Raw genomic sequence first — 55,608 nt, 5'->3', positions numbered from 1 at the left:
GCGTTTGCCCGACCTTCTGCCTGAACAGCAGCGCGAAGGCGCTGCGCGACATGCCGGCCGATTGCGCCAGTCGCTCCAGGCTCCAGGCCTCGCCGGGGGTTTCATGCATCGCGACCAGCGCGCGTGCCAGGCGCGGCTCGGCCAAGCCCGCCAGCAGGCCCTCAGGCAAGCCGCCCTCTTGCGGGTTGTCGAGCAGCCAGCGCAGCAACTGCAGCAACAAGACCTCGAACAGCCGGTCCGCCAACAGGCGCCGGCCGCAGCGCACCTGTTCGGTCTCGGCGAACAACAGGGCCAGCGTGTGCTCCAGCCCCTGTACGCGCGCAAGCGGCAACACCACCAGCGCCGGCAGCGCACGCGCCAGCGGATGGCTGGCGCCGCCGTCAAAGGCCAGCGTCGCGCAGGTGAAGTCGGCGCCTTCCACCGGCGCATTGTGGAAGTCGTGCGCCAGCGGCCGCGGGTAAAACACCAGGCTGGGCTCGCTGACCTCCACCCGCTGCGGCGCGCCGCTTCCGGTGCGGTGCGTCACCACCATGGTCCCGCGCCGCATCACATGCAGAAACCCGAGCCCGGCCTCGGGCGTGAAATGCGTGACGCCGCACAGCGGCCCGTTATGGAACATATGGGCGCGCACGCGAAAGCGGTCCATCAGGGCGGAAAGCCGGTCTAGTCCTTCGGTCATGGGGTCTGCTTTGCGGGAGTGGATGACGGATGAGGGGTTTGTACGATAAGGATGATTTGGTGGACAAATTCATCCAAAACGTCCTGATTGTCGCGGGAAACTGCTCCCTGTGCAGCGACAGGCCTTAAGGCCGCCGCCGCGCGAGATGTTTCCCTTCAACCCCGACTTTTCAAGGACTCCACACCATGTCACGCATTCCATTGATTGACCGCACCGCCAGCTCCACGACCGCCGACCGCAAGGCCCTGCTCGACCAGGTGAACCAGGCCTTTGGCGCCACGCCCAATATGTTCAAGGCCGTCGCCAATTCACCGGCCGCGCTCAAAAGCATGTGGGGCTCGTTTGGCGCGCTGGGCGGCGGCGTCATTGACGCCAAACTCGGCGAGCAGATTGCCGTCGCCGTTGCCGACCGCAACGCCTGCGAATACTGCCTGGCCGCCCACACCGCCCTGGGCCGCAAGGCCGGCGTCAGCGCCGAAGGCATGGCCGCCGCGCAGCGCGGCGAGTCCGCCGACCCGGCCACGGCGGCGGCGCTCGCCTTTGCGCTCAAGCTGGTGAACGGGCGCGGCAATATCTCCGAGGCCGACGTGCAGGCGGTGCGCCAGGCGGGGTTCAGCGACGAACAGGTCGTGGAGATCCTCGCGCACGTGGCGCTCAACCTCTTCACCAACTACGTCAACGTGGCATTTGCCGTGCCGGTCGATTTCGCGCCCGTCAAGCTGAGCCGCGCCGCGACCTGACACCGTTCACGGGTAGAGTCCGGCCCCGGCCGCGAACTCCGCCTTGAACACCTCGGCCACCCAGTCGGCGAAGGCCCGCACCTTGGCCGTCAGGTGGCGGTTGCGCGGGTAGAGCACCATCATGGGCAGGTCTTCAGGCTGCCAGTCGGGCAGCACGCGCACCAGCTCGCCGCTGGCCAGCAGCGCGCAGGTGCGGCGCGTCAGCGGCGGCTGCGACAGGCCCAGGCCGGCCAGCACCGCGCCCATGTGGCTGTCGGCATCGTTGCAGCTGACCCAATGCGGGCGGTGAATTTGCCGCGCGTCACCGCCTCTGGAAAATTCAAACGGAAACACCTTGCCGGTTTTCGCCGAATGGAAGTTCACGAAGCGGTGCTGCTCCAGGTCTTCCAGCGTTTGCGGCGTGCCGTACTTCGCGAGGTAAGAGGGCGCGGCGCAGGTCACCACGCGCAGCCGGCCCAGCGGCCGCGCCACCAGGGTCTCGTCGTGCACCAGGCCGCCGCGTATCACGCAGTCCACGCCCTCGGCCACCAGGTCCACCGGCCTGTCGGTGCTGCCCAGCTCCAGCACCATGTCGGGGTAGCGCCTGAAAAATTCCGGCAGCGCCGGTGAGATCACATGCCGGCCCACGGCGGCCGGCACGTCCACGCGCAGCCGCCCGGCCGGCGTGGCCACCGCGCGGCGCAGCGTGCCCTCGAGCTCGCCCATGTCCTGCAGCATAGCCAGCGCGCGCTGGTGGTAGAGCGCGCCGTCGTCCGTCAGGCTGAGTCGGCGTGTCGTGCGGTTCAGCAGGCGCACACCCAGGTGGGCTTCCAGCTCCTGCACCGTGGTGGTCACACGCGCTTTGGGCATGTGCAGCGCCGTGGCCGCCGCGGTAAAGCTGCCCAGCTCCACCACGCGGTTAAACACTTCCATCGCTTTGTAGCGGTCAACGCTCATGGTTTGCTTTCTGGTCTTTTTGTTCTTGAAATCGGTAACAGTTATTTTGAATGGCGGCAGTTTATTCTTTTTATTGATGCCAATACAGTCCTTCTACCCGCTCACACAAACACTGACTCCGAATTCACCGAAAGGCTCCCCAATGACCCGCAACATCCTCTCCTCCACCCGCCTGGGCTTCAGCGGCCCGCAATCCGTCTCGGCCATCGGCCTGGGCGCCATGGGCATGTCCGGCATGTACGGCGCCAGCGACGAGGCACAAAGCATCGCGACGATTCACGCCGCGCTCGATGCCGGCGTGAACCTGATAGACACCGGCGACTTCTACGGCATGGGCCACAACGAGATGCTGATAGGCCGCGCCCTGAAAGGCCGGCGCGACGAAGCGCTGGTCTCCGTCAAGTTCGGCGCGCTGCGCGACCCGAGCGCCGGCTGGATCGGTATGGACGGCCGGCCCGCCGCCGTCAAAAACTTTTTGGCCTACAGCCTGCAGCGCCTGGGCACCGATCACATCGACATCTACCGCATCGCGCGGCTGGACCCGAACGTGCCCATCGAAGACACCATAGGCGCCATCGCCGACATGGTCAAAGCCGGTTTTGTGCGCCACATCGGCCTCAGCGAAGTCGGCATCGAAACCATCCAGAAAGCCCACGCCGTGCACCCGATTACCGACCTGCAGATCGAATACTCGCTGCTCAGCCGCGGGCCCGAGGCCGAGATCTTTCCCGTGCTCAAGCGCCTGGGCATAGGCGTCACGGCCTACGGCGTGCTCTCGCGCGGCCTGCTGTCGGGCTCCAAGCCCACCGGCCCCGGCGACTTTCGCGCCCAGCTGCCGCGCTTCACCGGCGACAACGCCATCAAGAACCAGCAACTCGTCGACGTGCTGCAGCAACTCGCCGCCGGCCTGGGCGCCAGCGCCTCGCAGGTGGCGATCGCCTGGGTGCTCGCGCGCGGCAAGGCCCTGGGCCTGGACATGGTCGCGCTGGCCGGCTCGCGCACGCTGAAACAGCTCGACGAGTCACTGGGGGCGCTCAAGCTCACGCTGGGCGCGGAGGACCTCCAGCGGATTGAGGCCGCACTGCCCGCCGACGCCGTGGCCGGCACGCGGTATGGGGCCGAGCAGATGGCGCATCTCGACAGCGAGAAATAAGCGCCATCCATCAATACGCCTCAAAAAATGAGCCGTATTTGCCGGAATACGGCTCAAGGCAGCCAGATGCGGTGATTAGGCGACCTATTCACCGCATAATTTGCGGTGAATAAAGGCATAATCACCGCATGCACCCCGATTTGCCGCCCCTTTACCTCTGGCAGCAGCCTGACTGGCCGCAGTGGCGCTTTGACGCCACCGCGCTGGCCGCGCCGCTGGCGCAGGCGCACCAGGCGCAAGGGCATTTGATGGGGCGCATGGGTGAGCTGGGCCTGGCGCAGCGTGAGCAGGCCACTTTGCAGGTGCTGACGCAGGAGGTCCTCAAAACCAGCGAAATCGAAGGCGAGCGCCTGGGGCTGCAGGCCGTGCGTTCGTCCATCGCGCGCCGGCTGGGCCTGGACATAGGCGCGCTGGCACCGGCCGACCGGCACGTGGACGGCGTGGTCGACATGGTGCTGGACGCCACCAGCCGCTTTGACCAGCCTTTGACGGCGCAGCGGCTGTTCGGCTGGCATGCCGCGCTGTTTCCCGCCGGCTACAGCGGCATGGCGCGCATCCGCATCGCCGCATGGCGCGACGACGCCCATGGCCCCATGCAGGTGGTCTCAGGCTCCGGGCGCAGGGAAGTCGTGCACTATGAAGCCCCACCCGCCCAGATGCTGGAGGGCGAGACGGCGGCTTTCCTGCAATGGTTCAACAGCGACGCCCCCGGGGACCCCCTCATCAAGGCCGGCCTGGCCCACCTGTGGCTGGTCACGCTGCACCCTTTCGACGACGGCAACGGCCGCATCTCGCGCGCCGTGGGCGACATGGCACTGGCCCGGGCGGAAGGCACGTCCCAGCGGTTTTACAGCCTCAGCGCGCAGATCCAGCGCGAGCGCAAAGACTATTACGACCAGCTCGAAGCCACCCAGAAAGGCACGCTCGACGTCACGCCCTGGCTGGTCTGGTTTTTAGGCTGCCTGCTGCGCGCGGTGCAAGGCGCGGACGGCCTGCTGGCCAGCGTGTTGGGCAAGGCCCAGTTCTGGCAGCGCTGGGCCGGCACGCCCATGAACGAGCGGCAGATCAAAGTCGTGAACCGCCTGCTCGACGGCTTTGACGGCAAGCTCACCACCGGCAAATGGGCCGCTCTTGCCAAATGCTCCACCGACACGGCGCTGCGCGACATCACCGACCTGCTGGAGCGCGGCGTGCTGCGCAAGCTCGAAGGCGGCGGTCGAAGTACGGGTTACGAGTTGGCCGTGCCCTCTCTCCCGCTTTAGCCCCCTCCCCCGCTGGGGGAGGGCTGGGGTGGGGGCCCGCCGGCCTTTATTAAATACATACAGCGAACCTCAAGCGCCGGCAGCCCCCATCCCTGCCCTCCCCCAGCGGGGGAAGGAGTAAGAAGTTCAAGCCAGCCCTTGCCCCGCAAACCGCCTGCGGTAATCCTTGGGGCTCACGCCCAGGCGCCGCGCGAAGGCGCGGCGGAAGCCGTCCACATTGGCATAGCCCAGCGAGTCGGCGAGCTTTTTGACCGGCACTTCCGACGCCTCCACCTGGCGCCGCGCCTCGTCGATGCGCGCCGCCTCCACAAAGGCTGCGGGCGTCACGCCGGTGGCCGCGCGGAACACGCGCGCGAAGTTGCGCTCGCTCATCGCGGCGCGCTGGCACAGCGCCGGCACCGAGAGGTCCGCGCCCAGGTTTGCCAACACATAGTCCTGGAGCTCGCGCACCACCGACTTGTCTGCCGTCTGCGCCGCCAGGTGCGCGCTGAACTGTGACTGTCCGCCCGGCCGCTTCAGGAACATCACCATCTTGCGCGCCACCTTCAGCGCGATGTCGCGCCCATGGTCTTCCTCCACCAGGTGCAGCGCCAGGTCCATGCCCGCCGTCACGCCGGCCGAGGTGTAGGTGTTGCCGTCTCTCACGTAAATCGCATCGGCCTCCACCCGCAGCGCGGGAAAGCAGGCGGCCAGCCGCTCGGTCGAGTTCCAGTGCGTGGCCACGCGCTTGCCGTCCAGCAGGCCCGCTTCCGCCAGCAAAAAAGCGCCCGTGCAGACCGATCCCAGGCGCCGCACCGAGCGCGCCTGCCGCTGCAGCCAGGCGCTGGTCTCCGCCTTGCCCGCCAACTCCTCAGGCAGCGGGCTGCCGGCCACCAGCAGGGTGTCGATGCGGCCGCGGTGGTCGTGGATGGTGCTGTCCACCATCATGCGCATGCCGTTGCTGCCCTTGAGCTCGCCCGCCTGCGTGCCGATCAGCCGCAGCCGGTAGGCGCGCGGATTGCTCAGCTGCTGCGCGGCCTCCGCAAAAACGTCGGCCGGCCCGATCACGTCCAGCAGCTGGACACGCGGGACGGCGAGTATGCAAACCTGGCAGGTGGCGGACATGGGGGCCTCTTTGGCGGGATCGGCTGCTTTTGCGGCCTTGCAAAAAACCAGCATAGCCGAAAATAGCGTACACGACAAATTCAGCCAACTCCAGCAGACCCCAAGGCCTCGATGAACACGACCACCGCCTCCACTGCCTCCACCGCAGCGTCCCCGGCTTTTCCCGCGGGTGCCTATTCCATACGCCAGCTGCCCATCAACCTCTACGGCGCCGTCATGGGCCTGGCCGGCATGGCACTGGCCTGGCGGCTCGCCGTGCCGGCCTTTGGCGCGCCCGCCGCCATCGGCGAAGCCATGGGCTTTTTCGCGCTGGCTGTTTTCGTCGCGCACTCGGCCGGCTACCTGGCCAAACTCGCGCTGCATACCGATGCCGTGCGAAAGGAATTCACCGACCCGGTCTCCGGCAACTTCTTCGGCCAGTTCGCGATTTCATTGCTGCTGCTGTCCTCGGTGCTCATGCCCTACGGCCAGGCTTTCGCGCAAGGTTTGTGGACGGCCGGCCTGGTGGTGACCTTTACGCTGGGCCTGCTCACCGGCAGCCGCCTGCTGCAGGGCAGGCTGGCCGCCGCCCACATGCTGCCGGTGTGGATCATTCCCGGCGTCGGCGTGCTCGACATCGGCGTCACCGGCGGCCACATGCCCATGGCCTGGGCCGGCGAGATCAACCTGCTGGCTATGGCCGTCGGCGCCATGGTCGCGCTGGTGCTGTGGACGCTCATCATTCACCGCCTGGCCCACGGCGAGCCGCTGCCCCTGGGCATGCGGCCTTCGCTGATGATTTTGATGGCGCCCTTTGCCGTCGGCTTCCTGGCCTGGGTCAACGTCTTCGGCCAGGTCGACCGCTTCGCCGGTGCGCTGTTTTACTTCGCGCTGTTTGTCTTCGTGGTGGTTTCGCCCAAGGTGTTCCGGCGCGACGTGCCCTTCTCGCCCGGCTGGTGGGCCGTCAGCTTTCCGATGGCGGCGCTGGCCAGCGCCGCCATCGTCTATTCAGACGCTAGGGGCGGTGCGGTGCTGCATGGGCTGGCCGGCTTGCTGCTGGCGGTATTAACGCTGGCGCTGGCCGTGCTCACGGTACGCACCCTGCACTGGGTGTTCAGCGGCAAGCTGTTCGCTCTTAAATAAATAAGGCCAGGCCTAGATCACGTTCTTCTCGACCAGGGTCTCGCCGCGCAGCAGCCGCTGCGCCGACAGCGGCGACAAGTCCAGGCTGGTGTAAGCCCCGTCGCAAATCCACTCCGCGATACCGCGTCCCACGGCCGGTGACTGCTGCAGGCCGTGGCCGCTGAAGCCGTTGGCCAGCAGCAGATTCGGCAAGGCCGGGTGCGAGCCCAGCAGGGCGTTCTGGTCGTGCGTGTTGTATTCGTAATAGCCGGCCCAGGCGCGCTGCAGGCGCAGCGCCTCAAAGCCCGGCACGCGATGCGCGAGTGTCAGCCAAGCCTGGTCGAAGAGCTCATGGTCCACCTCGAGCGGCGCATCGTTGTCGTCGTTGCCCTCGGCGGGCGGCAGGCCGCAAATCCAGATCTCACCTTCGGGCCGGAACCACAGGCCGCTGGTGTCGATCACCAGTGGGCAATCGGGCGTCTTCGCGGGGCTGGCAAACGCATACACGCAGCGCCTGCGCCCATAGACCGGCAAGTCCAGGCCCGTGCCGGCCATCAGCGGCCGTGCCCAGGCGCCCGCCGCATTCACCGCCCAGTCGCAGGGCAGTTGTGCGCCACCTTGCAGGTTCACCGCATTCACGCGGCCCGCGTGGTGTGCAAAGCCCGTGGCTTCGGCCTTCAGGTACTTCACACCGAGGCTGCGCGCTTTTTGCTTGAAGGCCATCAGCAGGCCGTAGCCGTCAAACCAGCCTTCACCGCGCAGACCCAGGGAGCCCAGCGCGAGGTCGTCCACGTTCAGCCACGGAAAGCGTTGCCGCAATGCATCGGGTTCCAGCAGCGCCACCTCCACACCGAGCGCGCGCTGCGTCGCATGGTTCTCGCGCAAGGTGGCCGCGCCGGCCTCCGTCGCCAGGTACAGATAGCCGCGCTCGGCCAGGCCGATCTCGGGCACGTCGCCGTCCACGGCCAGGTGCTGCTTGATGTTGCGAAGGAATTCAATGCCGAACTGCGAGACCGCGATGTTCACCGGCTGCGAGAACTGCTGACGTATCGAACTCGCCGACAGTGCCGACGAAGCCTGCGCGTAGGTCGGGTCGCGCTCCAGCACCGTGATCTCGCCCGCAAAACGCGGATGGCTCGCGAGGAAATACGCAATCGCGCTGCCCATCACGCCGCCGCCCGCGATGACGATTTTTTGTGGAGGTGTGGTGTTGCCCATGTCGTTCAATCTTGTCCTGCGTTCCCGATGCGCCTCATCCTACATGCGGCGCAGACTGCCCGCGCATTTGTCGCCGCACAGCGACAAAACATGTAAAGCGTGGGCCGCAAATGCAAGCTTGTGTGTGCCGGGTCAACAGCGTGCGCCGCCATGCCGTTGAACATGGGCTAGGTGATATCAACGATTCAACTTCCATCTCCAAAGGACTTTCTCATGAACAAACTGCTCGCCACCCTGATCGCCACCCTGTTCGTCGGCGTTGCTTCCGCGCAAACCCCCGCTCCCGTTGCACCGGCTGCTCCGGCCGCCACGAAAGCTGAAGTCAAGGCAGAAGCCAAGGCCGACAAGGCCGTCGCCGGCGCCGTGAAGAGCGAAGCCAAGGTCGATGCCAAGGCAGACGCCAAGGTCGCCAAGGCCGAAGCCGCAGCTGCTGAAAAAACCGCCAAGGCCGACGCCAAGGCTGCCAAGGCAAAAGCCAAGGCCGACGCTAAAGCCGCAAAGGCCGCCAAGGCAGACGCCGGCGACCAGGCCAAGGCCGAAGCCAAAGCTGAAAAGACCGGCATCAAGGCCGATGCCAAAGCCGCTTCCACCAAAGTCGATGCCAACGCCAAGGTCGATTCCCTGAAGGTCAAGACCGACGCCGACAAGGCCAACGCCAAGCTCGATACCAACGCCGCCAAGGGCGAAGCCAAGGCCGACGTGAAAGCCGCCGCCAGCAAGTAATTGCCGTTGCGCAACACGGGCCGCCGGTCATTGATCGGTGACCCCACAAAAAAAGGGGGCAGGTTTATCACCTGCCCCCTTTACTTTTTGCGCTTCGAATCCTGCGCCGGTTCGCGTTCCTCAGCCCTTCTCCAGCTGCTGCTTCGCATGGCCCGCGCCCGGCCCCGTCGGCGCCAGTTCCAGGTAAGCGCTGAAAGCCTTCTTCGCCTTCTCGCCGTCGCCGGCCTTCGCATGGGCATCGCCCAGGTTCAGGTAGGCGACCGCGCGCGAAGGGTCCATCTTCACGGTGTTCTCGAACCAGCGCGCCGCTTCCTTGAACTTGTCCTGCTTGAAGTAGACGAAGCCCAGGTTGTTCGCGGCCAGCGCGAAGTCGGGGCGCAGCTTCAGCGCCTCGGTGAACTGCGCTTCGGCTTCGGCATAGCGCTTTTCCTTGTAGAGCTGCAGGCCGCGGTCGTTGGCGCGCTGCGCCAGCTGGCGCGCCGAACTCGGCACGGCCAGCGGCGTGACGATCTTCTGCTCGCCGCCCTGCAGGTCCTTCACCACCACCGTGGCCGATGCCGGCAAGGCGGCCGGGCTGTCGCCCGAGGTGCTGGGCGCGGCGGCCACCGCCGGCGGGCGTGTCGCGTCCAGCTTGCTGTTCAGCGCGATCGCGTCCAGCGGCAACTGGCTGGTCTGCGCGCTCAGGAACTCCGCCTCCGCCGGCAGCGCGAACACAAAATCGCCGCCCTCCGAACCCGGCAGGCTGCCGAAGGCCGGCGTCTGCCGCGACACCGCGGCCACCGCCGGCGCCACATAGGCGGCCAGCTCGGTCGCGGTGATCAGGCCGTCGCCGTTCAGGTCGGCCTTGCCCGTCAGCGCCTGCAGCAGCGTCCAGGTGAACACCGAATGCCCGTTGGGCCCGCCGTCGGCCACCAGCTGGTCGGCGCCGCCCGCTGTCAGCATCTGCCGGCCCAGGCGCTTGGCGTTGTCGCGCAGGAAGTTGCCCGAGCCCGCGCCGCGCGTCAGCCCCAGGCCGCTGTAGCAGGCGTCCATCACAAACAGCACATGCTTGGCCGTCAGGCTCTCGGCGATGTTCTGCAGCTCCGTCATCGGCACCGCGTCGGTCGCGAGCTTGTTCGGGTCCGAATCGGCCGGGACGATGTAGCCCAGGTCGCGGCCCGAGCTGAGCTGGCGCGTCGCGCCGTGGCCCGCGAAGAAGACAAACAGCCGGTCGTTCTTTTTCATGCCGCTGCGCGCCAGCTTGTCGTGAAAGGCGCCGAGGATACCGGCCCGCGTCGCCTCGCGGTTCTCCAGCGAGATGACGTGGTCCGCGCTGAAGCCGAAGCGCTGCACCAGCGCCTCGCGGATCGCCCGCGCGTCGCGCACCGCGTACTGCAGCTTGGGCCAGTTCGCGTAGTCGTCGATGCCGATCACGATGGCCCATGAATCGCTGTAGCCCGGATTGGCCGCCACCGGCGCTGGCGTGGCCGTGTTGTTGTTGCCGCCCTTGGCCACGCTGAAGCCGTTGCCATCCCAGCCCGCGAACTGGTAGCCCTCGGCCGAAAGCCGGTCCAGGATGGCCGGCAAGGCCTTGACGGTGCGCTCGTGGATGTCGTGGAACAGGATGATGCCGCGGCCTTCCTTGTCCACCGTGCGCAGCACACGCTCCACGATGGAGCTCGGCACCGGGTCGGCCCAGTCCAGCGAATCGATGTTCCACATCACCGAACGCAGCTGCGCGCCCGACAGCAGGTCCAGGCCCTCGTCATTGCGCGCGCCGTACGGAAAACGGAACAGCGGCGAACGCCGCGCGTCCACCGCCTTGAGCAGTTCGTCGGTGCCCATCACCTCCGACTTCAGGCCCTCGCCCTTGAGTTTGGACAGCTGCGCATGCGTCATGCTGTGGTTGGCCAGCGTGTGGCCCGCCTCCAGCAGCTTGCGGCTCACGTCGGCGCGCGGGCCCAGTTTGGTCTTGCCGTCGGCCGCCACCGTGCCCAGGTTGCTGCCCACCTGGAAAAAGATACCCGGCGCGCCGTACTGCTTGAGGATGGCCGCGATCTCCGCTGTGTACACACCGTGCGGGCCGTCGTCAAAGGTCAGCACGATGGTCTTGGGCGGCAGGCTGTAGCCGAACACCTCGCCCTCTTCCTCACCCTTGGCCTTGCGTGTGGGCGCCTTGGGCGCCGGGTAGGGCATCACCACGCCGAAGTCCTTCAGGATCTGCGCGCGTGTGTACAGCTTTTTGAGGCTGGCCACATAGTCTTCCCAGCGCTCGCGCTTGAGTTCAATCGCGCGCGATTCAAAGCGGCCGAAGACCAGCCGGATTTCCTTCTCGTAGTTGCGCTCGATTTCCTGCAGCGCGTCCAGGTCCTCGCCGATGCGCTTGTGCAGCTTGATGGCCGGCAGCGACGAGTCCGCCGCCACCGCGCCCTGCAGGCTGCGCAGCAGTTCGCGAAACGCCAGGCGGTCCGCGTCGAACAGGTTCTTGTCACTCTCGATGTAGTCCAGCAGGCCGGCCACCGCATCAAAACGCTGCGCGTTGCCCGAAGCCGCCAGCGCCGTCATCTGCGCCTCCAGCGCGGCCACGCGCTCGCGGTTCTCATGGAACAGGCCCTGGCCCACCTGGTTGGCCATGGCGCGCTCGTTCACGCCCAGAGCTTTTTCATCGGCGAACAGCACGATGATCTTGCGGTAGCCGGCCAGCAGCTCCTGCATGCCCGCCAGCAGCTTGCGGGTGTCCAGCGGCTCGGCTGCCACCGGGGTCACAGCGGCAACCACCGCCTTGTCCTGCTTGCCGCGCCAGGCCCGGCTGTCCAGGCCGATCACGACGGCCGTCCCCACGGCCAGCAGCAGCACAGTCCCCGTGGCCGCCAGGGCCAGTTTTGTTTTTGGTGTCATGGTGTTGTAGTTATGGCAAGCCCGGCCGCGCCGGGTGTTGGTTCAATCGCCCTCCGGCGCGCTCCCTTGTCCGATGGATCATAACTTTGCGCCCTCACCCGGGCGGTGGTCAGCGCGGCGGCAGCGGCGCGGCGCGCAAGGCCACCGGCGTCGACTGCACGATGGAGGACGTCGTGTTGCCCAGCTTGAGGAATTCATCCAGCACCACTTCCAGGTCTTCAATCCGCGCCACCAGCACCTTCATGATGAAGCAGTCCTCGCCCGTCACGCGGTGGCATTCCACCACCTCGGGTGTTGTCTGGGCCAGCGCGGCCACGTCGGGCAGCGCGCCCGGCATGGGCCGCACGCGCACATAGGCCGTCACATGCAGGCCCAGCTGTTTCGGGTCTATCTCCAGCCGCTGGCCCGTGATGATGTGGGCCTCCTGCAGGCGCTGCACACGCTCGGCCACCGCGGGGCCCGACATGCCGATCTCCGCCGCGAGTGCTTTGACGCTGCTGCGCGGGTTCGTGCTCAGCAACTGCAGCAGTTTCAGGTTGGTCGCGTCCAGCAGCGGGTTTGTCGCAAAAAAGGTGGTTTGGCGTTTGGCTTGCTTCAAAGAAGGCATGGCGTGGGTTTCTCCTTGCACAGGCTATTCAAAATGCCGAGCCCGGCTTGCACAATATTTCCATGGAAACCCCGAGGAAGCAAGCATGAAAACCATCACCGGCCCCCATGCCGGCCCGGCGGCCAGCCTCAGCGACCGCCTGCCGCCGCACGCGTATTTTGGGGTCAGCGCGGCCTTTCACTACCTGGGCCCGGCCTTTGCCGTGCTGCTGTTCAGCCGCATCGACAGCCTGGGCGTGGCCTGGCTGCGCATCGCCAGCGCGGCCATCATTTTTGCGTTGTGGCGCAAACCCTGGCGTGTGCTGCTCGCGGCCTCGGACCGCGAGCGCGGGCTGCTGCTGGCCCTGGGCGCCGTACTGGGCCTTATGAACTCCGTCTTCTACCTCGCGATAGAACGCCTGCCCCTGGCCACGGTGGGGGCAATTGAATTCCTGGGCCCTGTGCTGCTGGCTGCGATAGGTGTGCGCTCAGCCCGCAATGTCGCGGCACTCGTGCTGGCCGTGGGCGGCGTGGCCTTGCTTACCGACGTGCAATGGGCCGGCGAACCGCTGGGACTGCTGTTCGCATTCGCCAACTGCGCGCTGTTTATCCTCTATATCGTGCTGGGCCACAGGATCGCGGGCGATGGCGGCAAGGACGGTGCCAATGGCATAGACCGCCTCGCCGCCGCCATGCTGATCGCCTTTGTCGTCGCCAGCCCATTGGGCGCCGCGCAAGCCATGCCTGCCTTCAGCAGCATCACCTTGCTGGGCGCGGCCATCGGCGTCGGCATCTGTTCGTCCGTGATCCCTTATGTGTGCGACCAGCTCGCCATGGCGCGGTTGCCGCGCGCCACCTTTGCCTTGTTGCTGGCGTTGTTGCCGGCAGTGGCCGTGGTGGTGGGTGTGGTGGTGCTGGGGCAGGTGCCGGGAGTGGGCGAGATGCTCGGTGTGGGGCTGGTGGTGTTGGGTGTGGGCTTGCATCGGGCTACCTAAGGTACAGAGGCGAGTGCTAATGCATGGTTCCGGTTGAACTGTGCAGGTTGTCAGGTCCATGTATTCATCCCATATGATGCGTCAGCCTTTGCTACCTACGCAAAGAGAATTTGAGCCGCTCACCTTCAACCTAGGACGTCATGAGCACATCACCCGTTGAACTCGCTCGAAGCGCTATTCCGCTTTGGTACGCAAATGTTGCGTGGGCCAAGGAGCTTCTCATGCGCTCTTTCAATCTCGAAGACCCACAAGACATTCTGCGATCTCCGAACAGGCGCTTTCAACGAGTCCCCAACACTTGCTGGTTTGTTCGTCCACACGGAGTGGGCGTTCATATCTTCAAAGCACCAGAATCCGGAGGCGTGGACTTCGACTTTGACAAACCAGACCCGGACGAGTGGAGGCTGGCCATGTTCATCGAAGCGCAGGTGAATGATGGGCAGTTGCCGTACGAGTTCTATCGAGAGCTGGTTGAAGACGAGGAAGTCATGAAATCGGCAGTCAAAGAAGCGCTTCGCGGCATCTAATCATTCGATGATCTTTCTTGGCACTCAATCATCTATGGAATCCCAAACGGAGGGTCGGTAACCCCATCATGCCCCGGTGTGTCGTCATAGCGCTTGCCTTGCGCCAAGGAGAATCTCCCTTATGTCCCTGCTAATGCCGATCAATTGGACCCGGCCGGCCCGCGTGCGACTCCGTATTGGCATGGTTGCGATGGGGTTTGTGGTTTTTTCCCTCAGCTTCGCATGGGGCCAGCCGTTGCCGCCGCCACCTTACAGCACGAACTGCCAGTACTGCGGCAAATGGGCGGGTGACATTTTTTTTGAGAAAAACTTTTTCGGATTGACTGCGGAGCAACGCGAACGCCTCGCCCGTGTCGAAGAATATCCCCAAAGGAAAGGTTGCCCGTACACGCTGTGGGTGCTGGTTGGCCATGCGGATCCGGACGAAGGATCTAGTACCCAGCTCAAGCGGCTTGCATCCGCTCGGGCTAGAAATGTCGCAAACCTCCTGGAAAAACGCGGCGTTCCGGCTAGGAACATTTGTGTAATGCAAAAAGGGGGAACTCAACCGCTTGCAGATCGTCACGGCGCACGTGTAGAAATGGAATTGGTATGTGACTCTACGGACCCAAGTGCGCTCACCGCCGATTGCACCGAGGTGAAATGACCTCCGCGGGCCAACCCTTTCTTCAGTGACCCCACGGAGACGTAATCAGCGACGCCAAGGCCAAGCGCATCGCCGCAAGTGCAGCCTGAGCCTTTTCATGTACGCATTAACTCCCTCTCCCGCGGGGGGGCGGGAGTAGGGACCAGCAAGCACCTCCGGCGAAATTTCAAACGCCGCCAGCCCCCATCCCTGCCTTCCCCCAGCGGCGGAAGGAGCAAGGCTACAAGGACTTCGCCAGCGACTCCATCAACGCCCTGAGCCACATCTGGGCCGGGTGCGTGTCGCTGCGCCTGTGCCAGAGGAGGTCGAACTGCACTTCCGGCAGCGCGACGGGCGGTGGAAACAGCACCAGCATGCGCCGCGCCGGTGAATGCAGGGCCACACGTTTCATCACCGTGGCAGCCATCTGGGTCTGGGCCACCACCGCCGGCACGGCAAACATCTGCGGCAGGCTCAGCGCCAGCGTGCGGCGCTTGCCCAGCCGCGCCAGCGCTTCGTCCACCAAGCCATGGCGGTCGCCTTCGGGCGAGGCCAGGACATGCTGCAGCGACAGAAAGGTTTTCATGCTCATGCCGCGCCGCGCGCCCGGATGGTCGCGGCGCACGATCGTGACAAAGTCGTCGCGCAGGATGGGGCGGGTCAAAATCCGGCTCTCCGCCTGCGTCGGCGGGACGCCCACCGCCGCATCGATCAAGCCGGCGTCGAGCAGGTCGACGGCGCTGTCCCGGCTGCTGAAACTGCGCACGCTCAGCGAGATGCCCGGCGCCCTCTTCTCGAGCGCATTCAACAGGGTGGGCAGCAGCACAAAGGCCGGGTAGTCCGACAGGCCGAGGGTGAAGTCCATGGTCACCTTGCCCGGGTCGAACACGGGCTTTTTCACCAGCACCGCTTCCAGTTGCCGCAGCGCCTCAGCCACCGGCCCGGCGAGGTCCCTGGCGCGCGGCGTGGGCAGCAGGCCTTCGGCGCTGCGCAAGAACAAGGGGTCTTCCAGCAGCGTCCGCAGGCGCGACAGCGCGGCGCTCATCGCCGGCTGGCTCACGCCCACGCGCACCGCGGCGCGGGTCACGTTGCGCTCCTCCATCAGCGCGGCAAAGGCCGCGAGCAGGTTCAGGTCAACACCATGAAAATCCATAAATCAAATACTCATTTATACAGATCATTTGTTGGACAGATGGTAACGCGGCGCCCAGAATTCCGCCATTGCTTCACCACACCAACACAAGGATCCTCCGCAATGAGCAACTCAAACCCCGGCAGCCATGCTGCACAGGACCTGGCCCGGCGCCAGTCCATAGACCTGCTGTACCGCGCCTTCAGCGACCGAAACCCCGACCTGATGGATGCCGCCGTCACCGCCGACTGGGACGACATCCCCCTGGCGCCCGGCCAGGGCCCCGGGCCGGAAGGCCTCAAGCCCATCATCCGCGGCTTCATCGAAGCGCTGCCCGACGTGCGCATCACGGCCCACGACGTGCTGATGAGCCAGGACCGTGCCGCGGTGCGTGCCGAGATCACGGGCACCCACCGCGGGCCTCTCTTCGGCATCGCGGCCACCGGCAAAAAGGTCAGCTTCCGCATCCACGAGTTCCATGAATTCGAAGGCGACCGCATCAAGCGGACCTGGCACCTGGAGGACTGGTTCGGCCTGTTCCTGCAGCTCGGCGCTTTCCCCGCACTCAACAACAACTGAGCCATCGGGAATAAAGCCATGAAGACACTTCGTATCCACGAATTCGGAAACCCGAGCCTGGCCGTGCTCGACGACGTCCCGGCGGCCGAGCCGGGCCCGGGCCAGGTCTTGCTGCGCATCGAGGCCGCCAGTGTGAATCCGCTGGACCTCAAGATCCTGGCCGGGCATATGCAGCAGGTGTTTCCGGTGAGCCTGCCCTGCGCGCTGGGCACCGACCTGGCCGGTGTGGTCCGGCAGGTCGGCCCCGGCGTGGCCAGTTTTAAACCCGGCGACCGCGTGGTGGGCCGCCTGGAGCCCAGCGCCGGCGGCGCGTTTTCGCAGGCGGCCGTCGTCCCCGCGGAAGCCCTGAGCCTTATGCCGGCCGATATGAGTTTTGAGCAGGCCGCCGCATTGCCGACGGCTGCGGGCACGGCCTGGCTGGCGCTGTCCGGCGCCGGCAAGCTGCAAGCCGGGCAGCGTGTGCTGGTCCATGCGGCCGCGGGCGGCGTCGGCAGTTTCGCCGTGCAGTTCGCCAGGCAAGCCGGGGCGCATGTCATCGCGACCGCCTCGGCGCGCAACCTGGCCCTGGCCGGGGAGCTCGGCGCCCACGAGGTGATCGACTACCAGCGCCAGGACTTCGCCGGCCTGCTGCGCGGGGTGGACCTGGTCCTCGACACGGTGGGCGGTGACACGCTCGAACGTTCATGGCAGGTGCTCACGCCCCGGGGCACGGTGGTCAGCACCGTCGACTTCGCCGTCAAGCCTCGCGGCAGCCAGCACGGCTCCTTTGTGTTCTTCAACCATGACGCCGCGGCCCTGTCCCGCATCCTGGAAAGCTTCAAGGCCAAGCAGCTGCAGATCGTGCTGGACACGATTCATCCGCTCGATGACGCGCGCGCCGCGCTGGAGCAGGTGGCGGGCGGCCACGCCCGCGGCAAGGTCATCGTGCGGCCCTCGCACTGAGGCGCTTGCCCACCCCACCCAACTCGCTTATCAACACGGAACCCACACGGAGATCAACACATGAAAAAAACACTCACGGCCCTCGCCATGGCGAGCGGCCTCGCCGGTGCGGTCCAGGCCGCCGACCAGGATGTGGTCCAGGCGCTCTACAGCGAGGTGCTGAGCGGCACCACCAGCCCCGACCTCCCGGCACGCATGGCCAGGGTGCTCTCGCCCGACTGGCGAAGCATCGGCGACTACGCGAGCCCGGTGAAGACGCGGGACCAGTTCCTGGCGCAGCTGCAGCGCGTGGGCAGCGCCCTTCCCAACCTGAGCTGGAAGGTCGAAGAAATTTTGCAGGTCGGCAATCGTTTTGTGGTTCGCGGCCGTGCCACCGCCACGCCCGTCGCTCCCTTCATGGGGGCGCCCTTCACGGGCCGCGGCTTCGAGATCATGGCCATCGACATCCACACGGTCGAGGACAACAAAATCGTGCTGAGCTACCACGTGGAAGACTGGCACGGGGCTGTCGAGCAGCTCCAGCGGCGCTGAAGCCGCGCGAGCGTGCAGGGGCGATCAGGAGTCCCTGCGCTTGTCAGCGCATTCCCACTCCCCAGGGCTACACCGGCTGTCACCGAGCCGCCGCGCCCGCCGCGAGCATGGAAGTTTTCAAACAGGAGATTCCCATGCACATCATTCTTGGTGGAACCGGGCACGTCGGCTCGGCACTCGTTAAACGCCTGATCGAAGCGGGCGAGCCCGTCACCCTTGTCACACACGACCCCGATAAGTCCGGCAGGGCCGGCAAGGCCAAGCACGAAGTGCCCCAGCGGGCCAAGGTCGCACTGGCCGACGTCCACGACGTACCGGCCCTGCGCAAGGTATTCCAGCAGGGCACGCGGCTCTTCCTGCTCAACCCGTCCGCCGCACCCTCCGTCGACACCGACGCCGAAGAGCGCGCCACGGTGAGGTCCATCATCGAGGCGCTGCAAGGCACGCGCCTTGAGAAGATCGTGGCCGAATCGACCTACGGCGCGCAGCCCGTCGAGCGCGCGGGCGACCTGGGCATTCTTTACGACATGGAAAAAGCCCTCGAGGCCCAGCCCATTCCCTTCAGCGTGATACGCGCGGCCTATTACATGAGCAACTGGGATGCGTCGCTGAAGACGGCGCGCGATGAAGGCGTGATCGATTCCATGTACCCGGCCGACTTCAAATTGCCCATGGTTGCGCCGCAAGACCTGGGCGAGTTCGCCGCGCGGCTGATGACGGAGCCGGCCGAAAAAACCGGCGTCTTTTATGCCGAGGGCCCCGAACAATACGGCCCCGGCGATGTGGCCGCGGCTTTTTCGGAGGCGCTGGGCAAGCCGGTGTCGGTGCGTGTCGCGCCGCGCGAGCAATGGGTAGCGGCTTTCCAGGCGATGGGCTTCTCGCCCGCCGCGGCCAAGTCCTATGCCGAGATGACGCGCCTCACGCGCGACCGGCCCTATACCGCCGATGCCCCCGTGCGCGGCCGCACGACGCTGCGCGCCTATGTGCAGGCGCTGGTGGGGCGGCAGGCCTGACTGCGCGGGCCTTGCGCGGCATGGCGCAGCGGCCCAAGGGCTGGCATCATCCACCCCATGCCCACCTCGCTCCCGCACCAATGCCGCGTCCTGGCCACGCCCTGGGAGGGCGTGTACGGCACGCACATTGAGAGCGCCCGCCACTACCGCCGCCATTCGCATGCCGTCTTCGGCATCGGCCTGATGGAGCGCGGCGCGCAAAAATCCGCCAGCGGCCGCGGCCAGGTTGAGGCCTATGCCGGCGACATCATCATGTGCAACCCCGGCGAGGTGCACGACGGCCAGCCGCTGGGCAGTCCCTCGCGCCGCTGGCACATGCTTTACCTGGAGCCCGCCGCCATGGCCGCCGCGATGGGCGAGCCCGGCGGCGCGGCCGGGCTTGAACTGACCCAGCCCGTCGCGCAAGACCCGCGTCTTCGCCTGGCCTTGCATGAGGTGCTGGATCAGCTTCAGCACGGCGGCGGCGGCGGGCCCGGCCCGGTTGCGTCAGCCCACGCGCTTGCCTGCGACGAGGCGCTCGCGCGGGTCCTCGCCTTGCTGCCGGGCCGCCACGCCCTCGCCCCGGCGGCTGTGCCTTCCGCAAAAACGTCCAGCGCCGCCACCGCGCGGATACAGCAGGTGCGCGATCACCTGGCCGCCGACCTGCTCGCGCCGCCCACGCTGGGCGAGATGGCGCTCGCGGCCGGCCTCAGCAAATTCCAGCTGCTGCGGCATTTTGAAAAAGCCTTCGGCCTCACGCCCCACGCCTGGCTGCTGCAGCAGCGCGCCGAACGCGCGCGCGGCCTGATACGCGGCGGCGCCGGCCTGGCGCAGGCGGCCGCATCCTGCGGCTTCGCCGACCAGAGCCACATGACGCGCCTGTTCACGCGCCAGTTCGGCTTCACGCCCGGCGCCTGGCAGCAGGCGGCGGCGCGCAACACCGCCAAAGGCGCGCTGCAATAACGTTCAAGACGCGGGCCGGTCGCAGGGGCAGACTGCGCAGTGTTTCATCCCGACCACCGGAGCGCCGCGCATGTTCTTTCGCCATTCAGAACCCTTGTGGGCCGAGCATCCCGAACTCGTGCCCGGTGTGCTGTATGCCGAGGGCATCAACGCCAGTGCCGACGTGGGCCCGCAAGTCGCCCGCTTCAACGCCATCGCCGCGTCCCGCCTGGCCCAGGGCAGCGAAGGCGAGTTCCCCGAGGTGCAAGCCTGGCGCCGCACGTTCTCAAAAATGGGCCTCAAGCCCACGCAATACCGCTGCGCGTCCGAGTCGCTGCTGCGCCGCTTCCGCAAGGAAAACGCCTTGCCACCGCTGCATCCGCTGGTGGATTTGTGCAATGCCGTCTCACTCGCCTTCGCGATCCCGATTGCCGTGTTCGACGTCGCCAAAGTCTCGCAACAGTTGGAGGTGCGCCATGCCACTGGCACTGAGAACTACCTGAGCTTCGGTGGAGAGATCGAGCACCCGGAACCCGGCGAAGTGGTCTTCGCCGACGCCGCCGACCCCCCCAACGCCCATGCGCGCCGCTGGACCCACCGGCAAAGCGGCCTGTCCGCCGTCAGCACCGGCACGCGCGCCGTGCTCATCGTGGCCGAAGCCCTGCATGCGTCGGCTGCGGAAGACGTGGGCCGGTTGGTCGGCACCCTCGCCCATGAACTGGCGGCCGCCTGGCCCACGGAGCCGAGGACCCAGCTGCTGAGCCGGGCCTCACCGCGCTTTGAGTTCTTGGCTCCCTCCCCCGCTGGGGGAGGGCTGGGGTAGGGGCCAGCGGCCTTCGATACACGCTCAGCGAAATTTCAAGCGCCGSCRGCCCCCATCCCTTTCCTTCCCCCAGCGGGGGAAGGAGAAAAGCGCAGCCTCAAGGCTGCTGCTTGTTCACAAAGCCGATCACCAGGCCCCTGGCCGTCACGGTGATGCTGCCCGGCTGCACGCCCATGCTGTCGGGCAGCGCCAGGTCTTGCGGCGTGAGCGTGTGCAGCACCGCGCCCTGCAGCGCCTGCTCCGCCAGCTGCGGACCGTAGCTGGCCAGCAGCATCGAGGCCTCGGGCGGCAGGCCCTCGAATTGCAGTGCGTTCACGCGAAGCTCGTGCGCGCGTATCGTCATGTCGCCGGCCTCATAACGCAGCGCGAAGTCCAGGTCGAAGGTGCCGGGGTAGGCGCGCCGCAGCGCCTGGCCGCCGGCTTCCACCGCCATCACGGCGCCCAGCCGGTTCTGTTCGGGCAGCATGCGCAGCCGCGGCGCCTGCACCGTGAGGTCCATGATGCCCTGCGCGCGTTTGCGCAGCGGGAAACGTTTGGCAATCGCATCCTGCAACTGGGCGGTGGTGACGGTATAGCTGGGCTGGGCCTGCGCGCCAGACAGCGCCAGCCAGGCTGCACCGCCCAGGGCCAGGTGGGTGGAGGCGGCCAGCAGCCGCCGTCGCTGCATCAAGGGGTGTGGGTTCATCATGGCTTCGATGCTGCACCGAGGGATTGGTTTCCCGCGTCAGCCAATGCCGCCATCAAATGGAAGTGCGCGTAAAGTTCACGCGCCCGAACGTAACAAACGCCGCTTATCGATCGCTTTAGCGCCCCACCACCGACCAGCCGGCCTTCTGGTTGGTCTTGTCGTTCTCATATTCCCAGGCCGTGCCGCAGCGGTCGCATTTGTAGCGCGTGATGGTGACCAGGCCGTGGCGCCGCGTTTCATGGCGCGGGTCGCCCTGCACCAGCTCCGGGTGGCCCGGCGCCTTGCGCCAGTTGCGCTGTATGCCCGCGCAGGAGTCGCACAGCTCCATCTTCTTGAGTTCCTGTTCGCGCTGGGGATCTTGGGTCATGGGCTGCTTTTTTGTGGAGTCGTTGTGAAATCGGGTCGAGTCCCCGATTGTCGCCTGTGCCTTTCCTCGCCGCCAGGGTGGCGACCACGTTGGCGCAGGGGCGATCATTTGACCGGCCCCCACCGCGGGCCTATTCTGGAATCGCCCAGTCACCTTATTCGGGAGACACACCATGTACAAGCGAATTTTGCTGGCTTACGACGGCTCCGAATCCGGCCAGAAAGCCCTGCTGGACTGCCGCGAGATCGCGCAGTGGAGCGGGGCCGCCTTGACGCTGATCGCCGTCACGCCCCTGCAGCGGCAGGTGGTCGCCGCCGAAGGCGTGATCTACGAACAAGGCATCGCCGACCAGGAAAGGGAAAGGTACAGGGGCATCCTCAACGACGGCTTGCGCCGGCTCATCGAGTCCGGCCACGAGGCCAGCGGCGAAGTGCTGTACGGCGAAACCGTCGATGAAATCGCCCGCTACGCCAAGCAGACAGACGCCGACCTGATCGTGGTCGGCCACAAGCACCTCGAAGGCTGGGCCGCCCGCTGGTGGCGCGGCTCGGTCTCCAAATCGCTGATCGCGCAGGCGCCCTGCAGTGTGCTGGTGGTGATCACCCGCTAAGGCAAAGGCGAGGCAACGACGCCAGGAGGGTTTTTGAGAGGTCAGGGCTTGACTTAGAGCGCGCTCGAAGTTTTAAAGTCCTCTCATGACCCAAGCAATCACTGTCTCTTTAAGCATCGCCGAAGCCGCGGAAGCTTCCGGCCTTAGCGCCTACACCCTGCGCTACTACGAGCAGATCGGCCTTATCGCCCCCATAGGCCGGCGCAGCGGCGCGCGCCGCTACAGCGACGCCGACATGCGCTGGCTGGATTTCCTGGTGCGCCTGCGCGCCACCGGCATGTCCATGCGTGACATGCAGCGCTACGCCCAGCTGCTGCGCCAGGGCAATGCCGCCGCCAGCGTGGCCGAACGCCAGGCCCTGCTTGAAGAGCATGCCGAGCGCCTGGAAGCCGAGATACGCGCCCAGCGCGAAACCCTGGCCTACATCCGCAAAAAAATCCGCCTCTATGAAGAGATGCGCACCGAACCCAAGCGTGCGTGAATTCTTCTGGAACCACTTCACCCTCCATTTCAAAGGACGAAAACACCATGATCAAGACCCGCACCCTGGGCCGCAACGGCCCGCAAGTCTCCGCCATCGGCCTCGGCTGCATGGGCATGAGCGAGTTTTATTCCAACCGCGACGATGCCGAATCCATCGCCACCCTCCACCATGCGCTGGACCAGGGCCTCAACTTCCTCGACACCGCCGACATGTACGGCCCCTACACCAACGAGCTGCTGATAGGCAAGGCCATCGCCGGCCGCCGCAAGGACGTGTTCATCGCCACCAAGTTCGGCATCACCCGCGACCCGAACAACGAGGGCGCCCGCGGCGTCAACGGCCGGCCCGAGTACGTCAAGGCCAGCTGCGATGCCAGCCTCAAGCGCTTGGGGATTGAGCAGATCGATCTTTATTACCAGCACCGCGTCGACAAGACCGTGCCCATTGAAGACACCGTGGGCGCCATGGCCGAGCTGGTGAAAGCCGGCAAGGTACGCTTGCTCGGTTTGTCCGAAGCCTCGGCCGCCACCCTCGCGCGCGCCTGCAAGGTGCATCCCATCGCCGCGCTGCAGAGTGAATATTCGCTGTGGACGCGCGACCCGGAATCCAACGGCGCCCTGGCCGCCTGCCGCGAGCACGGCGTGGCCCTTGTCCCCTATTCGCCGCTGGGCCGCGGCTTCCTGACCGGCACTTTCAGCAAACCCGAAGACCTGCCCGCCGACGACTACCGCCGCACATCTTCGCCGCGTTTTGCCGAAGAGAACTTCCAGCGCAACCTGGCCCTGGTGGATACTGTCAAGGACCTGGCCGCGGCCAAAGGCGTCACCGCATCGCAAGTGGCACTGGCCTGGGTGCTGGCCCAGGGCGAAGTCATCATCCCGATTCCCGGCACCAAGCGCCGCACGTATCTGGACCAGAACATCGGCGCGCTGGATGTGGTGCTCAGCCCGGCCGAGCTGGCCCAGCTGGACAAGGCCTTCCCGCCCGACGCCGCCGCCGGCCCGCGCTACCCGGCGTCTTATTTGAGCATGGTGAATCCCTGAAACTAGAAGCGGATATCCACCACCGAGCCTTTGGCCACCGCCGACGAAATCGCGAGCGACCATTTGAAGCGCTCGCAAATCCGCTTCGTCAAAAACAGCCCCAGCCCCCGGCCTCCGCCGGGCTTCATCGACGTCTGCAAGGCCGCGCTGTAGCTGCGCGCGGCCTCCACCGCGTCGAAGCCTTCGCCGGAGTCGGTCACCCGCAGCCTGTGCGCGGTGAGGCTGACCGTGACTTCCCCCTTCTGTGTGTTTTCGGCGGCGTCCTCAGAAGGTTGGCAATGACGATCCTGAGCATCGCTTCCGGCGCATCGACGGAAAGGCCCACGCACTCCACCAGCACAAAGCGCGCGGGCTTGAAGGCCAGCAGGTGTTCATGGTCCTGCATCAGCTCCTGCAGGATCAGGTCGACCCGGGTCCTTTCCGTCCTCGCATGGCCATCCGGCTCGCGCGACAGGTAGAGCAGGGCGGCCATGGTTTCGGTCAGGTTGTCGACCGTGCCGCGAATCCGCTCCAGCGGGCCCTTGGCCTGCGCGGGCAGGGCCTGCTTCGCCAGCACGTCCACCGCGCCGCTGATCACCGCGACCGGCGTGCGGAACTCATGGCTGGCCTGGTCCAGCAGGCTGCGTTCCCGCTCGATGAAGCGCTCCACCCTTTCCAGGTGGCGATTCGCCTGCACCGCGATGTCGTGCAGCTCCGCCTGCGGGTAATCGACCGACAGCCGCTGCGAGGGCTGCTCCGGGTCCAGCGCTTCCATGCGCTGCGCCAGCGCCCTGGCCGGCTTGCGCAGGCTGCCGTGAAGCCAGAGCAGCGTGGCGCCCACCAGTGCCAGGTTGACCAGCACAAAGACCAAGCCCCCGATGCCGACCTTGTTCTGCAGCTGCTCGATGTCGGTCATGTCGATGACGGTGACCACGCGGCCGTCCGCGACCGGCGTGACCAGGGCCGCGTAGTCGTGCTCGTCAAACCGGTCCAGGTCCTGTTCGCTGTAGAACCCGGCGGGCAGCGTGGCCAGGTAGGGCGGCATGCCGGCGGGCAAGGCCGTGCCGTTCTTGAGGTGCCATCCCTTGTAGGCGCCCTGTGTCGGCAAGGGCACGGGCGTGTTGCCCGTGCTGCCGGCGATGTAGTGCTGGGTGGTCGACCGCAGTATCTGCTCCCACACCGGGTGCGTGATCATCACCTGGCCGAAGCCGACCGACACAGTGACGCCCAAAGCCAGCAGCACACCGAACGCGACGAACAGCGCGCTGATGCGCCAGTGCAGGTCGAACATGCGTGGTTTATTCACCATCCTGCATCCGCAAGCTGTAGCCCTGCCCGAGCACGGTACGCAGGATTTTTGGCGCGCCTTCGCCGTCGACCTCTTTGCGCAGCAGGTGCATGTGCGACCTCAGGATGTCCTTGTCCAGCGTTCGTTCGCCCCAGATCTGCGACTCCAGGTGTTCGCGGCTCACGATGTGCGGCGAGCGCCGCATCAGCACCTCCAGTATCTGCCGCTTGATCGGCGACAGCGACAGCTCGCGGTCTCCCCGGGTCACGACCAGCGACTGCAGGTTGAAGCGCAAGTCGCCGACTTCCAGCACCTGCCCCGGGGCTTGCGCCGCATGGCTGCGCGTCACCAGCACGCGCAGCCGCATTTCCAGTTCCGGCAGCGCGATGGGCTTGACGAGGTAGTCGTCGGCGCCGGCTTCAAAACCCTGCAGCTTGCTGCCCAGTTGGTCCTTGGCCGTCAGCATGATCACCGGCGTCCTGGACTTGAGTTCGTCCCGCAGCTGCGTGAGCATCGTCAGGCCGTCCATGCGCGGCATCATCCAGTCCAGCACGATCGCGTCGTAATGATTCGCCTGCACCATGCCCAGGCCCGATTTGCCGTCGGGCGCCGCGTCGGGCTTGTGGCCGCAGGCTTCCAGGTAGTCGTAGATGTTCGCCGCCATGGGCGCGTTGTCCTCGACGATCAGGATGCTCAAAGGGCCTTCAATCATGTCCATCTTGGTTCTTTCGCGCGGTGGCGCGGCGGGCGTCAGAATTTCCTCGAAACCCCGACAAAAACCGAAGTTACCCCATTTGCGCCCCTGTCCACCAAGGGGCTGTTGCGGATTTTGCTGGGCAGCGCGCTGTAAGACAGGCCGCCCGCCAGAATCCACTTGTCGGCGAAGGGCCGCATCACCTCAACACCGACACGCGGAATCACCGCGCTGCCCGGCTTGTAGTTCACCACACCGCGTGCAACTTCCGCATCGTGCGTGCCGTAGTAGTAGTTGGCCAGCTTGGCCGAGTAATGGCTGACCGCGATGTTGGGCGTGATCGTGGTCGATCCCCACTGCAGCGGATAGCCGTATTTGGCCGAGGCTTCGTAGCCTTTGCTCGCGCCCGACACATCGGCCTTCAGCGCCAGTTCCACCACGCCCATCTGGCCCTTGAAGGACCCGGCAATCCCCAGGTCCAGGCCGCCGTCCCGGTCTTCCAGCAGGTTGCGGTTGATGCCCCGGGCCGCGAGTTCGGCCACGCCGAAATCCTCTTTCTTGATGCCGGCCAGCCGGGCGCCCAGCGTGGCATCGAATGTGAAACCGTCGCGGCTGAGGATGTGGTAACCCCCGCTGATGCCGCGCCAGAAGAACTTCTCGCCCTGGTAGCTGATCAGCGGCACCGCGCGCAGCTTCGCGCTTTCCCCCGCGTAGATGTCGGTTCGGGCCGCCACACCCAGGCCCAGGCCCCAGGGTGAAGCCCCGGGTTCGGGCTGGGGCTGCGCATAAGCGCCCGTAGCGCCCATGAGCGCCGACAGCAACACCACAGCGGCGGGAACAACAACAGATTTGCGCTTCATAGAGATATTTCCTCTTGGACGGTTTTTGGGAAAAAAAAGGCGCCGGCGGACCGCCAGGCTGGACGCACTGTGCCGCGCCGCTGTCGCGGAGATGTCGCGGCGGCGAAACACGCCTCGCGACATCGCGGCGACAGCCAGCGCCCACCATCAGCGCCTTTGCTTTCCCTTCTCCCTTCCCTTTTTGAAACCGGACACACCAGGATGACCAAACGCCAAGCCCGCCCTTCTACCGCCTCTTCTCCGGCCGCGAAGCCCGCAGCCCTTGCCCGCGCCGAAAGCCCGTGCCCGCCCGGACAGAAGGCTTCCGCCGCGGCCGCGCTACCGCTTTTTTCGATGTTTTTTCTGGGCGCATGGGCCGGCAAGCCCGGCGTGATGCGCGGGCGCAAGCGATGAAGGCGGCCGCGCGCAACAGTGCCCAGCCAGGTTCGTGACAACAGAACCGGCCCGCAGGCATTGGTTCATCAAACGGGAGTGAACCGATACCCGCCGGCTTGCCTTGTGACGTATCCGATGCCTGGGAACTCCAGGTGGGCGCCGGCGATGAAGTGGCCGGGCTTGTCCGAACGCTGCAAGAGGCGCAACCTGGATGCGCGCGCCTTGTCCTGGTCGGCATCAAACTCCCAGGCCAACTCGGGCCGGTCGAACTGCGCCGCAGGCACGTGGACGGTATCTCCCCAAACCAGCAAAGTGCTGCCGCCGCTTTTCAGCTCATAGGCCGTGTGCCCGAGCTCGTGGCCCAAGGCGCTCACCGCCGTCACCGATCGTCCAATCCTGAATCCATCGCCGATGGCGATGCGCAGGTTCCGGAACCGCGCAAGCCGGTCTATCCCGTCGAAGAGGGGTATCGCCTGCGAGGGGATCAACAGCCGCTTGAGCTTGGGGAAGGCGTTCGAGCCGTCGGCCGCCACCAGGCCGTTCACGTGGTCTTCGTGTGTATGGGTGATCGCCACGGTGTCCACCAGGCTGGGGTCAACGCCCGCCTCTTGCATGGACTGGAGCAGCCTGCCCATCGTCGGCTCCCAGGAGTCCGCCGCACCGGTGTCGATCAGGATGTGGTTTTCGCCGTCGATGATGAGGAAGGCATTCACGGACAGCCGAAGCTTTCCGTCCACCAGCGGAATCGATGGCGGCAGGTCTCCCTGGAACGGCTGCCCGCCAGGCTTGCGCAGGCGTGTGGTGGGCATGTCCACGTAGCCGTCCCGCAGAGCGATGACTGTCGTCTTTCCCAGGGCGAACTTGACGAAGTTCCGTCCCGCCCCGGTCCGCTGGGGCCTGCCGGCATTTCCGGCAAAGCCTGCCTCTCCACCCGGCGAAGGTGTGCCATCCATCGCGCTGTCTTCCCTGGCCTTGCGCATCCGCAGCTCCGCGCTTCAGTCGAACGTACGCGCGATGAAGGACGCTTTGGTGCTTATCAGCCAGCGGCCCTCCACCTTGTGCAGGACGAAGTGATCATTGAACAGTGTCTTTCCAATCCGCACCCTCACCGTTGCCGTTGAAAGGCTGTCCGAGATGTTCTCCATGGAGAGGATCGCCTCATCCCTGGGCGCGCCGGTGGATTGGGGACTCGGCCTCCCGTGGATGAGCGCCGCATAGTCCGGCGACGACAGGGTTTTCAGCTGGCCTTCATGAAGCCACTGGACAAGACAGCTCGGGTGAAAGACCTTGTTGAAGTCGCGGCTCTTCGGCTCATAAGCCAAATTGAAATAGTCCTCCATCAAAGCGACGATGGCGTGGGTCTGGGTCATGGTCATTGCTGGCTTTCTTCCATCATTGAAAGACCCGTATAGTGAAGAATTCCCCCGTCGCCGGCTACTGCGAATCGCTTATCGCTGCCATTACAGGAACACATAGATCATGGAAGACCTCGATGGAGGATTGGTGAGCGGCTTGCTTGCCCTTGCTGCCGTAGCCGAATCCAAAAGCTTTGGCCGTGCCGCATCCCGTCTGGGCAAGACCCAGCCCGCGGTGAGTCGTGCTGTCCAACGACTGGAAGACCGCCTGAGCGCCAAGCTTTTGCAGCGCACCAGCCGGCACGTTGAAGTGACGGACGCCGGGCATGCCTTGCTGTCAAAGGTGCTGCCGCTACTCCAGGGGATTGAAGAGGCGGCTGTTGGGGCCTCGGACCAGACCTCGGCCGTCAACGGAACACTCCGTGTGGCCTGCGATGCTGCGTTCGCCCGCCTTGTGCTGGCACCCGAGCTGGCCCAGTTCCTGAAGGACCACCCGGCTCTTCAATTGAAGCTCGAAACCCGAAACGACCTCTCGGACCTGGTGAGCGACGGATTTGATCTCGCGATACGGTTTGGGCCGCCATCCGTTTCAAGCCTGGTCTGTCGCAGGCTCTACAGTCCGCGCGTCCTGACGGTCGCCGCGCCGTCCTACCTGGATCAACGCGGCCGGCCGAAGTCGCCGAATGACCTGGTCGATGACGGCCATGAATGCATCCAGGCCATCGACCCGGCTACCGGCAAGCCCTTCGACTGGGAGTTCTGGCGCGGCGATGAGAAGGTCAAGGTGGCCGTTAGCGGGAACCTGACCGTCACGGATGCCGGAACCAAAATTGGGRCCTGCCTCGCGGGCTACGGGATCGCCCAGGTCATCGACCTCGGAATCGACACGCACCTGCGTGCGGGCACACTGGAGCCGGTCCTGACGGACTGGCCTGGCGAGACCTTCCCCCTTTACATCTACTACCCCAGCCGGAACCACGTTCCGGCCAAGGTAAGAGCATTCATTGACTTTGTTGCCGGCATGATGCCTGGGCCGCAACCAGCTTGACCAGAACATCGCAGCCTTGGACATGGTGCCGAGCCCCGCCGGGTTGGCAGAGCTGGACAAGGCCTTCCCGCCCGACGCCGCCGCCGGCCCGCGCTACCCCGCGTCTTTTTTGAGCACGGTGAATGCGTAAAGCCGGCAGGCTGTTCGCCGCATGTGTTTTGAAGGCCGCTAGCCCCCACCCCGCCCTCCCCCAGCGGGGGAGGGTGTAAGAAAAGAAGCRGCGCGCTKCARCCGTGTCCCCTTGGTTTTGCTCCTTCCCCCGCTGGGGGAAGGTTGGGATGGGGGCCGACGGCGCTTGATGTGGGCCCGCCGGCCTCAATGCGCAATCGCGATCTTGCCGAAGTGCCGGCCGCCGGCACTGAGTTCGGCATAGGCCGCGGCCGTGTCGGCGATGCCGAACACGCGGTCTATCACCGGCACGATGCGGTGCGCGGCGATGGCGCGCGCCGCCTGCGCCAGGTCGGCCACCGAGCCGGTGCTGTTGCCCACGATGCGCAAGGCCTTCACGATGACGGGCAGCAGGTCGATGGATGCCGCCGTGCCGCTGACAAGGCCGACCGTAAAAATCGTGCCGCCCATGGCCGCTGCATTGATGGACCGCGTGAAGGTGGCCTGGCCCACCGTTTCCACCACCAGGTCCGCGCCGCGCCCGTCGGTCAGCTTGAGCACCTGCGCGTCCCAGGCCGGCGTGGCGCGGTAGTTGATCAGATGGTCCGCGCCCAGCCCGCGTGCCCGTTCCAGCTTTTCATCGGACGACGAGGCAATGATCACCGTCGCGCCCGAGGCCTTGGCGAACTGCAGGGCAAAAATGCTCACGCCGCCGGTGCCCAGCAGCAGCACCACCGACCCCGGCCGCAGCGAGGCCGAGCGCACCGCGTTCCAGGCCGTGGTGGCCGCGATGGGCAGCGCCGCACCCTGCACAAAATCCAGGTGCGCGGGCAGGGCGACCAGGCTGGCGGCCGGCACGGCCACATAGTCGGCCAGCGAACCCTGCAGGGTGATGCCGCGCATCGCCGCCACATTGCGCGGTGTCATCGCGCCGTCCTGCCAGCCCGGCATGAAGTGCGGCACCACGCGGTCGCCGATCGCCAGGCCAAGGGACGCGGCGTCAACACCTTCGCCCAGGGCCAAGATTTCCCCCGCGCCGTCGGCCACCGGGATCATCGGGAAGCTCGCGCCCGGGAAGGCGCCGGTCGCGACCGCCACGTCCGCGTAATTCAGCGTCGCGGCACGCAGGCGCAGCAGCACTTCGCCGTGGCCGGGCTGGGGGTCGGGCAGTTCGGCCTGGCGAAAGGCGTTCAGGGAATGGGAGGTGAGCTGGATGGCTTTCATGGTCTTTGTGGTTTCTTGAATGAAGGAAAAAGGAAGAAAGCCAGTGTTATTTAGAATCAATCGGAGATAAACGCCAATTCGATTGATTCATTTAAAAGCCGGAGTGTTGAATGGATTTGCTGGACAGCATGAAGGTCTACGTGCTCGCTGTTGAGAAAGGCAGCCTTAGCGCCGCCGCCACGGCCAGCGGCATTTCCGCCACCATGGCCGGCAACCATCTGCGCACGCTTGAAAAACGCCTGGGTATGCAGCTGCTGAACCGCACCACCCGGCGCCAGCACCTCACACCTTTCGGCGAGGACTACTACCAGCGCTGCAAGGAAATCCTGCGGCTGGTCGCCGAAACCGACGAGCAGGCGCAGAAGCTGCAGCTCGCGCCGGCCGGCAAGCTGCGCATCACCGCACCCGTGTCCTTCGGCACCGAAGCCTTGATGCCCGCCTTGTCGGACTACCTGGAGCGTTATCCGCAGGTCAGCATCGACCTGGTGCTGAGCGACCGCGTGGCGGACTTGCTCGAGGAGGGATTCGAGGCCGCCATCCGCGTCGGCCCCGTGCCCGATTCAGCCCTCATCGCCAGGCCGCTGGCGCCTTACCGGCTGATGATCTGCGCGTCGCCCGCCTACCTGGCGCGCCGGGGCACACCGGCCAGGCCCGACGAGCTGAGCCAGCATGAGTGCCTGTCTTTCTCGCCCTCCGCCGCGGCGCATTGGCGCCTGGAGGACCAGGAGCACATCTGCCGCGTGCCCGTGTCGGGCCGCCTGCAGGTCAACCAGGGGCAGGCGCTGCGGGTCGCGGCATTGCGGGGCATGGGCATCGTGCTGCAGCCGGCCATCCTGCTCGAAGACGACGTCCGCGCCGGCCGGCTGGTGCAGCTCTTCCCGCAGCATCAACTCGCCACCCGGCCCATGAGCGTGCTCTACCTGCCCGACAGGTACCGCTCGCCCAAGCTGCGCAGCTTTGTGGACTTTGTGGTGGAGCGCTTCAAGTAGGGCCCGCTTACCCGTCTATCTGCCTACTTGTCCCCGTCGGGAAAGTACGGCGCGTCCTGTATCGCCGTCAGCGGCAGGTAAAAGGTTTTCACCGGTACCAGCGGCGGCTGTTTCACGGACGTCGCGCGTCCGGCCGCTATGTCTGCGGCTTCTTCTTCGCTGGGGCGTTTGGCCTCAGCCAGCGCGGGCCGTATGCAGGCCGAGCGTATTCTTTCCAGGGCTTTTTCCGGCAGCTCCTTGCGCGGGCCAAAGCGGCTGCCGTCCACATACAGTACCTCGTCGTCTTTCAGCGTGGCAAGCTGGCTTAGCGGCGGGCTGCCAAATGCCCGGTTGTAGCCCACGCGCAGCGTGTTTGCATCACCGCGCCGGTACTGCACCACGCGCATCCGCTTGGGCTCCCCGTTGGCATCCACCTCCGCGTCGCCTATATAAAAGTAGCGCACCTGCGCCGCCGGCAGGGGCGGCAGCTTGTAGCTTGAAGACCAGCCGTTGTGGCCGTCCTTGAAGAGCCGGCGCAGGCTGGTGGGCACGGCCTCGTCGCTGCCCGTGGCAAACGCGACCGACACCGCGCGCGAAAGCGAATGGCCATGGAAGTCAAACTCCACGCCCTCTTTCTGGCTTCCCACCGGCCGGCCGGGAACGGGTAAGACGGGGAAGACCGCACCGTTCAGCCGTACCTCCTCCAGGCGCACACCGTTGCCTTCGGCCTTCCAGCGCCCGCCGGCCAGCATGTCGAGCGAGCCGCCCATAAAGCTGAAGCAAAAGGTGTTGTCGTCCAGCAGCATCAGCTGCGCACGCGAATCCACCGAGCCCTGGGTGTAGCCGCCCACAAAGGGTTTCTCAGCCGCCGTCAGGGCCTGGGCGCCGGCCAGCGGCAGCAAGCCGAGGGCGAAGGCGGCAAGCGTGGTGCAAAGCGGCTGAGAAGGAGAGAGGGAGAGCGGGCGCATGGGCAGTCAGTCCGGTAGGGCGAAGCCATGGAATGTATTACAGCGGGGTGTTGGGTTGAAGATACAAATTGATACAAATAATGGGGGCCGAAGTAAGGCTTGGCGCGAGGGCAATTTCGAGGTTTTCGTGGGGCGGGCGGTCGTGGTTTCAGGGGGAGAAATCAGTGTGACTCGACACAGTTTTGCCCAAGCGCATGTCCCACGATCATGGGATTGCTGAAATACATTTTGAAACATATAGTACGTTTCGATAAGGTTTAACCCTCATCAAAAGCCATTGAGTAGTGCTTTCTTCTGATCCCACGGCACGCCGTACGAAAGAGAAAATGTTGTTGCGCAGCACAAAAACCAGCCACAGAACACTGTTTGTTCTGGTTTCTTCCCTCTACGTTCTGCCAGCCGTTGCGCAACAGATTCGCCCCGACGCCGGGACCTTGCTGGAGCCCAACCGGCAGATTCCCACCGTTCCCGCCACCGGGGGCACTGCTCCGGTAGCTGTGCCCCAAGCGCCGGCCGCCACGGGATTCGACAGAAGCGTGCAGCTCACCCCCGCGGCCTTCCGCTTTCAGGGCAACACCGTTTTCAACGAGGCACAGCTGGCCGGCATCGTCGCCCCGTTTGTGGGCAAGCAGACCGGCATGGAAGGCCTGTTCGAAGCGGCGGCCGCGGTTCGGCGGTATTACCGTGAGCATGGCTACCTGCTGACGGAAGCCTACCTGCCGGCGCAAAAGTTTTCAGAGTCCGGCGGCACGGTGCTGATCCAGGTGCTGGAAGCCCGCCTGGGCAAGGCGCGGGTCGTCATGGAAGGCTCGGGCGTTTCGGAAGCACTGGCCACGCAAATCGTGCAGACGCAGCTCGTACCGGGCAGCCTGATCACCGTCGACCAGCTCGAAAAACCCGTTCTGTTGCTGCGCGACCTTGCGGGCATTGAAGCCACCGCCACGGTTGAGCCGGGCGCCGCCGAGGGCGAGGCCGACATCGTCGTCAGCGTCAAGCCCGCAGGCCCGAAGTTCGCCGCCGTGCTTGGGCTGGACAACATGGGCGCACGCAGCGCCGGGCGCATCCGCAGCTATGTCGATGCCAGCGTCAACAACCTCACCGGCCGCGGCGACGTGCTGTCGGCGCGTGCGCAAGTCTCCGAGCGTTCCGGCTCGGAGCTCTACCGTCTCGGCTACAGCACCACCGTCGGCGGCTACGCCACCCGGCTGGGCGTCAATGCGGCCCGCGCTGAATACACACTGGGCAAGGAGTTCGCCGCCCTCGGCGCCAGCGGCCAGGTAGACGTGCTGGCCTTCTCGGTCACGCAGCCCATCATCCGCTCCCGCACCGCCAACCTCTACGCCGAACTTTCCGCCGAGCGCAAGACCCTTGCCGACCGCACCACCACGCCCGCCACCGCCAACGACAGGCGTATCCATAACGTGCGGCTGGGCGTCGTGGGCAACTTCATCGACCACATGGGTTCCGACGCATTCAGCAGCTACGCATTGAGCCTCACCCGCGGATCGCTCCGCATGGATGCGGCCACCCAGGCGCTTGACCAGAGCGTCTTCGGCCTGCGTACCGCGGGGTCCTTCAGCAAGGTCAACGTCGAGCTGCAACGCACCATGTTTGTGTCGGCAGCCGGGCGTGTCAATGTCTCGGTGCAGGGGCAATACGCCTCCAAAAACCTGACCTCCGCGGAAAAGTTCTCGCTGGGCGGCCCCACCGGCGTGCGCGGCTATCCCGTCGGCGAGGCACTCGGAGACAACGGCGCAATCGTCACTGTCGAATACCGCCACCAGCTGCCCGACCTGGGCACCAAAATCCCGCTCTTCGGCTCCGTGTTCTACGACTGGGGCAAGGTCAGGTTCAACCGTTCAGGTTCGCCACTTGCCACGCCGGCCACCCCGGCCACCCAGACGCTCAGCTCCGTCGGTATCGGCCTGTCTGCGGGCACGGTGGGCGATTACCTGGTCAGCAGCCACCTTGCCTGGCGCACCGGCAGCGCCGTGCCGACGATGGAGCCCGACAAAAAGCCGCGGCTCTGGCTGTCCCTGCAGAAGTGGTTCTAGCCGCACAGGCCACAGCTAGCCGCAGCTAGCCGCAGCCAGCCCCCAGCCTCTCTTTCTCTTCTCTTTTCTTTTAGCCAGTGCCCTCCTTACGTTGGAGATACCCATGACCCCCTGCCAAGCCCCGCGTGTTCGCCGCTACCGTTTTTCCGTCCGTACGGTGGTCGTGCGCCTGTCGCGAAAACTCAGGGCAACCTACCGCATTCGCACGGGGCCGTGGCTGTCGCATTTGCTGATGGCCGTGCTCTCGGTGACCGTGCCTTCGCTGGCCAGGGCACTGCCCCAGGGCGCCGTGGTCGAGGCCGGAGCGGCCACGGTCAGCACACCCACCGCATCGTCGATGGTCATCAACCAGACAACGTCCAAGGCCGTGCTGGGGTGGCAGGCTTTCAGCATCGGCCAGGGGCAGTCGGTCCAGTTCATCCAGCCCAACGCGGCTTCGGTGGCCTTGAACCGGGTGTGGGGCGGTGACGTTTCTTCCATCTTCGGCACCCTGACTTCCAACGGGCAGGTCTTCCTGCTCAATCCCGCGGGCGTGGTGTTTGCACCGGGCGCGCAAGTGAATGTGGGCGGGCTTGTAGCGTCTACCCTGAACCTGAGCAACGCCGACTTCATGGCCGGCAAATACCAGTTCAACCAGTCCGGCGCTACCAGCGGCAGCGTCGTGAACTACGGAAGCATCCAGGGCGGCTACGTGGTGCTGGCGGCTCCCAACGTTGCCAACCACGGCAGCATCTCGGCGCCCGGCGGCTCCGTGGGGCTGCTGGCCGGCTCGCGCGTCTCCGTGGACCCCACAGGCGGCGGCCTGGTGAAATTTTCGGTTGACGCGGCAGCGGTCGATGCGGTGGCCTCCAACACTGGAACCATTACGGTAGACGGCGGCCACGCCGCGGTGCTGGTTTCGTCTTTGGGCGACACCTTCTCCACCGTGATCAACCAGAGCGGCGTGATACGCGCCAACTCTATCTCCAACCAGAACGGCACCATCGTGCTGGACGGCGGAGCTACCGGCATCGTCAAGGTCAGCGGCACGCTGGAGGCCAGGGGCGCGCAGGCGGGCGAAACCGGCGGTACCGTCAAGGTGCTGGGCGAGCGCGTGGGGCTGATGGACGGAACAAGAATCGACGCCAGCGGTGACGCCGGCGGCGGCACGGTGCTGGTGGGCGGCAACTTCCAGGGCAAGGGGACGGAGCGCAACGCCAAAGTCACCTTCGTGAGTGGCGATGCCAGTATCGACGCCAGCGCCAAAACCACCGGCGACGGCGGCAAGGTCATCGTGTGGGCTGATGATACGACCCGTTATTACGGTGCGATCAGTGCCAAGGGCGGCGCGAGCAGCGGCAACGGCGGCTTCGTCGAAGTCTCGGGCAAGGGCAACCTGGCCTTCAACGGCGCCGTGGACACCGGCGCGGCCAATGGCATGGCCGGCACGTTGCTGCTCGATCCGACCAACATCACCATCAGCAACGGCCCCGGCGCGGATGATGGGCAAGTCAGCGATCTCGCTGTCGCCTTTGGGGACGGCGGCGCTGTTGATTTCACGATCGGCAAGGCGGCAATCCAGAATGCTGTCGGAGACGTGGACCTGCAGGCGACGAACAACATCACGGTCGGCGCAAACATCAACAAAAGCAATGGCGGCCTGACGTTGAAGGCCGGCAACGACGTCATTGTGAACGGGAACATCACCGCATCGGGAGCCATTACCCTGAATGCGAACTCTATTTCCGGCGGCGCTACGGGAGTCGGGAAGGTTACGGTGGCTGCCGGGACGACGGTGACCGGCTCCAACGTCTCTGTGACAAACGACTTCAGTTCGGCGACCAACACCATCAACGGCAGTTTGGTGGCCACCAACAACGTCACGTTCTTCGGCGGCGATACCACCCTGGGCGCAGGCAGTTCAGTCACCGCGTCCTTTATGAATGTCAACGCGCAGTCGGGCAAGACCGTGAGCCTTGGCGCGTCGAACGTGATTGGCGATACAACCAATCTGGCGGTAACCGGCGGCACGTTCGCGATGGGAGCGTTCAGCGACACGGTGGCCAATGTCACGCTCACCGGTGGTTCGATTACCGGCGCCGGCGGCGTCCTGACCGCCAGCAGCTACACCCTTCAAAACGGCAGCATCAGCGCCATTCTCGCCGGTACGGGCGGTCTGACCAAGACAACCACCGGCACCGTCACACTGAGCGGCGCCAACACCTACATGGGTGCTACCAGCATCAACGCCGGCGTGCTGAACATCCAGAAGGCCACTGCGCTGGGTGCGCCCTCTGGTGGCACAACGATCGCCAACGGCGCGGCATTACAGATTCAAGGCAGCCTCAGCATAGCCGAAGCCATCACAGCCACTGGCACTGGCGTCAGCAATACAGGCGCTATCCGCAACATCTCCGGCACCAGCGACTTGTCGAGTGCAGTCACTTTGACGGGTGCGAGCAGCATCAATTCGGATTCCGGCTTGCTGAGGTTTTTCGGCGGCATCACAGGAACCAACACCGGGCTGACTTTAGGTGGCAGCGGCAATATCCTGGTTGGGTCGGCCATCACGACTGGATCAGGAAGCTTGACCAAGCTCGACGCCGGGACCGTGACGCTCAGCGGCGCCAACATCTACACCGGTGCTACCAACATCAACGCCGGTGTCGTGAACATCCAGAACGCCAGCGCGCTTGGCACCACGGGCGGCGCCACCACCATTGCTGCCGGCGCCGCGCTGCAGGTGCAGGGCGGTATCTCGGTAGGCGAGGCCATCACAGTCACCGGCACCGGCGTCAGCAGCACCGGCGCAATTCGCAACATCAGCGGCGGCAACACCTTGACGGGCGCAATCAATTTGGCGGGAGCGAGCACCATCAATTCGGATTCCAGCACGTTGATCATTAACGGCGCCATCCTGGGAACCAACACCGCGCTGACTGTGGGTGGCAACGCCAATATCGTGATTGGGTCGGCTATCAACACGGGTACGGGTACCCTGACTAAAGTCGACGCCGGGGCCGTGACGCTCAGCGGCAGCAACAACTACACCGGTGTGACCACCGTCACCAACGGCACGCTTCTGTTGAATGGCGGCCTTGCCATCAACGACGCGGGCGCCGTCGTCGTGAACGCTGGAACGCTGCAGCTGAACAGCAACGAAATCATTGGCTCGCTGGCCGGCGCTGGCGGCACGGTGACCCTGGCCGCAAGCACCCTCGTCACCGGCGGCGACAACAGCTCGACCACGTTCTCCGGCGCCATTTCTGGCACTGGTGGCTTGATCAAGCAGGGCACGGGCAATCAAACCCTGGCTGGTGCATCCAATTACAGCGGCGGCACCACCATCGGCAACGGCCAGCTCACGCTTGGCAATGCCACGGCCGCCGGCACGGGTGCCATCGCAGTCGGCGGGAAAACCTTGAACGTGAACGCGACGGTGACCAACAACATCACGGCAAGCAACGGCAGCACCCTGGGGAACACCGCCGGTGCCGGCGTGATTGCCGGCAACGTCACCTACAGCGGCGGCGGCAGCTCCACCTTGTCGTCGACCGGCACGAGCCTCAAAATCACCGGCAACGTCAGCGGCGCCCAGCAATTGACGACCGCGGGCAACATCGAACTTGCCGGCGGCAACGCCTACAGCGGCGGCACCAACATCGGCGCAGGCAGCGTACTGACGATTTCGAGCTCCACGGGCGCCGGCAGCGGCACGGTTGCTGTCGGTTCCGGCACGCTGGCGCTCAACGGCTCGGACATGGGCAATAGCGTCAGCGTCAACGGCGGCACCATTCGCGCCACGAACGGCGTCGTGACCGGCACGGTCAACCTGATCGGCGACGCGACGCTGGCCACCACCGCGGGCGGCGACTCGCTGGTCATGGCCGGCGCCGTCAGCGGCAGCGGCAATGTGACCAAGACGGGCGCGGGCACCACGACACTCACGGCTAGCAACAGCTACACCGGCACCACAACGGTCAGCGCGGGCACGCTGAGTGTGACTGGGAATGCCCTGGCCGACAATGCCGCGACGACGGTCGCCGCGGGCGCGACGCTGACACTGACGGGCAGCGAGACGGTGGGCTCGATCGCGGGTGCGGGTAACGTCGTTCTCGGCGGTGCGCTTACCGCGGGCGGCGACAACACCTCGACGACGCTGTCAGGCATCGTCTCAGGCGCAGGCGCCTTGAACAAGGTTGGAACGGGCGCTCTCACGCTCACAGCCAACAACACCAACACCGGTGCCATCAACGTCAACGCCGGCAGCCTGGTCATCAGCGGCCCAGCCGCCGACGTCGGCAGCGGCGCGATCACTGTGACCGGCTCGCTGGTTGTGAACGATGGTGCGGTGGTGAGCAACAACATTTCCGCAGCGGGCGGCAGCACCTTGGGCAACACCTCGGGGACGGGTCGGATCGACGGCAACGTGGCCTTGACCGGCAACGCCACACTGTCCGGCACCGGCACCGGCCTGGACGTCTACGGCAGGATCAGCGGGGCCAACCAGGTGACGACGGCGGGCAACGTCATGGTCGCCAACGCCAACACCTACAGCGGCGGTACCACCATCGGTGCCGGCAGCGTCTTCACCGTCTGGAATCACGCAGGCGCGGGCACTGGCGCGATCGATGTCGGATCCAACACGCTGGTGCTCATTGGCGGCACCAACATGGCCAACAGCGTCAGCGTCAACGGCGGCACCATCCGCGGCACGACCGCCGCCATGACCGGCGCGGTCAACCTGATCGGCGACGCCACACTGGCGACTACCGCGGGCGGCGACACGCTGGTCATGTCCGGCGCCGTCAGCGGCAGCGGCAACGTGACCAAGACGGGCGCGGGCACCACGACACTCTCCGGTACCAACACCTACACCGGCACCACAACGGTCAGCGCGGGCACGCTGAGCGTGGCCGGGAATGCCCTGGCCAACAATGCCGCGACGACGGTTGCCGCGGGCGCGACGCTGGCACTGACAGGCGCCGAGACGGTGGGCTCATTGGCCGGCGCCGGCGCGGTGACCCTGGGTACGAATACCCTCACCACTGGTGGCGACAACACCTCCACCATCTTCTCCGGTGTTGTTTCGGGAACCGGTGGGCTGACCAAAACCGGCACGGGCACGCTGAACCTGTCCGGCAACAGCTCGTATACCGGCAGCACCACCGTGAATGCCGGCACACTCCAGGTCACAGGCACCAACGCGTCCTCGGCCATTGCCATCAACAACACCGGCACACTGCGCCTCGGCGCGGCTAATGTCCTCGCCAACACGGCCGGCGTGACGATTGCCACCGGCGGCACGATGGACCTGAACGGCTTCAGCGACACCGTCCTCACCGCGGGCATCAACGGCACGCTGACGGGAACCGGCACGCTGCAGGCCACTACCTACAACATGAACGGCGGCACCGTGGCCCTGGGCTCCGCCCTTGGCACCGGCACGCTGAACAGCACGCTTGCGTCCACCTTGAACGGCACCGCCGCCGTGACAACCGTCAACGTCAATTCCGGCACGCTGACGCTGGGCAACACAGTCAACCGGCTCACAGGCGCCGGAGCCGCCATCACGATTGCCGGCGGCGCCACGCTGAATACCGGCGCGGCATCGCAGAACCTGGGCGGTGGCACTGCTGTGGTCGTGAACAACGGCGCACTGGTCACCACGGCCGCCATCGGCGCGACGTCCGTGGCGGGCACGGGCACCGCCAGCCTGGGCGGTGGCGTCTTCACCACCGGCGCACAGACATACGGCGCGGTCACGCTGACCAACGACGCCGTCCTGGCCGGCAGCAATGTCACCGTCAACGGTACCGTTAGCGGCGCCAACAATCTTGTCGTCAACAGCACCGGGGCCACGGCCTTCAATGGCGCGGTCAACATTGCTTCATTGGTGACGGACGCCGGCGGCACGACAAGCCTGGGCAATGTGACGACCACCGGGCAACAGAATTACGGCGACAACGTCACCCTGAACGGCAGCTACGCCACCACCAACAGCCTCTTCATCGTTGGCGGCACCACAACCCTGGCGGGGACCTCATCGGTCAGCACCGGTTCAGGTGCCGTCAACTTTGGCTCTACCGTGGCCGGCACGGGCGGCACCGAGTCTTTGACCACCACCAACACCGGGCCCCTCAGCTTTGGCGGCGCCATCAGCAACCTCACCAACCTGACCATTGCCGGCGGCCCCACAGCCGTGTCGCTGCCCACCACCACATTGAGCGGCACGCTTGACGTGACGACTTCCGTCGCCCTGACGCAGACCGGCGCGGTTACGGCCGCAGTGGTACGCGGCGTGTCGACCGGGCAGTTCAATCTGAGCAACGCGGGCAATGCCATCGGTTCGCTCGGCCCGATTTCCGGATCCAGCGTGCTGGTGACCGACAGCGCTTCCGGGTTGTCCCTGGCTGGCCCCGTGACCGCAACTTCGGGCACTGTGGGCATTCAGACCACCGGCACCCTGGCCATCGGCGCCAACGCTGTGCAAGGCGCCACCGGCGTCTCGCTGACCTCCCTGGGCGCAGGCGGTGACATCACCTCCGCCGCGGGCGGCACGGTGACGGCCACGGCCGGCAACGTCGCCATGAGCGCAGGCCAAAACATCACCCTGGGCGCTGCGGTCAGCGCCAACGGGGCGGGTGGCACGGTCGCACTCGGCATTGGTGGCTCAACTGCCGGCGCGTTTGCTACAACGGCCGCCATTGCGTCCAATGCAGGCACCACCATCAGCGGTGGCAGCAACAGCGACAGCTTCGACTTCAGCAGTGCGCCGGCTTTCAACGCAACCGTCTCAGGCGGCGCCGGCACCAACACGCTCACCGGCCGCAACACCACCGCGTCCTACACCCTGACCGGCACCAGCGCCGGTAACGGCGACGGGCTCACCTTCTCAGGCATCAACACCTTGACGGGCGGCACGGCAAGCGACACCTTCACCCTGGCTTCCGGCGCCACCTTCGGCGGCACCGTCGCAGGCGGGGGCGGCACCGACACGCTGGCCGCAACCGACGGCACCAACACCTGGGCCGTCACCGGCAGCAATGCAGGCACGCTCAATGGCGCGACCTTCAGCGGCATCACCAACCTGACCGGCGGCAGCGGCGCCGACACCTTCGTTTTTGCCAACGCGGGCTCTGTCACCGGAACCGTTACCGGCGGCGCAACGGCCTCGGTGGACACGATTGACCTGAGCGCCAAGACAGGGGCAGTCGGCATCAACACGCAAACCGGCGTCGTCACAGGCTCGGCGGGTATCAGCGGCATTGAAGCCCTCACAGGCAACGGCGCCAACACCACCCTCACCAGTGCGGCCTTCAGCCTCACCGGCGCCAACAGCGGCACGGCAGACGCAGGCATTGCCTACAGCGGCGTTGCCAACCTGCAAGGGGCGGCGGTGGCCAACACCATCGCCGGCAACGGCGGCAGTGTCACCGGCACCATCACAGACGGCGGCGCGGGCACAACCCTCTCCGGCACCATCACCAGTGCAGGCGCGCAAACCTTCAACGGCCCTGTCACCCTGGGTGCGGCCACCACGCTTGCCGCAGGCAGCATCAACCTCACCGGCACGGTGGGCGGCGCGCAGGCCTTGACCCTCAACAGCAGCGGCGCCACCACGCTAGGCGGCGCCGTCAACGTGGCGTCCCTGGCGACGAATGCGGCAGGTACCACCGCCATCGGGGCCAACGTCACCACCACCGGCGCCCAGAGTTATGGCGACCCCGTCACGCTGACGGCCAACGCCGTATTGGCCAGCACAGGCGGCGCCATCGGCTTTGCCAGCACCGTCAACGGCGCCCAGACATTGACGGTAAACACGACGGGTGCCACCAGCTTTGGCGGCGCTGTCGGGGCAACGACCGCGTTGACCTCGCTAACCACCAACGCCGGCGGCACCACCAGCCTGGCCGGCAACGTCAAAACCACCGGCGCGCAAAGCTACGGCGACAACGTGACCGTGTCACCCGGCGTCACCGTCACCAGCACCGGCGGCGGCAACATCAGCTTCCTGGGCACCCTGACAGGAGGCGTCACCATCGCCACCACCGGCACCATCGTCCAGCCGCCGCCACCGCCAGTGGTACCCGCGATTGCTTCAGGTGCGGGCAGCCTTGCCGGCTCCGATGCTTCGCGGCTGACCAGTGTCATCGCCGCGGCAGAAGGTGACCTGGCCAATGGCGGCAGCCGTGAAGAAAAGTCACTGCCGGCCGGCAATGCACTGCTTCACGGGTCTTTGGCCGACTTGCAGAAGATGAAGGCGCCGCTGGACTTTGGCGCCGGCACGATTCTCCGCTCCACGTGTTCATTGGATCAAGGCGGCTGCCAGTAAGCAGATGATTTCAGGCGCGGGGATAAGCGGGCCTGCCGGCTCGCGCCTGGGTGCAGGCGCGAGCGCCTGTCTCGGGCCGTCAGGTCTTCACGCGCCGGAACAGCTCCGGATAGTCCAGCACAAGGCCGTCTTTGTCCACCGGTAGTTCAGCCTTGAAGCCGGTTCCATCGAGGTTCTCAAAAAGATACAGCCTGTCGCGCACCCGCGTGTAGGCCTGTGGCTGCGGCTTGACCGTCAGCTCCGTCCCCAGCACCCAGGCCATGCGAAAGCTGCGCCGCTCCCCCACGGCCAGGGGCTCGCGAAGGATGGGAAAGCTGTTGGTAAACGGCGTGGGCCAGATGTCGATGTCCAGGCATCCGTCCAGATCAGCCAGCGGCCGGCCCTCGCCATCCTGCCAATGACCCTTGCCGTCGGTGCGCAGGCTCAGCAGCCGGTTGACGCCGGCTTTGGCCAGAAAGAAGTCGGCACTGCGAAGCTGCCAGGCCTCGTCCCAGTAAAGCCGGTAGGCCAGGCGGAAGGGCTCGTCATCTTCATCGACCGCCAGCACCACGCTGTCAGCCTGGCCCTGCGCCAGCAACAAGTGCTCCAGCCCCAGGCCTGGCGAAGCAGGGTTCCACGTGGGCTGCCAGCAGATCGTTCGAAATGAAGGAGAGGTTTCGTTCACCATGGGCATGACCCTTTCGAAGGGCCACCATTGTGCGCGGGGAGGCGCTTGGCTGCCAGTGCCCGCCGCTCGAGACTTGTCTACAAACGTAAGCCGCGCGCACTAAGGCACAAAGCGCGAAGCCACAAACGCCAGCCCGCCCCACAGCAGCGCCGTCACCAGCCGGTTTCTTTCGTTTTCATGGTGCGTGAAGAACAGATGGCCCAGCAGGCTGGTGATGCCTTTGAAACCAAACAGCAACCCTGTGAGGGAGGCTGCACCCAGATACACCCCATGCACCCATAGCGGAATCGACAAGAACACATAGGCCATGCCGCGCGATGGATACACCAAGTACATGCCAAGGAGCAGCGAAGCCTCAAAAACCGGCACGGCCACCAGCGCGGCCAACAGCCGCCAGCCCAGGCCTTCGCTTTCATCCGCTGCCGAAGGCCGCTTGCGCAAATAAGGGAGTCGGTTCATGGCCAGGTATTGGGTTGTTTTTTGACAGTGTGAACTATGCGGCACCAGGGCGCTAGCCAGGCAAACGCAGGCCGCGCAAACGCCGGTGCGCTGCGTCTTCGAGGTCGAGAGGTTGTTGTTGCTTGGCCTTCAAGTAGTGGTTGGTGAACACGTCAAGGTAGGCCTCAAGTATCTCGGCCACATGGACCTCCCCGGCCAGCGCCAGGCACAAGGCCGCGACTTCCGAGGTGCAGAAGTGCTCGTCGCGCTGCGAGCGCCTTAACTTGTAGCGCGAGAGCTGCTCGCTCTGCAAACTCAGCACCGGCAGCTTGTCGAGGTAAGGGCTTTTGCGAAACATCTTTCGCGCCTCGGGCCAGGTCGCGTCCAGCAGCACAAACAGCGGACGCTTGCCCGGCCTGCCGTCGCTTGAATCAGGCGGCAACACCTCCGTCACCACCCGCTCCGCCGCCACAAACTCGCCGGGGAAGACCAAGTAGGGCTGCCACTGCGGGTCCGCCAGCAGGGCGATCAAGCCAGGGTCCACCACGGTGCGCGCCCACTCAAACGCAAAGGTGTCCGCCACCACATCGGCAATCAGCCAGCCGGTATTGCTGGGCTTGAGCGCCTCGATGTCGGCCATCACCAAGCACACACCGGCACGCACACCCGGCACGGCTGGCCGCAGCGAGCACATGCAATGGCTGGGAATCAACCGGCAAGCGGCACAACGTTCATTGCGCGGACCGCCGCGGGCCAGAAAAGGTTTGGAGGCGCGCGCCAGGCGGGCGGTGCGCAGGCGGGAGACGGCGTGGGGCATGGAAGGGTTTGGCGAAGGCGAGCGCGCTGGTTACTTATCCCAATCGTAACGTGCCCTGATGCTGCCTATGCCTATGCCTATGCTGATCCGATCAAACGAGCCATGGTTACATGGCACGTAGTTCAAGAGCGATATTCGACACCCTTTCCACAATGTCTCGAAGCACCGGAAATTCAACTCCTTCTGCATGCGCCTGATGCAGAAATAGGCTCATGACTTCTGAGTTTTTGAGTGCAGTACTAGGTTTCTCGTGACCGCATCTGATGCAGCATTCGTTCCGCAAAGTGTCATATCTCTCGTTCAAAGTTGTCCGCAAATAGGTTTCGATATCATCTTCAAAAAAAGCGCATCCCGCAGAAACCTCAGTAGGCGGAAAGTCAATTACATTCGCATTTCCTAACCGCAAAAGTGTCCGATTCGTTGCAGCACCTTCTGCTTTGGTTTTATCGCCATCGAATAGAAAATACGTCGGGATCCCAAACCCTTGAAATGCCACGACGGCTCTATCAATATTGTTCTTCCCCATCACTGGGACCACAACTACCCCTAGTTCATCCCATTTCTTCTTCATGAACAGCTGCATTGCCCACAGTGCGGCAACGTCGGAATCGCCCTCGACGACCACTGCCACATCGGCAAAAAGTCCCTCGTTAACTAAGGAGTTCAGAACTGGTGAAGCCCGCGCGACAAAAGTTGCGGCTGTAAATCGCTCAGGAGGTAAGCCGGTGACCATGGCAAGGCGTCCCGCGGCTTCTGCTCGTGTGAAGGTGGTAAAGGTCGTTATTCTTGGATGACCCGGCTCTGCGGGCGGTCCTTTGCGACACATGCGGACCTCATCAAAATTTTCCACGTTTACGAAGTATGGAGAATGAGTAACGCACACTATCTGTGTGCTCGGGAGTTCGAGGCTAGCCTCTGTTTTTGACAGTTCCCGAAGAATTCTTGCAAGATATCGGCTACGTGCAGGATGCAAATAGAGTTCGGGCTCTTCAATTGCGAGAATTAGATCCGGAAGGCGAGTTGGCTCGATGGCTACCTCCGCTCGGTCATCTGTTCTTTCGGCCGGGCGAGATTGCATCATCGACAGCTGCTCGAGCAACGCGAGAATCAGAGCCCGTTGAAGTCCATGTCCCGTGTATCTAATCGGCACTTTGAAGTTGTCTTCGGAGATGCTAACCACAGCATCCGGCAAGGGGATCGTAGGGGGTATCAGTTCCTCAAAGTCAATTGATAGCTCGGATCCTGGCGCGTACCTCTCCAATCTTGCCGTTACCAGTTTCCCTAATTCTGCTAACTCTGGAAGATTTTCTTTGCCATAGAGTTCACGAGCCTTCGTCTCGAACTCTTGTTTGAACTCTTGAAAATCGCGACGACTATTAATGCTTCTGGTGACGATCAACTCTAGGAGCTGTGCGATTGCACCTCTCTTCTCCATCTCCGCCGCTGCGTCACGAACTGCTGGAACTAATACGAATTTGGTGAATTTATCAAGCTTGCCTCCGCCCACATTGCGAGGGCCTAGAAACTGCGTTTCGCGCTCGATAGGCTGCGTAAGCTCCGGATGTTTTGCCTCATAGGCATCCATTGCCTGATCAACTTCCTCCGACCTTCTAGGAATATCACCGAAGTTAGGAAACTCACCTGCGTCTAATTTTTGCTTAAGACCGGCTCTCTTGTCGTTGGCACCGAGCTTTCGCAGTTCTGAGAATGCCGCTATTTGCGGCACGGTTCCAAAGTAACGCGCACCTCCTTGATTAATTACTTTCGTTACCGTGAGTTTTCCATCCTGCACATAACTTCCAAAGGCCGCAAGTTCGTCAGGTCTCAAAGCCGAATAGGTAATTCGAATTCGAATACTGGTATCGACTTGTTGATGGTTGTAGTAGTCGAGATATGAATATTGAACAGCGATGTTGTAGAAGGATTCCAGCGCATACAGAACGGTTGATTTTCCAACTCCATTTCGTCCGAGAAATGTTGTTATTCCGCCTAGGCTAACCTCCCCCCTTTTTATCGATCTAAAGTTCTCTACGTATATTTTTTCAATCTGCATGATTTCCCTCCGCTTAGGTCAATGTTGTTACGGGACTCTCGCTGGCTATTGGCGAAGGGTGATATTCCGCGAATGTTTTCATTCAAACTTCATGAGCTCGAGCGTCTCTCTCATACGGTGCGTCCGCATATCCAAACTCTGCCACTTGTTGCAGGTATCTCGGAATGTATGAAGCAACTGAACCCGCCTGCTCATACTGGCAGACATGGCGACATTCGTGGGACAGGAGTCGCTGAGAGTTGTATCCATTACGAAGGTAAATTCCATATCCCAAAGTCAAGCCAATCATGTTGGGGCCGAGCAATCCCGCGCTCAGAGCTACCTGCCGAAGTTGCAAGTCTTCCGGCAATGGGAGTTGCTCTACGAGCAGGACGCGAATCTTCTCTGGGTAAGTAACGCCGACACTTCGCGCGAGCAAAAGCTCAGATTCAGATAGCTCTTTCCCAAACTTAATGATTTCACACTCCTGTCTTTCTACCCACGCAATGGCTGCGGGTAAAAGAAAGGGAAGAACCGAAGCAAGGTCAGATTTCATAGGTATGAATCGATTCCGGGTTGCTTGCTACCACCGAGAAGACTTGGATCAAGATTTTTATCTCTCAATCTTTTTGCAGCGAACCCACTTACCAGTTCCGAGAAAGACATAGCGGCCGCCAAGATGGAAACGAAGAGCGGAAACAAGGCGGCTTGGCGCTGCTTTTTGACTAGCTCCCGGGCATAGCTAGCACTCCCATTGTTCTTGAGCACGCCACACAACACGCGGACCTCTTCGTCTGTGAACTTTGAGCGATTGGGCTGCTCATCAGCGTTGGTCGAACAGTCCGTCTTCTGAAGGGGCTCAGAGAAAGGAGGCCAAACAGGCCGGGCCTCGTTCTCGCTAATAGTCAACCAACGGTCAGTTGCCTTTACCTTGACAAAGGCCATGTCCAGGAACGCAAGAGAAGCGCTGAGGAAGATCACGGGCACAAGCAGCACAAATGACGCGAGCCAAACACGTTGTGCAAGCGTTGACGGCAAATCATCCACCCGTATCTGCCGCTTATCTGGATCGAAGTACCGGCCTGCCATGCGTAGCGCAAACATCTCCACCTTGCGAAGCTCTGTCCACCGAATAAGCTGTCTTGCCTGCTCGAGATTACTTACCGGGACGCCGGTGATGAACCGGAAAGACATCAAACTGTTTTGCTCATTGATGAAGGCCTTGATCTCAGGGTCGGCAATTTCCTGGTTGCCATGAACCAGTTGCCACAACCGGTGAATCAAGGCATGGCGTGACTCGGTCCGCCATATAACCCACAAGAAGAGTAGAACGAGGCCTCCTGGGGCAAGAGTTCCCAGGGCATTGGAGATGGTGGAGAGCGCGGTTAAGTCCATCGAGGACTCGCAATCGAACGGAGGAAACGAATAGGAGCGGGCATGTAAGGTAATTGCTAGCCAACACTTTGTGACAACCATCATGAACCTGAAGTGGTCGCGGAGCTAGGGTCCTTCTGCGCTTCAAGTAGCCAGAACGCATTCATTTCGCCGGTGAATAATCACCAAAACACCCACGCAGTACGATTTCTCCGCTTTCCCCCACCTCCCTTGTCCTACGCGGCCGCCCCATGCGGCGGGCTTAGCGTGTCCTTTTAAGGAGAGACACCATGAGCCAACAGCAACAGGATTTCAAAACATTCATGCAAGAGCGGCAGCAGGTTGCGGCCGCTTATGTGAGCGGCGACGCGGTACCGCTGGGGCGCATCGTGGCGCAGCAGTCACCGGCCAGTTTTATGAGCCCGGGCGGCGGTGTCGTGAAGGGCACCCAAGCCGTGTGGTCGCGTTATGAGAAGGATGCCGGCCGGTTTGAGCCGGGCAGCACGACCGAACTCGAGATCATCGACATGGCGGCGGGCGACACCGTCGCCTACTGGACGGGTATTCAACAGGCGCAGGCGCGCATGAAGGGCCAAGCCGAGCCCGTGGCGAACAAGCTGCGCGTGACGGAGGTGTTCAGGCGCGAAGGCGATTCATGGAAGCTGGTGCATCGGCATGCGGACCCCCTGGCCGAAGCCAAGACGTCGCGGTGATAACGCTGGAACAGCGCCCCACGCTTTTCCCTTCGTGTCATGCGTGCCCCCGAGGCTGTTGTGTTGTTTGCTTTTTGGGGCTTAGCCTCTGCGTGCTGCCAGGCGGTAAGCCACCACCAGCACGATCGCCCCCAACACTGCCGCAATGAACCCGGCCGTCTCGCCGTTGCGATACCAGCCGACGGCCATGCCCACGTAGTTGGCGATGAATGACCCGACGATACCGATGAGCGTGGTGATGATGAAACCCCCGGGGTCGCGTCCGGGTATCAAGAGCTTGGCGACAAGGCCGATGAGGAAGCCGATAAGAATGGTCCAGAGAATGGTCATGGGTGTGCTTGGTGCGGGATTGCTGGTGGGTGGGTGGCGGGCAGGCGGGTTTGCCTGCCTTGGCCAGCATGGCGGGGCCGGGAGGTGCGGCTTATCGGCGGGGAATCCGCGGGGATGTAGGAGAAGGACTTTGCTCCTTCCCCCGCTGGGGGAAGGTTGGGATGGGGGCTGGCTGCGCTCGAGTTGCACCGAGGCTGATCAAAGGCCGCTGGCCCCCACYCCTGCCCTCCCCCAGCGGGGGAGGGAGCTGAATCTGGGAGAGGCGCTGTGATTGTGTTGCTCCTTCCCCCGTTGGGGGAAGGTTGGGATGGGGGCCGGCTGCGCTTGAGGTTGCGCCGGAGCTGGTCAAAGGCCGCTGGCCCCCACTCCTGCCCTCCCCCAGCGGGGGAGGGAGTTGAAAGCGCTCAGGCCACCTTGACGTTGATGCGGCGCGGCTGTGCGTGCGCGGCTTTGGGGATGCGCAGCTTGAGTACGCCGTGGGTGAGCTCGGCCGTCACGTTCTCGGTGTCCAGTTCCTTGCTGAGGCTGAAGACGCGGTGAAAACGTCCCAGGCCGACCTCGGTGTGGCTGGACTGCAGGCCTTCGGGCGCGGCCAGGGCGGACTCGGCTTCGATGGTCAGGGTGTCGGCCTCGACCTGGAGCTTGAGGTTCTCCCTGGGCACGCCGGGAAGGTCGGCATACAGGGTGATGCCGGTGCTGTCTTCGAGCACGTCGACGGGCGGCGTGAGGGTGGCATTGGTGTAGCGGGCGGATTGCCGCCCTTGCTGCTGCTGCCGCGTGACCTCGGCGGATGGCGATGCGCCGTTCTGCATGGCGTTGTTGCTGCTGTTGTTGTTGAAGCTGCCGACATTGCGGCCGGTGTCGTTGGTGGTTTGGGTGGATTTACCGAACATGGTTGACCTCCTTGTCTGTCTTCAAGTCATGTCATTAATGGATGGTGATGCGGCGTGGCTGGGCGGCCGCGCGGCGCTGGATGCTGATGTGGACCAAGCCGTCCTTGAAGCTGGCCTCGACGGCGTCGGGGTCGGCGTCTTCGGGCAGGCTGATCACGCGGCGGAAGCTGCCGGCGAAGCGCTCGTTGATGTGCAGCGTGGACTGCGCGCCGTCTTCAGGCAGCTGCGACTTGCGCTCGCCGGCGATGGTGAGCATGCCGCGCTCGAGGTCGATCTCAAGTGTCTTGGGATCGACGCCGGGGGCGAAAGCATAGACCTCCACGGTCTGCGGCGTGCCGCCTATGTTGAGGGCGGGAAAGCCGCTGCGGCCGAAGCCGCGGATGTTGGGAGACAAGTCGAGGGCCTGCTGGATCTCACGTTGCAGGCGGTCCATCTCCCCGAACATGTCGTAGGGAAACAGCGATCGAAACATGGCGATTACCTCCATTCAGGTTGAACATGGTCATTCAATGAAGGGGCGCCGGACCGGCGGCTCAGCGCCCGGATGGAGGAAGTAGGAATTCGCCGGAAAATTTCAAGAGGGGTGTTGCGGCTTTTGCGTTTACCTGCGTTTGAAGTGTTTTGTTGCAGGCTCGGCCTGGGCTGGTTTTTCTCCTTCCCCCGCTGGGGGAAGGAGTCAGAAAAGAAGCCTGCGATTGGGGCTTGCTCCTTCCCCCGCTGGGGGAAGGTTGGGATGGGGGCTGACGGCGCTCGAAGTTTCGCCAGGTGTTCAAAGGCCGCTGGCCCCCACCCCTGCCCTCCCCCAGCGGGGGAGGGAGTTCAATCGGGGAGAGAGGAAAAGAAGCTGGCGCTAGCCCGCAAACAGTTCGGTCATGAACTGCGTCGACTTCAGCCCGGTCCCGGTCAGCAGCACCACCGTGGTCTCATTCCCCTTGATGGCGCCCGAGGCGTGCAGGACATCGAGCGCCGCGGCGGCCGAGGAGCTCGTGGGTTCGGCGTACAGGCCGGTGGCGGCCAGGCGGCGGACGGCGGTGGCGATCTGTTCTTCACTCAGCGCCACGGTCCCGCCGCCCGATTCGCGCAGCGCTTTGAGCAGCTCGGCCAGGCGTATCGGCCGCTTGATGGCCGTGCCTTCGGCGATCGTGGGTTTGACGATGCGCTCCACCGGCCCATCACTACCGGCCTTAAAACTCGCGTCAATCGGCGAGCAGTTGAGCGGCTGGGCCGCGAAGAGTTTCGGCAGCTTCTTGATCTGGCCGGAGGCCAGCAGCTCGCTGAAGCCGATGTGGCAGCCCAGCACATTGCTGCCGGCGCCGCAGGGAATGATGATGTTGTCGGGCGCCTTGAAGCCCAGGTCTTCCCACAACTCATAGGCGATGGACTTGGTGCCCTGCAGGAAGAAGGGGTGCCAGTTGTGGCTGGCGTAAAAGATGTGCTCCGACTGGCGTATGGCCTCGTATTCGGACTCCTCGCGCGGGCCTTCGACCAGCTGCACCTCGGCGCCGAAAGCGCGTATCTGCGCAACCTTGGGCAGGGGTGTGTAGGCGGGCGCGAGGATCTTGACCTGCATGCCGGCTGCGGCGCCGGCGGCGGCAATCGCCGCGCCGCCGTTGCCTGAGCTGTCTTCCAGGATGTGGCCGACGCCCAGCTGCTTGAGGAAAGACACCATGACACTCGCGCCGCGGTCCTTGAAGCTGCTGGTCGGGTTGAACCATTCGAGCTTGAACAGCGGCGACAGCCCGCCCCAGGGTTTTTCGACCAGGGGCGTGCAGCCTTCGCCCATGCTGGCGCTGCTGTTGATTGCCAGCGGCAGCGCGGCACGGTAGCGCCACAGCGAGCGCTCGCGCGTGGCTACGTCATCGCGGCTGATGCCGGGCAGCGCGCTCAGCATCAGCGGGTTGCCGTCGTCGGAGCGCCAGCGGCGGTCGGTGAGCGGGTAGTGTTTGCCGGTGCGAGGATCGATGTAGTGCGGCTGCATGGGGCTTGGTTCAAAGTCCAGAACTTGGATAATATATCCAGTACTGGATAAATCGTCAAATTGCCCTTCCCACTCCGGCTCCCTCCCCCGCTGGGGGAGGGTTGGGGTGGGGGCCAGCGGCCTCCAGATCCGCACACTGCGATACGATGGTCAACCAGACAATTTGTCTGAATTCGGAAACCACCGCCATGCCCAAGACACCCGCCAAGCAAGCCGCCCAGCCCAGCAACAAGCACCTGCTCGCCGAGCTCAAGAACATCGCCGAAGGCCTGGGCAAGACCTTCGCGCCGTTCTGCGAGGTGGTGGTGCATGACCTCACGCATCCGAAAAACGCCATCCTCGCGATCGAGAACAACCTGAGCGGCCGGCGCGTGGGCCAGCCCGCGACCGAACTGGGCCTGGCGCGCATCCAGGACCCGGACTACCCCGCGGTGATCGCCAACTACGCCAACCAGTTCGCCGACGGCCGCAAGGTCAAGAGCACCTCGGTGGGCATACGCAATGAGGCCGGCGAGTATGTGGCGGCCATCTGCCTCAATGTGGACCTGACGCTGTTCAACGGCTTCCAGGCCGCGATGTCGCAGTTCACCGCGATTGAAAGCAGCGCCGTGACGGAGACGCTGGATGCGGCGAACGCCGACCGCATCCACCAGTGCATAGACGAGTTCGCCGCCGCGCGCGCCACCACTTCGCGCTCGCTGCGGCCTTCGGATCGCAAGCAGCTGGTGCAGGACTTGAAGAAGGCGGGCTACCTGGAGATACGGCGTGGGGCGGAGATTGCGGCTGCGCATATGGGGGTTTCGCGGGCTACGGTGTATAGCGACGCGAAGTAGGGATTCGGCGGCCGCTGGCCCCCACCCCAACCCTCCCCCAGCGGGGGAGGGAGTAAAACCTCTTGGCTCCCTCTTTCAGGGGGAGAGGAAACCTCTCTAGTCCCCTCTCCCTCTGGGAGAGGGTTAGGGTGAGGGCCGAYGGCCGAACAGAGGCAAAACCCTTACAAATCAAATCGCCAAAAACGCGCAGATAGGCGTCCTTGACCCGATGATGATGGGCGCTCCAGCCAGCGCGACAACACCAACGGAGGACGCCATGAAAACCACCCCCATCACCACAGGCCTGGGCCTGCTCACGGCGGCCGCGCTGCTGGCCGGTTGCGCCGGCGGCGCGGGCGACCCGATAAACACCAAGCCCAGCTACCTGGGCCCCATCACCATGGGGGTGTATGACGGCGGCAACGACGACCTGCTGACCGCCGGCCTGGGCAAGACCGGCCTGGGCGGCGCGGCGCCGCAGCCGGTGGATCCGCTGAACCCGACGGCGGCCGAGCTGCGGCGCATCGCGATCTACAACAACTACCGCGCCATCCTCGACATCTCGCCGGCCGGCGGCTACGGCACGCTTTACGGCCCGAATGTGGATGCGCGCGGCGTCATCACCACCGGCGAAGGCAAGATCGCCGGCAGCGAATTCATCGCCTACTCGGACGACGGCAGCGGCCGGCACAACGTGACCATGATGGTGCAGGTGCCGGCGAGCTTCAACCCGGCGAATGCCTGCATCGTGACCGGCACCTCCAGCGGCTCGCGCGGCATTTACGGCGCCATCGGCTCCTCGGGCGAATGGGGTTTGAAGAACGGCTGCGCCGTGGCCTACACCGACAAGGGCACCGGCAGCGGCATGCATGACCTGCAGAACAACACGGTGCACCTGCAGAACGGCCTGCGCGCCGATGCGGGTGCGGCCGGCGCGGCCTCCAATTTCACGGCCGCCTTGAGCCCGGCGGAACGCACGGCCTTCAACGCGGCGACGCCGAACCGCTTTGCCGTCAAGCATGCGCATTCGCAACAGAACTCCGAAAAAGACTGGGGCCGCTTCACGCTGCAGGCGGTGGAGTTTGCCTACTTTGTGCTGAACGAACGTTATGGCGCGCCCTCACGCGACGGCAGCGCGCGCCTGCGGACGCTGAACCCATCCAACACCATCGTGATCGCCTCCAGCGTCTCCAACGGCGCCGGCGCGGCGCTGGCGGCGGCCGAGCTCGATACGCGCGGCCTGATCAGCGGCGTGGCGGTCGGTGAGCCGCAGGTGCAGCTGGTGCCCGATGCGCGGCTCAGCGTACGGCGCGGCAACGCGGTGCTGGCCGGCACCGGCAGGCCGCTGTATGACTACACGACGCTGGCCAACCTGCTGCAGCCCTGCGCCGCGCTGCTGTCGCCGGCCACCAACGTCTTCAACACCATCAATCCGGCGATCGCCGCCAACCGCTGCGCCGCGCTCAAGGCCCAAGGCCTCGTCAACGGCAACACCCCGGCCGAACAGGCGGCCAGCGCCATGTCGGTGCTGCAGGCCGCGGGCTGGCAGCCCGAAAGCAACGACCTGCAGGCCTCGCACTATTCGTTTGCCACGCTGCCGGTAGCGCTGACCTATGCCAATGCTTATGGCCGCGCCGGCGTGCAGGACAACCTGTGCGGCTACAGCTTTGCCGCCACGGCCCCGGCCACCGCGCCCCTGCCCAATGTGCCGGTGCCCGCATCGGCCGCCGCGCTGGCGACTTCTTTCGGCACGGGCAACGGCGTGCCGCCCACGGTGGGCGTCAACATCGTCAACAACGCCAGCCTGGGCGGCCCGCTGCTCGATGCGGCCTCGGTGTCGGCCGGCAATGTGCAGGACTACAACAGCGCCGGCGCGCTGTGCCTGCGCGCGCTGGTCAGCACCAACACCCCCGACGCCCTGCGCGTTCGCGAGGGCATACAGCAAGTGCTGCGCAACGCCAACCTGCAGGGCAAGCCGGCCCTGATCGTGCATGGCCGTTCCGACACGCTGGTGCCGGTGGCCTTCACTTCGCGGCCTTACTTCGGCCTCAACAAGATGGTCGAGGGACGTAATAGCAAACTCTCCTACATCGAGGTCACCAACGCCCAGCACTTCGACGCCTTCCTGGGGTTTCCGGGTTATGGTGCGCGGCTGGTTCCGCTGCACCGCTATTTCATCCAGGCCATGGACATGATGTATGCCCACCTCAAGACTGGTGCGCCCTTGCCGGGGAGTCAGGTGGTGAGGACTCTGCCGCGGGGCCAGACTGGCAGCGTTGCCAATCCGATTACGTTGGCGAACGTGCCGGCTATCAAGGTGGTGCCGGACGTGGGGGATCGGATCACGTTTTCCAACAACGTGGTGACGGTTGCTGATTGAGGGCCGGGTCTTGCGCCGGCTGTCCGCGCTCCCTCTGCTCTCTTTGCTGAGAGCTGCTGGCCGGGGGTAGCCCGGCGGCTACTCACTTTTCTTTTGCTTCGCCAAAAGAAAAGTAAGCAAAAGAAAAGGCGACCCTGGTTGCTGCGTCCCTACGCTTCGCTGCGGGCAACCTGCGGTGCTCGGTCCAGACGGGGTCTCGCTAAACTCGCCTTCGGCTCAAACAACGCGATCCCTGATCCGTCTGGCCCTGCGCTCCTCGGCGCATCCACAAGGGGTGGGAG

At 64.7% G+C, this 55,608-nt stretch carries 51 protein-coding genes (1 of these 51 only partly in view); 24 read left to right on the top strand and 27 right to left on the bottom strand.

Features of this window, described 5'->3' with window-relative positions; all coding sequences use genetic code 11:
* On the bottom strand, nt 1-679 hold the 5' portion of the coding sequence (locus AC1D0O_RS21445) for an AraC family transcriptional regulator (RefSeq protein ID WP_477655517.1). The gene continues 215 nt to the left of window position 1, outside the view; 679 of the gene's 894 nt are visible here — the first part of the coding sequence; it begins with the start codon at nt 677-679; the stop codon falls past the left edge of the window.
* Nucleotides 680-864: 185 nt separating this feature from the next.
* Between AC1D0O_RS21445 and AC1D0O_RS21440 the strand changes: the two genes are divergently transcribed.
* Entirely contained in the window at nt 865-1,419 is a 555-nt protein-coding gene (locus AC1D0O_RS21440; protein WP_477655516.1) for a carboxymuconolactone decarboxylase family protein, read from the top strand.
* Between the two features lie 6 nt (nt 1,420-1,425).
* Here the strand turns inward: AC1D0O_RS21440 and AC1D0O_RS21435 are convergent, their stop codons facing one another.
* Complete coding sequence (locus AC1D0O_RS21435; protein WP_477655515.1) at nt 1,426-2,355, bottom strand: LysR family transcriptional regulator; 930 nt, start codon at nt 2,353-2,355, stop codon at nt 1,426-1,428.
* A 142-nt stretch (nt 2,356-2,497) separates the two neighbouring features.
* Between AC1D0O_RS21435 and AC1D0O_RS21430 the strand changes: the two genes are divergently transcribed.
* Nucleotides 2,498-3,508 (top strand): aldo/keto reductase, encoded by a 1,011-nt coding sequence (locus AC1D0O_RS21430; protein ID WP_477655514.1) that lies wholly within the window; start codon nt 2,498-2,500, stop codon nt 3,506-3,508.
* A 128-nt stretch (nt 3,509-3,636) separates the two neighbouring features.
* Nucleotides 3,637-4,770 (top strand): Fic family protein, encoded by a 1,134-nt coding sequence (locus AC1D0O_RS21425; protein ID WP_477655513.1) that lies wholly within the window; start codon nt 3,637-3,639, stop codon nt 4,768-4,770.
* A gap of 126 nt (nt 4,771-4,896) precedes the next feature.
* On the opposite strand, the gene AC1D0O_RS21420 is transcribed toward AC1D0O_RS21425, so the two are convergent.
* Entirely contained in the window at nt 4,897-5,874 is a 978-nt protein-coding gene (locus AC1D0O_RS21420) for a GlxA family transcriptional regulator (RefSeq protein ID WP_477655512.1), read from the bottom strand.
* Between the two features lie 111 nt (nt 5,875-5,985).
* Between AC1D0O_RS21420 and AC1D0O_RS21415 the strand changes: the two genes are divergently transcribed.
* Nucleotides 5,986-6,996, top strand: a complete 1,011-nt coding sequence (locus AC1D0O_RS21415) for an SLAC1 anion channel family protein (RefSeq protein WP_477655511.1) — start codon at nt 5,986-5,988, stop codon at nt 6,994-6,996.
* 12 nt (nt 6,997-7,008) lie between these two features.
* Here the strand turns inward: AC1D0O_RS21415 and AC1D0O_RS21410 are convergent, their stop codons facing one another.
* Nucleotides 7,009-8,193: an NAD(P)/FAD-dependent oxidoreductase gene (locus AC1D0O_RS21410; RefSeq protein ID WP_477655510.1), complete on the bottom strand. Its 1,185-nt coding sequence runs from the start codon at nt 8,191-8,193 to the stop codon at nt 7,009-7,011.
* Nucleotides 8,194-8,406: 213 nt separating this feature from the next.
* On the opposite strand from AC1D0O_RS21410, the gene AC1D0O_RS21405 reads away from it, so the two are divergent.
* Nucleotides 8,407-8,916, top strand: a complete 510-nt coding sequence (locus AC1D0O_RS21405) for a hypothetical protein (RefSeq protein ID WP_477655509.1) — start codon at nt 8,407-8,409, stop codon at nt 8,914-8,916.
* A 120-nt stretch (nt 8,917-9,036) separates the two neighbouring features.
* On the opposite strand, the gene AC1D0O_RS21400 is transcribed toward AC1D0O_RS21405, so the two are convergent.
* Together AC1D0O_RS21400 and AC1D0O_RS21395 are read right to left on the bottom strand one after the other, a co-directional pair.
* Nucleotides 9,037-11,793 (bottom strand): polysaccharide deacetylase family protein, encoded by a 2,757-nt coding sequence (locus AC1D0O_RS21400; protein WP_477655508.1) that lies wholly within the window; start codon nt 11,791-11,793, stop codon nt 9,037-9,039.
* Nucleotides 11,794-11,902: 109 nt separating this feature from the next.
* On the bottom strand, nt 11,903-12,400 hold the full coding sequence (locus AC1D0O_RS21395) for an Lrp/AsnC family transcriptional regulator (protein WP_477655507.1): 498 nt from the start codon (nt 12,398-12,400) through the stop codon (nt 11,903-11,905).
* An 85-nt stretch (nt 12,401-12,485) separates the two neighbouring features.
* On the opposite strand from AC1D0O_RS21395, the gene AC1D0O_RS21390 reads away from it, so the two are divergent.
* The 3 genes from AC1D0O_RS21390 to AC1D0O_RS21380 all read left to right on the top strand — a co-directional run bounded on the left by AC1D0O_RS21390 (nt 12,486) and on the right by AC1D0O_RS21380 (nt 14,546).
* Nucleotides 12,486-13,373 (top strand): EamA family transporter, encoded by an 888-nt coding sequence (locus AC1D0O_RS21390; protein ID WP_477655506.1) that lies wholly within the window; start codon nt 12,486-12,488, stop codon nt 13,371-13,373.
* Between the two features lie 140 nt (nt 13,374-13,513).
* Nucleotides 13,514-13,900, top strand: a complete 387-nt coding sequence (locus tag AC1D0O_RS21385; RefSeq protein ID WP_477655505.1) for a DUF6896 domain-containing protein — start codon at nt 13,514-13,516, stop codon at nt 13,898-13,900.
* A 121-nt stretch (nt 13,901-14,021) separates the two neighbouring features.
* On the top strand, nt 14,022-14,546 hold the full coding sequence (locus AC1D0O_RS21380) for an OmpA family protein (protein WP_477655504.1): 525 nt from the start codon (nt 14,022-14,024) through the stop codon (nt 14,544-14,546).
* A gap of 220 nt (nt 14,547-14,766) precedes the next feature.
* On the opposite strand, the gene AC1D0O_RS21375 is transcribed toward AC1D0O_RS21380, so the two are convergent.
* Nucleotides 14,767-15,678 (bottom strand): LysR family transcriptional regulator, encoded by a 912-nt coding sequence (locus tag AC1D0O_RS21375; protein ID WP_477655503.1) that lies wholly within the window; start codon nt 15,676-15,678, stop codon nt 14,767-14,769.
* A 102-nt stretch (nt 15,679-15,780) separates the two neighbouring features.
* Here AC1D0O_RS21375 and AC1D0O_RS21370 point away from each other — a divergent pair, with 102 nt between their 5' ends.
* From AC1D0O_RS21370 to AC1D0O_RS21345, 6 genes are all read left to right on the top strand, one after another.
* Nucleotides 15,781-16,236 (top strand): ester cyclase, encoded by a 456-nt coding sequence (locus AC1D0O_RS21370; protein WP_477655502.1) that lies wholly within the window; start codon nt 15,781-15,783, stop codon nt 16,234-16,236.
* An 18-nt stretch (nt 16,237-16,254) separates the two neighbouring features.
* The gene (locus AC1D0O_RS21365) at nt 16,255-17,178 is read left to right on the top strand and encodes an NADP-dependent oxidoreductase (protein WP_477655501.1); all 924 of its coding nucleotides are present in this window, start codon (nt 16,255-16,257) and stop codon (nt 17,176-17,178) included.
* A 60-nt stretch (nt 17,179-17,238) separates the two neighbouring features.
* Entirely contained in the window at nt 17,239-17,709 is a 471-nt protein-coding gene (locus tag AC1D0O_RS21360) for an ester cyclase (protein WP_477655500.1), read from the top strand.
* A 134-nt stretch (nt 17,710-17,843) separates the two neighbouring features.
* Nucleotides 17,844-18,722 (top strand): NmrA family NAD(P)-binding protein, encoded by an 879-nt coding sequence (locus tag AC1D0O_RS21355; protein WP_477655499.1) that lies wholly within the window; start codon nt 17,844-17,846, stop codon nt 18,720-18,722.
* Between the two features lie 57 nt (nt 18,723-18,779).
* Nucleotides 18,780-19,664, top strand: coding sequence for an AraC family transcriptional regulator (locus tag AC1D0O_RS21350; RefSeq protein WP_477655498.1), 885 nt, complete (start codon nt 18,780-18,782; stop codon nt 19,662-19,664).
* Between the two features lie 70 nt (nt 19,665-19,734).
* Nucleotides 19,735-20,466, top strand: a complete 732-nt coding sequence (locus tag AC1D0O_RS21345; protein WP_477655497.1) for a B3/B4 domain-containing protein — start codon at nt 19,735-19,737, stop codon at nt 20,464-20,466.
* Nucleotides 20,467-20,563: 97 nt separating this feature from the next.
* On the opposite strand, the gene AC1D0O_RS21340 is transcribed toward AC1D0O_RS21345, so the two are convergent.
* Both AC1D0O_RS21340 and AC1D0O_RS21335 read right to left on the bottom strand, forming a co-directional pair.
* Nucleotides 20,564-21,154, bottom strand: a complete 591-nt coding sequence (locus AC1D0O_RS21340; RefSeq protein WP_477655496.1) for a DUF1439 domain-containing protein — start codon at nt 21,152-21,154, stop codon at nt 20,564-20,566.
* A gap of 115 nt (nt 21,155-21,269) precedes the next feature.
* Nucleotides 21,270-21,521: a hypothetical protein gene (locus AC1D0O_RS21335; protein WP_436155460.1), complete on the bottom strand. Its 252-nt coding sequence runs from the start codon at nt 21,519-21,521 to the stop codon at nt 21,270-21,272.
* A 172-nt stretch (nt 21,522-21,693) separates the two neighbouring features.
* Here AC1D0O_RS21335 and AC1D0O_RS21330 point away from each other — a divergent pair, with 172 nt between their 5' ends.
* From AC1D0O_RS21330 to AC1D0O_RS21320, 3 genes are all read left to right on the top strand, one after another.
* Nucleotides 21,694-22,131 (top strand): universal stress protein, encoded by a 438-nt coding sequence (locus tag AC1D0O_RS21330; protein ID WP_477655495.1) that lies wholly within the window; start codon nt 21,694-21,696, stop codon nt 22,129-22,131.
* Between the two features lie 85 nt (nt 22,132-22,216).
* Nucleotides 22,217-22,612: a MerR family transcriptional regulator gene (locus tag AC1D0O_RS21325; RefSeq protein WP_477655494.1), complete on the top strand. Its 396-nt coding sequence runs from the start codon at nt 22,217-22,219 to the stop codon at nt 22,610-22,612.
* Nucleotides 22,613-22,659: 47 nt separating this feature from the next.
* Entirely contained in the window at nt 22,660-23,658 is a 999-nt protein-coding gene (locus tag AC1D0O_RS21320) for an aldo/keto reductase (RefSeq protein WP_477655493.1), read from the top strand.
* A 2-nt stretch (nt 23,659-23,660) separates the two neighbouring features.
* On the opposite strand, the gene AC1D0O_RS21315 is transcribed toward AC1D0O_RS21320, so the two are convergent.
* The 6 genes from AC1D0O_RS21315 to AC1D0O_RS21290 form a co-directional block, all read right to left on the bottom strand.
* Nucleotides 23,661-23,858, bottom strand: coding sequence for an ATP-binding protein (locus AC1D0O_RS21315; RefSeq protein WP_477655492.1), 198 nt, complete (start codon nt 23,856-23,858; stop codon nt 23,661-23,663).
* The gene (locus tag AC1D0O_RS21310; protein WP_477655491.1) at nt 23,855-24,928 is read right to left on the bottom strand and encodes a sensor histidine kinase; all 1,074 of its coding nucleotides are present in this window, start codon (nt 24,926-24,928) and stop codon (nt 23,855-23,857) included. Before AC1D0O_RS21310 ends, AC1D0O_RS21315 begins: the two co-directional genes overlap by 4 nt.
* A 7-nt stretch (nt 24,929-24,935) precedes the next feature.
* Nucleotides 24,936-25,643, bottom strand: a complete 708-nt coding sequence (locus tag AC1D0O_RS21305; RefSeq protein ID WP_477655490.1) for a response regulator transcription factor — start codon at nt 25,641-25,643, stop codon at nt 24,936-24,938.
* 32 nt (nt 25,644-25,675) lie between these two features.
* Nucleotides 25,676-26,479, bottom strand: a complete 804-nt coding sequence (locus AC1D0O_RS21300; protein WP_477655489.1) for a MipA/OmpV family protein — start codon at nt 26,477-26,479, stop codon at nt 25,676-25,678.
* Nucleotides 26,480-26,940: 461 nt separating this feature from the next.
* Nucleotides 26,941-27,834, bottom strand: coding sequence for an MBL fold metallo-hydrolase (locus tag AC1D0O_RS21295; protein ID WP_477655488.1), 894 nt, complete (start codon nt 27,832-27,834; stop codon nt 26,941-26,943).
* Between the two features lie 15 nt (nt 27,835-27,849).
* Complete coding sequence (locus tag AC1D0O_RS21290) at nt 27,850-28,230, bottom strand: nuclear transport factor 2 family protein (RefSeq protein WP_477655487.1); 381 nt, start codon at nt 28,228-28,230, stop codon at nt 27,850-27,852.
* A gap of 103 nt (nt 28,231-28,333) precedes the next feature.
* Between AC1D0O_RS21290 and AC1D0O_RS21285 the strand changes: the two genes are divergently transcribed.
* Complete coding sequence (locus AC1D0O_RS21285) at nt 28,334-29,257, top strand: LysR family transcriptional regulator (protein WP_477655486.1); 924 nt, start codon at nt 28,334-28,336, stop codon at nt 29,255-29,257.
* Nucleotides 29,258-29,572: 315 nt separating this feature from the next.
* On the opposite strand, the gene AC1D0O_RS21280 is transcribed toward AC1D0O_RS21285, so the two are convergent.
* Entirely contained in the window at nt 29,573-30,589 is a 1,017-nt protein-coding gene (locus AC1D0O_RS21280) for a zinc-dependent alcohol dehydrogenase family protein (RefSeq protein WP_477655485.1), read from the bottom strand.
* Between the two features lie 110 nt (nt 30,590-30,699).
* On the opposite strand from AC1D0O_RS21280, the gene AC1D0O_RS21275 reads away from it, so the two are divergent.
* A complete protein-coding gene (locus AC1D0O_RS21275; protein ID WP_477655484.1) occupies nt 30,700-31,578 on the top strand; it encodes a LysR family transcriptional regulator in 879 nt (292 codons plus the stop codon).
* 23 nt (nt 31,579-31,601) lie between these two features.
* Here AC1D0O_RS21275 and AC1D0O_RS21270 read toward each other — a convergent pair whose 3' ends face one another.
* Nucleotides 31,602-32,525, bottom strand: coding sequence for a hypothetical protein (locus tag AC1D0O_RS21270; RefSeq protein ID WP_477655483.1), 924 nt, complete (start codon nt 32,523-32,525; stop codon nt 31,602-31,604).
* A gap of 536 nt (nt 32,526-33,061) precedes the next feature.
* Here AC1D0O_RS21270 and AC1D0O_RS21265 point away from each other — a divergent pair.
* Entirely contained in the window at nt 33,062-34,579 is a 1,518-nt protein-coding gene (locus AC1D0O_RS21265; protein ID WP_477655482.1) for a ShlB/FhaC/HecB family hemolysin secretion/activation protein, read from the top strand.
* Between the two features lie 103 nt (nt 34,580-34,682).
* A complete protein-coding gene (locus AC1D0O_RS21260) occupies nt 34,683-42,893 on the top strand; it encodes an autotransporter-associated beta strand repeat-containing protein (protein ID WP_477655481.1) in 8,211 nt (2,736 codons plus the stop codon).
* A gap of 79 nt (nt 42,894-42,972) precedes the next feature.
* On the opposite strand, the gene AC1D0O_RS21255 is transcribed toward AC1D0O_RS21260, so the two are convergent.
* The 6 genes from AC1D0O_RS21255 to AC1D0O_RS21230 all read right to left on the bottom strand — a co-directional run bounded on the left by AC1D0O_RS21255 (nt 42,973) and on the right by AC1D0O_RS21230 (nt 48,242).
* Nucleotides 42,973-43,566, bottom strand: coding sequence for a putative glycolipid-binding domain-containing protein (locus tag AC1D0O_RS21255; protein ID WP_477655480.1), 594 nt, complete (start codon nt 43,564-43,566; stop codon nt 42,973-42,975).
* A gap of 93 nt (nt 43,567-43,659) precedes the next feature.
* Nucleotides 43,660-44,019, bottom strand: a complete 360-nt coding sequence (locus AC1D0O_RS21250) for a hypothetical protein (protein ID WP_477655479.1) — start codon at nt 44,017-44,019, stop codon at nt 43,660-43,662.
* Between the two features lie 52 nt (nt 44,020-44,071).
* Nucleotides 44,072-44,815 (bottom strand): tRNA-uridine aminocarboxypropyltransferase, encoded by a 744-nt coding sequence (locus AC1D0O_RS21245; protein WP_477655478.1) that lies wholly within the window; start codon nt 44,813-44,815, stop codon nt 44,072-44,074.
* Between the two features lie 106 nt (nt 44,816-44,921).
* Nucleotides 44,922-46,868: an ATP-dependent nuclease gene (locus AC1D0O_RS21240; protein WP_477655477.1), complete on the bottom strand. Its 1,947-nt coding sequence runs from the start codon at nt 46,866-46,868 to the stop codon at nt 44,922-44,924.
* 82 nt (nt 46,869-46,950) lie between these two features.
* Entirely contained in the window at nt 46,951-47,403 is a 453-nt protein-coding gene (locus AC1D0O_RS21235; protein ID WP_477655476.1) for a hypothetical protein, read from the bottom strand.
* Nucleotides 47,400-48,242, bottom strand: a complete 843-nt coding sequence (locus tag AC1D0O_RS21230) for a DUF6216 family protein (RefSeq protein ID WP_477655475.1) — start codon at nt 48,240-48,242, stop codon at nt 47,400-47,402. The genes AC1D0O_RS21235 and AC1D0O_RS21230 overlap by 4 nt, the downstream gene beginning before the upstream one ends.
* A 269-nt stretch (nt 48,243-48,511) precedes the next feature.
* Here AC1D0O_RS21230 and AC1D0O_RS21225 point away from each other — a divergent pair, with 269 nt between their 5' ends.
* A complete protein-coding gene (locus AC1D0O_RS21225; RefSeq protein WP_477655474.1) occupies nt 48,512-48,934 on the top strand; it encodes a YybH family protein in 423 nt (140 codons plus the stop codon).
* 81 nt (nt 48,935-49,015) lie between these two features.
* On the opposite strand, the gene AC1D0O_RS21220 is transcribed toward AC1D0O_RS21225, so the two are convergent.
* The 4 genes from AC1D0O_RS21220 to AC1D0O_RS21205 all read right to left on the bottom strand — a co-directional run bounded on the left by AC1D0O_RS21220 (nt 49,016) and on the right by AC1D0O_RS21205 (nt 52,135).
* Nucleotides 49,016-49,264, bottom strand: a complete 249-nt coding sequence (locus tag AC1D0O_RS21220; RefSeq protein WP_477655473.1) for a GlsB/YeaQ/YmgE family stress response membrane protein — start codon at nt 49,262-49,264, stop codon at nt 49,016-49,018.
* A gap of 404 nt (nt 49,265-49,668) precedes the next feature.
* Complete coding sequence (locus tag AC1D0O_RS21215) at nt 49,669-50,076, bottom strand: Hsp20/alpha crystallin family protein (protein ID WP_477655588.1); 408 nt, start codon at nt 50,074-50,076, stop codon at nt 49,669-49,671.
* A 115-nt stretch (nt 50,077-50,191) separates the two neighbouring features.
* Nucleotides 50,192-50,629 carry an Hsp20/alpha crystallin family protein gene (locus AC1D0O_RS21210; protein ID WP_477655472.1) on the bottom strand — a complete coding sequence of 146 codons (438 nt, stop codon included), beginning with the start codon at nt 50,627-50,629 and terminating at the stop codon, nt 50,192-50,194.
* 378 nt (nt 50,630-51,007) lie between these two features.
* Complete coding sequence (locus AC1D0O_RS21205) at nt 51,008-52,135, bottom strand: threonine synthase (RefSeq protein WP_477655471.1); 1,128 nt, start codon at nt 52,133-52,135, stop codon at nt 51,008-51,010.
* Nucleotides 52,136-52,323: 188 nt separating this feature from the next.
* On the opposite strand from AC1D0O_RS21205, the gene AC1D0O_RS21200 reads away from it, so the two are divergent.
* Nucleotides 52,324-52,968 (top strand): helix-turn-helix transcriptional regulator, encoded by a 645-nt coding sequence (locus AC1D0O_RS21200; protein ID WP_477655470.1) that lies wholly within the window; start codon nt 52,324-52,326, stop codon nt 52,966-52,968.
* 256 nt (nt 52,969-53,224) lie between these two features.
* Entirely contained in the window at nt 53,225-55,327 is a 2,103-nt protein-coding gene (locus AC1D0O_RS21195) for a D-(-)-3-hydroxybutyrate oligomer hydrolase (RefSeq protein ID WP_477655469.1), read from the top strand.
* Nucleotides 55,328-55,608 lie beyond the last annotated feature (281 nt).

The sequence above is a fragment of the Polaromonas sp. P1_F2 genome (assembly GCF_056405735.1).
Note: the sequence above shows the minus strand (reverse complement) of the source record. Positions and strands in the feature narration are given on the sequence as shown.

Bases quoted from the DNA above. Each gene is read 5' to 3' on its own strand.
- AC1D0O_RS21410 (WP_477655510.1), bottom strand. From the start codon at position 8,193: ATGGGCAACACCACACCTCCACAAAAAATCGTCATCGCGGGCGGCGGC.
- AC1D0O_RS21195 (WP_477655469.1), top strand. From the start codon at position 53,225: ATGAAAACCACCCCCATCACCACAGGCCTGGGCCTGCTCACGGCGGCC.
- AC1D0O_RS21220 (WP_477655473.1), bottom strand. From the start codon at position 49,264: ATGACCATTCTCTGGACCATTCTTATCGGCTTCCTCATCGGCCTTGTC.
- AC1D0O_RS21295 (WP_477655488.1), bottom strand. From the start codon at position 27,834: ATGCGCAAGGCCAGGGAAGACAGCGCGATGGATGGCACACCTTCGCCG.
- AC1D0O_RS21420 (WP_477655512.1), bottom strand. From the start codon at position 5,874: ATGTCCGCCACCTGCCAGGTTTGCATACTCGCCGTCCCGCGTGTCCAG.
- AC1D0O_RS21430 (WP_477655514.1), top strand. From the start codon at position 2,498: ATGACCCGCAACATCCTCTCCTCCACCCGCCTGGGCTTCAGCGGCCCG.
- AC1D0O_RS21235 (WP_477655476.1), bottom strand. From the start codon at position 47,403: ATGAAATCTGACCTTGCTTCGGTTCTTCCCTTTCTTTTACCCGCAGCC.
- AC1D0O_RS21240 (WP_477655477.1), bottom strand. From the start codon at position 46,868: ATGCAGATTGAAAAAATATACGTAGAGAACTTTAGATCGATAAAAAGG.
- AC1D0O_RS21225 (WP_477655474.1), top strand. From the start codon at position 48,512: ATGAGCCAACAGCAACAGGATTTCAAAACATTCATGCAAGAGCGGCAG.
- AC1D0O_RS21415 (WP_477655511.1), top strand. From the start codon at position 5,986: ATGAACACGACCACCGCCTCCACTGCCTCCACCGCAGCGTCCCCGGCT.
- AC1D0O_RS21405 (WP_477655509.1), top strand. From the start codon at position 8,407: ATGAACAAACTGCTCGCCACCCTGATCGCCACCCTGTTCGTCGGCGTT.
- AC1D0O_RS21375 (WP_477655503.1), bottom strand. From the start codon at position 15,678: ATGGATTTTCATGGTGTTGACCTGAACCTGCTCGCGGCCTTTGCCGCG.
- AC1D0O_RS21345 (WP_477655497.1), top strand. From the start codon at position 19,735: ATGTTCTTTCGCCATTCAGAACCCTTGTGGGCCGAGCATCCCGAACTC.
- AC1D0O_RS21365 (WP_477655501.1), top strand. From the start codon at position 16,255: ATGAAGACACTTCGTATCCACGAATTCGGAAACCCGAGCCTGGCCGTG.
- AC1D0O_RS21340 (WP_477655496.1), bottom strand. From the start codon at position 21,154: ATGATGAACCCACACCCCTTGATGCAGCGACGGCGGCTGCTGGCCGCC.
- AC1D0O_RS21400 (WP_477655508.1), bottom strand. From the start codon at position 11,793: ATGACACCAAAAACAAAACTGGCCCTGGCGGCCACGGGGACTGTGCTG.
- AC1D0O_RS21320 (WP_477655493.1), top strand. From the start codon at position 22,660: ATGATCAAGACCCGCACCCTGGGCCGCAACGGCCCGCAAGTCTCCGCC.
- AC1D0O_RS21245 (WP_477655478.1), bottom strand. From the start codon at position 44,815: ATGCCCCACGCCGTCTCCCGCCTGCGCACCGCCCGCCTGGCGCGCGCC.
- AC1D0O_RS21300 (WP_477655489.1), bottom strand. From the start codon at position 26,479: ATGAAGCGCAAATCTGTTGTTGTTCCCGCCGCTGTGGTGTTGCTGTCG.
- AC1D0O_RS21260 (WP_477655481.1), top strand. From the start codon at position 34,683: ATGACCCCCTGCCAAGCCCCGCGTGTTCGCCGCTACCGTTTTTCCGTC.
- AC1D0O_RS21270 (WP_477655483.1), bottom strand. From the start codon at position 32,525: ATGCGCCCGCTCTCCCTCTCTCCTTCTCAGCCGCTTTGCACCACGCTT.
- AC1D0O_RS21215 (WP_477655588.1), bottom strand. From the start codon at position 50,076: ATGCAGAACGGCGCATCGCCATCCGCCGAGGTCACGCGGCAGCAGCAG.
- AC1D0O_RS21425 (WP_477655513.1), top strand. From the start codon at position 3,637: ATGCACCCCGATTTGCCGCCCCTTTACCTCTGGCAGCAGCCTGACTGG.
- AC1D0O_RS21355 (WP_477655499.1), top strand. From the start codon at position 17,844: ATGCACATCATTCTTGGTGGAACCGGGCACGTCGGCTCGGCACTCGTT.
- AC1D0O_RS21360 (WP_477655500.1), top strand. From the start codon at position 17,239: ATGAAAAAAACACTCACGGCCCTCGCCATGGCGAGCGGCCTCGCCGGT.
- AC1D0O_RS21330 (WP_477655495.1), top strand. From the start codon at position 21,694: ATGTACAAGCGAATTTTGCTGGCTTACGACGGCTCCGAATCCGGCCAG.
- AC1D0O_RS21370 (WP_477655502.1), top strand. From the start codon at position 15,781: ATGAGCAACTCAAACCCCGGCAGCCATGCTGCACAGGACCTGGCCCGG.
- AC1D0O_RS21335 (WP_436155460.1), bottom strand. From the start codon at position 21,521: ATGACCCAAGATCCCCAGCGCGAACAGGAACTCAAGAAGATGGAGCTG.
- AC1D0O_RS21440 (WP_477655516.1), top strand. From the start codon at position 865: ATGTCACGCATTCCATTGATTGACCGCACCGCCAGCTCCACGACCGCC.
- AC1D0O_RS21230 (WP_477655475.1), bottom strand. From the start codon at position 48,242: ATGGACTTAACCGCGCTCTCCACCATCTCCAATGCCCTGGGAACTCTT.
- AC1D0O_RS21210 (WP_477655472.1), bottom strand. From the start codon at position 50,629: ATGTTTCGATCGCTGTTTCCCTACGACATGTTCGGGGAGATGGACCGC.
- AC1D0O_RS21325 (WP_477655494.1), top strand. From the start codon at position 22,217: ATGACCCAAGCAATCACTGTCTCTTTAAGCATCGCCGAAGCCGCGGAA.
- AC1D0O_RS21280 (WP_477655485.1), bottom strand. From the start codon at position 30,589: ATGAAAGCCATCCAGCTCACCTCCCATTCCCTGAACGCCTTTCGCCAG.
- AC1D0O_RS21435 (WP_477655515.1), bottom strand. From the start codon at position 2,355: ATGAGCGTTGACCGCTACAAAGCGATGGAAGTGTTTAACCGCGTGGTG.
- AC1D0O_RS21305 (WP_477655490.1), bottom strand. From the start codon at position 25,643: ATGGACATGATTGAAGGCCCTTTGAGCATCCTGATCGTCGAGGACAAC.
- AC1D0O_RS21250 (WP_477655479.1), bottom strand. From the start codon at position 44,019: ATGAACCGACTCCCTTATTTGCGCAAGCGGCCTTCGGCAGCGGATGAA.
- AC1D0O_RS21255 (WP_477655480.1), bottom strand. From the start codon at position 43,566: ATGCCCATGGTGAACGAAACCTCTCCTTCATTTCGAACGATCTGCTGG.
- AC1D0O_RS21275 (WP_477655484.1), top strand. From the start codon at position 30,700: ATGGATTTGCTGGACAGCATGAAGGTCTACGTGCTCGCTGTTGAGAAA.
- AC1D0O_RS21205 (WP_477655471.1), bottom strand. From the start codon at position 52,135: ATGCAGCCGCACTACATCGATCCTCGCACCGGCAAACACTACCCGCTC.
- AC1D0O_RS21310 (WP_477655491.1), bottom strand. From the start codon at position 24,928: ATGTTCGACCTGCACTGGCGCATCAGCGCGCTGTTCGTCGCGTTCGGT.
- AC1D0O_RS21385 (WP_477655505.1), top strand. From the start codon at position 13,514: ATGAGCACATCACCCGTTGAACTCGCTCGAAGCGCTATTCCGCTTTGG.
- AC1D0O_RS21390 (WP_477655506.1), top strand. From the start codon at position 12,486: ATGAAAACCATCACCGGCCCCCATGCCGGCCCGGCGGCCAGCCTCAGC.
- AC1D0O_RS21380 (WP_477655504.1), top strand. From the start codon at position 14,022: ATGTCCCTGCTAATGCCGATCAATTGGACCCGGCCGGCCCGCGTGCGA.
- AC1D0O_RS21395 (WP_477655507.1), bottom strand. From the start codon at position 12,400: ATGCCTTCTTTGAAGCAAGCCAAACGCCAAACCACCTTTTTTGCGACA.
- AC1D0O_RS21350 (WP_477655498.1), top strand. From the start codon at position 18,780: ATGCCCACCTCGCTCCCGCACCAATGCCGCGTCCTGGCCACGCCCTGG.
- AC1D0O_RS21290 (WP_477655487.1), bottom strand. From the start codon at position 28,230: ATGACCATGACCCAGACCCACGCCATCGTCGCTTTGATGGAGGACTAT.
- AC1D0O_RS21200 (WP_477655470.1), top strand. From the start codon at position 52,324: ATGCCCAAGACACCCGCCAAGCAAGCCGCCCAGCCCAGCAACAAGCAC.